This is a genomic window from Leptothoe sp. ISB3NOV94-8A (assembly GCF_043421595.1).
Taxonomy (GTDB): domain Bacteria; phylum Cyanobacteriota; class Cyanobacteriia; order Phormidesmidales; family Phormidesmidaceae; genus Leptothoe; species Leptothoe turfae.
This window is the reverse complement of record NZ_JAXSQW010000001.1, coordinates 4,152,351-4,210,021: the sequence shown is the minus strand read 5'-3', so window position 1 is coordinate 4,210,021 and position 57,671 is coordinate 4,152,351. Positions and strand designations below refer to the sequence as shown.

The 57,671-nt window shown below is 48.9% G+C and carries 45 protein-coding genes, 1 other RNA gene and 1 pseudogene (1 of these 47 only partly in view); 16 read left to right on the top strand and 31 right to left on the bottom strand.

Annotation, left to right across the window (positions count from 1 at the left end; genetic code table 11):
* Window positions 1–40: 40 nt before the first annotated feature.
* From hetR to SPB21_RS17685, 5 genes are all read right to left on the bottom strand, one after another.
* Window positions 41–946, bottom strand: a complete 906-nt coding sequence (gene hetR, locus SPB21_RS17705) for a heterocyst differentiation master regulator HetR (protein WP_036020477.1) — start codon at window positions 944–946, stop codon at window positions 41–43.
* 263 nt (window positions 947–1,209) lie between these two features.
* On the bottom strand, window positions 1,210–1,608 hold the full coding sequence (locus SPB21_RS17700) for a hypothetical protein (RefSeq protein ID WP_499867321.1): 399 nt from the start codon (window positions 1,606–1,608) through the stop codon (window positions 1,210–1,212).
* Window positions 1,609–1,743: 135 nt separating this feature from the next.
* Window positions 1,744–3,528, bottom strand: a complete 1,785-nt coding sequence (locus SPB21_RS17695; RefSeq protein WP_499867320.1) for an FAD-dependent oxidoreductase — start codon at window positions 3,526–3,528, stop codon at window positions 1,744–1,746.
* A gap of 23 nt (window positions 3,529–3,551) precedes the next feature.
* Window positions 3,552–4,301: a DUF533 domain-containing protein gene (locus SPB21_RS17690; RefSeq protein ID WP_163671149.1), complete on the bottom strand. Its 750-nt coding sequence runs from the start codon at window positions 4,299–4,301 to the stop codon at window positions 3,552–3,554.
* A 56-nt stretch (window positions 4,302–4,357) separates the two neighbouring features.
* Window positions 4,358–4,939, bottom strand: coding sequence for a YdcF family protein (locus SPB21_RS17685; RefSeq protein ID WP_499867319.1), 582 nt, complete (start codon window positions 4,937–4,939; stop codon window positions 4,358–4,360).
* Window positions 4,940–5,270: 331 nt separating this feature from the next.
* Here SPB21_RS17685 and SPB21_RS17680 point away from each other — a divergent pair, with 331 nt between their 5' ends.
* Entirely contained in the window at window positions 5,271–5,654 is a 384-nt protein-coding gene (locus SPB21_RS17680) for an endonuclease domain-containing protein (RefSeq protein WP_499060784.1), read from the top strand.
* 169 nt (window positions 5,655–5,823) lie between these two features.
* Here SPB21_RS17680 and SPB21_RS17675 read toward each other — a convergent pair whose 3' ends face one another.
* Window positions 5,824–6,174 carry a CU044_2847 family protein gene (locus SPB21_RS17675; protein ID WP_499867318.1) on the bottom strand — a complete coding sequence of 117 codons (351 nt, stop codon included), beginning with the start codon at window positions 6,172–6,174 and terminating at the stop codon, window positions 5,824–5,826.
* 86 nt (window positions 6,175–6,260) lie between these two features.
* Here SPB21_RS17675 and SPB21_RS17670 point away from each other — a divergent pair, with 86 nt between their 5' ends.
* Window positions 6,261–11,117 (top strand): caspase family protein, encoded by a 4,857-nt coding sequence (locus tag SPB21_RS17670; protein ID WP_499867317.1) that lies wholly within the window; start codon window positions 6,261–6,263, stop codon window positions 11,115–11,117.
* Between the two features lie 55 nt (window positions 11,118–11,172).
* Here SPB21_RS17670 and SPB21_RS17665 read toward each other — a convergent pair whose 3' ends face one another.
* From SPB21_RS17665 to SPB21_RS17630, 8 genes are all read right to left on the bottom strand, one after another.
* Window positions 11,173–11,379 carry a hypothetical protein gene (locus SPB21_RS17665; protein WP_499867316.1) on the bottom strand — a complete coding sequence of 69 codons (207 nt, stop codon included), beginning with the start codon at window positions 11,377–11,379 and terminating at the stop codon, window positions 11,173–11,175.
* A gap of 117 nt (window positions 11,380–11,496) precedes the next feature.
* Window positions 11,497–11,805 carry a hypothetical protein gene (locus SPB21_RS17660; protein ID WP_499867314.1) on the bottom strand — a complete coding sequence of 103 codons (309 nt, stop codon included), beginning with the start codon at window positions 11,803–11,805 and terminating at the stop codon, window positions 11,497–11,499.
* Between the two features lie 230 nt (window positions 11,806–12,035).
* Entirely contained in the window at window positions 12,036–13,115 is a 1,080-nt protein-coding gene (locus SPB21_RS17655; RefSeq protein ID WP_163696233.1) for a calcium-binding protein, read from the bottom strand.
* A gap of 558 nt (window positions 13,116–13,673) precedes the next feature.
* The gene (locus SPB21_RS17650; RefSeq protein ID WP_499867312.1) at window positions 13,674–14,807 is read right to left on the bottom strand and encodes a hypothetical protein; all 1,134 of its coding nucleotides are present in this window, start codon (window positions 14,805–14,807) and stop codon (window positions 13,674–13,676) included.
* The gene (locus tag SPB21_RS17645) at window positions 14,792–16,129 is read right to left on the bottom strand and encodes a DUF58 domain-containing protein (RefSeq protein ID WP_499867311.1); all 1,338 of its coding nucleotides are present in this window, start codon (window positions 16,127–16,129) and stop codon (window positions 14,792–14,794) included. The genes SPB21_RS17650 and SPB21_RS17645 overlap by 16 nt, the downstream gene beginning before the upstream one ends.
* Before the next feature lie 3 nt (window positions 16,130–16,132).
* On the bottom strand, window positions 16,133–17,113 hold the full coding sequence (locus SPB21_RS17640) for an AAA family ATPase (protein WP_499867310.1): 981 nt from the start codon (window positions 17,111–17,113) through the stop codon (window positions 16,133–16,135).
* Between the two features lie 154 nt (window positions 17,114–17,267).
* Window positions 17,268–18,419 (bottom strand): hypothetical protein, encoded by a 1,152-nt coding sequence (locus tag SPB21_RS17635; protein ID WP_499867308.1) that lies wholly within the window; start codon window positions 18,417–18,419, stop codon window positions 17,268–17,270.
* A gap of 364 nt (window positions 18,420–18,783) precedes the next feature.
* Window positions 18,784–20,796, bottom strand: coding sequence for a mechanosensitive ion channel domain-containing protein (locus SPB21_RS17630; protein WP_499867307.1), 2,013 nt, complete (start codon window positions 20,794–20,796; stop codon window positions 18,784–18,786).
* Between the two features lie 305 nt (window positions 20,797–21,101).
* Between SPB21_RS17630 and SPB21_RS17625 the strand changes: the two genes are divergently transcribed.
* From SPB21_RS17625 to SPB21_RS17615, 3 genes are all read left to right on the top strand, one after another.
* Window positions 21,102–23,168: an NAD(P)H-quinone oxidoreductase subunit 5 gene (locus SPB21_RS17625; protein WP_250565463.1), complete on the top strand. Its 2,067-nt coding sequence runs from the start codon at window positions 21,102–21,104 to the stop codon at window positions 23,166–23,168.
* A 29-nt stretch (window positions 23,169–23,197) separates the two neighbouring features.
* On the top strand, window positions 23,198–25,003 hold the full coding sequence (gene ggt / locus SPB21_RS17620) for a gamma-glutamyltransferase (protein ID WP_499867306.1): 1,806 nt from the start codon (window positions 23,198–23,200) through the stop codon (window positions 25,001–25,003).
* A 296-nt stretch (window positions 25,004–25,299) separates the two neighbouring features.
* The gene (locus tag SPB21_RS17615) at window positions 25,300–27,831 is read left to right on the top strand and encodes a CHAT domain-containing tetratricopeptide repeat protein (protein WP_499867304.1); all 2,532 of its coding nucleotides are present in this window, start codon (window positions 25,300–25,302) and stop codon (window positions 27,829–27,831) included.
* 967 nt (window positions 27,832–28,798) lie between these two features.
* Here SPB21_RS17615 and ssrA read toward each other — a convergent pair.
* Window positions 28,799–29,191, bottom strand: a transfer-messenger RNA (tmRNA) gene (gene ssrA / locus SPB21_RS17610).
* A 378-nt stretch (window positions 29,192–29,569) separates the two neighbouring features.
* On the opposite strand from ssrA, the gene SPB21_RS17605 reads away from it, so the two are divergent.
* On the top strand, window positions 29,570–29,989 hold the full coding sequence (locus tag SPB21_RS17605; protein ID WP_163670647.1) for a hypothetical protein: 420 nt from the start codon (window positions 29,570–29,572) through the stop codon (window positions 29,987–29,989).
* A gap of 111 nt (window positions 29,990–30,100) precedes the next feature.
* Here SPB21_RS17605 and SPB21_RS17600 read toward each other — a convergent pair whose 3' ends face one another.
* Window positions 30,101–30,955 carry an ABC transporter ATP-binding protein gene (locus SPB21_RS17600; RefSeq protein ID WP_250565191.1) on the bottom strand — a complete coding sequence of 285 codons (855 nt, stop codon included), beginning with the start codon at window positions 30,953–30,955 and terminating at the stop codon, window positions 30,101–30,103.
* 54 nt (window positions 30,956–31,009) lie between these two features.
* Between SPB21_RS17600 and SPB21_RS17595 the strand changes: the two genes are divergently transcribed.
* A complete protein-coding gene (locus SPB21_RS17595) occupies window positions 31,010–31,321 on the top strand; it encodes a hypothetical protein (RefSeq protein WP_163670645.1) in 312 nt (103 codons plus the stop codon).
* Window positions 31,322–31,523: 202 nt separating this feature from the next.
* On the opposite strand, the gene SPB21_RS17590 is transcribed toward SPB21_RS17595, so the two are convergent.
* The 4 genes from SPB21_RS17590 to SPB21_RS17575 all read right to left on the bottom strand — a co-directional run bounded on the left by SPB21_RS17590 (window position 31,524) and on the right by SPB21_RS17575 (window position 35,143).
* The gene (locus SPB21_RS17590) at window positions 31,524–31,667 is read right to left on the bottom strand and encodes a CAB/ELIP/HLIP family chlorophyll-binding protein (RefSeq protein ID WP_163670643.1); all 144 of its coding nucleotides are present in this window, start codon (window positions 31,665–31,667) and stop codon (window positions 31,524–31,526) included.
* Window positions 31,668–31,832: 165 nt separating this feature from the next.
* Entirely contained in the window at window positions 31,833–32,924 is a 1,092-nt protein-coding gene (locus SPB21_RS17585) for a hypothetical protein (protein WP_499867302.1), read from the bottom strand.
* 296 nt (window positions 32,925–33,220) lie between these two features.
* Window positions 33,221–34,357: an SPFH domain-containing protein gene (locus tag SPB21_RS17580; protein WP_499867301.1), complete on the bottom strand. Its 1,137-nt coding sequence runs from the start codon at window positions 34,355–34,357 to the stop codon at window positions 33,221–33,223.
* A gap of 228 nt (window positions 34,358–34,585) precedes the next feature.
* Window positions 34,586–35,143, bottom strand: coding sequence for a phycobiliprotein lyase (locus SPB21_RS17575; RefSeq protein ID WP_163670637.1), 558 nt, complete (start codon window positions 35,141–35,143; stop codon window positions 34,586–34,588).
* Window positions 35,144–35,357: 214 nt separating this feature from the next.
* Between SPB21_RS17575 and SPB21_RS17570 the strand changes: the two genes are divergently transcribed.
* Complete coding sequence (locus SPB21_RS17570; protein WP_163670635.1) at window positions 35,358–35,948, top strand: chromophore lyase CpcT/CpeT; 591 nt, start codon at window positions 35,358–35,360, stop codon at window positions 35,946–35,948.
* 12 nt (window positions 35,949–35,960) lie between these two features.
* Here the strand turns inward: SPB21_RS17570 and SPB21_RS17565 are convergent, their stop codons facing one another.
* Both SPB21_RS17565 and SPB21_RS17560 read right to left on the bottom strand, forming a co-directional pair.
* On the bottom strand, window positions 35,961–36,215 hold the full coding sequence (locus SPB21_RS17565; RefSeq protein WP_163671858.1) for a hypothetical protein: 255 nt from the start codon (window positions 36,213–36,215) through the stop codon (window positions 35,961–35,963).
* Window positions 36,216–36,275: 60 nt separating this feature from the next.
* The gene (locus tag SPB21_RS17560; RefSeq protein ID WP_163670634.1) at window positions 36,276–36,728 is read right to left on the bottom strand and encodes a DUF3531 family protein; all 453 of its coding nucleotides are present in this window, start codon (window positions 36,726–36,728) and stop codon (window positions 36,276–36,278) included.
* Window positions 36,729–36,851: 123 nt separating this feature from the next.
* Between SPB21_RS17560 and SPB21_RS17555 the strand changes: the two genes are divergently transcribed.
* Complete coding sequence (locus tag SPB21_RS17555; RefSeq protein ID WP_163671857.1) at window positions 36,852–37,502, top strand: ABC transporter ATP-binding protein; 651 nt, start codon at window positions 36,852–36,854, stop codon at window positions 37,500–37,502.
* A gap of 52 nt (window positions 37,503–37,554) precedes the next feature.
* Window positions 37,555–38,307: a 16S rRNA (guanine(527)-N(7))-methyltransferase RsmG gene (gene rsmG, locus SPB21_RS17550; protein ID WP_163670632.1), complete on the top strand. Its 753-nt coding sequence runs from the start codon at window positions 37,555–37,557 to the stop codon at window positions 38,305–38,307.
* 82 nt (window positions 38,308–38,389) lie between these two features.
* Here the strand turns inward: rsmG and tatC are convergent, their stop codons facing one another.
* The 3 genes from tatC to SPB21_RS17535 form a co-directional block, all read right to left on the bottom strand.
* On the bottom strand, window positions 38,390–39,151 hold the full coding sequence (tatC, locus tag SPB21_RS17545; protein ID WP_163670630.1) for a twin-arginine translocase subunit TatC: 762 nt from the start codon (window positions 39,149–39,151) through the stop codon (window positions 38,390–38,392).
* 108 nt (window positions 39,152–39,259) lie between these two features.
* Window positions 39,260–40,540, bottom strand: a complete 1,281-nt coding sequence (locus tag SPB21_RS17540; protein ID WP_499867300.1) for a helix-turn-helix domain-containing protein — start codon at window positions 40,538–40,540, stop codon at window positions 39,260–39,262.
* Between the two features lie 295 nt (window positions 40,541–40,835).
* The gene (locus SPB21_RS17535; protein WP_499867299.1) at window positions 40,836–43,022 is read right to left on the bottom strand and encodes a lytic transglycosylase domain-containing protein; all 2,187 of its coding nucleotides are present in this window, start codon (window positions 43,020–43,022) and stop codon (window positions 40,836–40,838) included.
* Window positions 43,023–43,295: 273 nt separating this feature from the next.
* Here SPB21_RS17535 and SPB21_RS17530 point away from each other — a divergent pair, with 273 nt between their 5' ends.
* Window positions 43,296–44,771 carry a leucyl aminopeptidase gene (locus SPB21_RS17530; RefSeq protein WP_163670624.1) on the top strand — a complete coding sequence of 492 codons (1,476 nt, stop codon included), beginning with the start codon at window positions 43,296–43,298 and terminating at the stop codon, window positions 44,769–44,771.
* A gap of 43 nt (window positions 44,772–44,814) precedes the next feature.
* Here SPB21_RS17530 and SPB21_RS17525 read toward each other — a convergent pair whose 3' ends face one another.
* Window positions 44,815–45,078 carry a hypothetical protein gene (locus SPB21_RS17525; RefSeq protein ID WP_163661795.1) on the bottom strand — a complete coding sequence of 88 codons (264 nt, stop codon included), beginning with the start codon at window positions 45,076–45,078 and terminating at the stop codon, window positions 44,815–44,817.
* Window positions 45,079–45,322: 244 nt separating this feature from the next.
* Between SPB21_RS17525 and SPB21_RS17520 the strand changes: the two genes are divergently transcribed.
* Window positions 45,323–45,541 carry a hypothetical protein gene (locus SPB21_RS17520; protein ID WP_499867297.1) on the top strand — a complete coding sequence of 73 codons (219 nt, stop codon included), beginning with the start codon at window positions 45,323–45,325 and terminating at the stop codon, window positions 45,539–45,541.
* 25 nt (window positions 45,542–45,566) lie between these two features.
* Window positions 45,567–45,857 (top strand): annotated as a pseudogene (locus SPB21_RS17515) (DUF3179 domain-containing protein); the annotation flags it as partial.
* A 296-nt stretch (window positions 45,858–46,153) separates the two neighbouring features.
* Here SPB21_RS17515 and SPB21_RS17510 read toward each other — a convergent pair.
* The 5 genes from SPB21_RS17510 to gghA form a co-directional block, all read right to left on the bottom strand.
* The gene (locus SPB21_RS17510) at window positions 46,154–47,248 is read right to left on the bottom strand and encodes a hypothetical protein (RefSeq protein ID WP_163670618.1); all 1,095 of its coding nucleotides are present in this window, start codon (window positions 47,246–47,248) and stop codon (window positions 46,154–46,156) included.
* A 303-nt stretch (window positions 47,249–47,551) separates the two neighbouring features.
* Window positions 47,552–49,042: a glycerol kinase GlpK gene (gene glpK / locus SPB21_RS17505; protein WP_458789461.1), complete on the bottom strand. Its 1,491-nt coding sequence runs from the start codon at window positions 49,040–49,042 to the stop codon at window positions 47,552–47,554.
* Window positions 49,043–49,121: 79 nt separating this feature from the next.
* On the bottom strand, window positions 49,122–49,511 hold the full coding sequence (locus SPB21_RS17500) for a VOC family protein (RefSeq protein WP_006515683.1): 390 nt from the start codon (window positions 49,509–49,511) through the stop codon (window positions 49,122–49,124).
* 315 nt (window positions 49,512–49,826) lie between these two features.
* Window positions 49,827–50,114 carry a DUF6679 family protein gene (locus tag SPB21_RS17495; protein ID WP_006515682.1) on the bottom strand — a complete coding sequence of 96 codons (288 nt, stop codon included), beginning with the start codon at window positions 50,112–50,114 and terminating at the stop codon, window positions 49,827–49,829.
* A gap of 259 nt (window positions 50,115–50,373) precedes the next feature.
* Window positions 50,374–52,887, bottom strand: coding sequence for a glucosylglycerol hydrolase (gene gghA / locus SPB21_RS17490; RefSeq protein WP_499867296.1), 2,514 nt, complete (start codon window positions 52,885–52,887; stop codon window positions 50,374–50,376).
* A gap of 465 nt (window positions 52,888–53,352) precedes the next feature.
* On the opposite strand from gghA, the gene ggpS reads away from it, so the two are divergent.
* The 3 genes from ggpS to SPB21_RS17475 all read left to right on the top strand — a co-directional run.
* On the top strand, window positions 53,353–54,864 hold the full coding sequence (gene ggpS, locus SPB21_RS17485) for a glucosylglycerol-phosphate synthase (protein ID WP_499867295.1): 1,512 nt from the start codon (window positions 53,353–53,355) through the stop codon (window positions 54,862–54,864).
* A gap of 147 nt (window positions 54,865–55,011) precedes the next feature.
* Entirely contained in the window at window positions 55,012–56,700 is a 1,689-nt protein-coding gene (locus tag SPB21_RS17480) for a glycerol-3-phosphate dehydrogenase/oxidase (protein WP_499867293.1), read from the top strand.
* 212 nt (window positions 56,701–56,912) lie between these two features.
* Window positions 56,913–57,671, top strand: partial view of an NAD(P)H-dependent glycerol-3-phosphate dehydrogenase gene (locus SPB21_RS17475; RefSeq protein WP_163671854.1) — the 5' portion only. Its footprint extends 177 nt past the window's final position; only the first 759 of its 936 coding nucleotides appear in the window; its start codon is at window positions 56,913–56,915; its stop codon lies beyond the right edge, outside the window.

Sequence of the window (57,671 nt, the reverse complement as noted above, 5' to 3'; positions counted from 1 at the left end):
ATATGAATCCAAATAGAAGCTACAGACAGCTTTGGCTGAACTAGCCATCAATGTCGCCTACACCTACGGCCATTTGTAAAACCATAGGCTCACCACCGGTTTGGTGATACTTGTCAGCCCATTTTCGTAAGAGTAAATCCAATTCATCAAGGGCCTGTTGACGATTCTCTGCGGGGATATCAAGAGACTCCAAGACCCTCATGGTGCCATCTTTACGGGCAACCCATTCTCGCATGATGCGAAAATAACGGGCTGTATCCTCAATCATGGTGTAAGTTCTTTCAGCATCATCTGTCGGAATATACGACGCCCGAGCTAATGCATAAAAGGGCATACCCCATGGAGAATCAATGCGAGTGACCGTACCAGAGTAAAGTAAGCGACGGCGGATATGTTCTGCTAAGGCTTCACTCAGCGGCAGCTGTCGACCATTGGGAACAGATTCTTGAGAACGAGCATGGAGAAACTCAATTAGCTCAGCAAACTGAAATGAGGTTATGAGTTGCGCCTCTGGTAGATTGGACGGCAGCTTTTGCTCGATTTGGGCTTTTTCTTCTGATGTTAGGTTAGTGCCTACTAGCCTAGAGCGCCCTGGTTCCCAGGGATATTTTTCGAGCCAGACGTAGGGAAATTGAATTAAATAGCGGGGTTCTTGAGCACCCAACATCTTTAATAATTTACCTTCGCTTAAAGCCTGCCGTACTTCTTCTACGATGGCTTTAACACGTTTGGGTTCAATATGGTGTAAATGCCCCGTCATGCGCAGGTTTTGGCCCTGCTCTATATAAGTCGTGTAGATTGCACACTTGGCTGCGGTCGCTGCCGCATCTAGGAACGCACCGTGGCGATGACCGCCAGTACGCATAGCACTGAATGCCAAGTACATCATGATCTGATCAATGGCACTGGGTTCCAGGCGTTTAATCAGATCTGCATCAGCAGTCATCGGTGATTGAACATTGGTCATGGACGCTTAGGGATAGACACACGCTGATATAGCGAATGGAAATCTACGTAGTGGAACTAGGCTACCTTAAAGAAGCACCAATAATTCTTGATTTGTTTAATCAGACAGAGGAACTTCAACATTGATAGCTAATTTCCTCACTAGCTTGTAACGGTTAGCGTAAAACTTTTTCTGATTAATATCTATAGTGTTTTGTGTGGCCTTTTGCTGAAAAAGTTGGTTAGGGGCCATAAAACTATCCTCTAAGCAACTAAACGACCACTGCCACGGTACGCTTGGTCAATGGTTTCGTTCATAATACGACCGCTACCGCGATAAGATTGGTCGGTTGTAACTCGGCCACTGCCACGGTCAACTTGAGTATTTGTGATCCGACCACTGCCACGGTCAGCTTGGGCAATCGTGATCCGACCGCTGCCACGGTCAGCTTGAGCAATCGTGATCCGACCACTGCCACGGTCAGCTTGGGTATTTGTGATTCGTCCACTGCCACGGTCAACTTGGGTATTTGTGATTCGTCCACTGCCACGGTCAGCTTGGGTATTTGTGATTCGTCCACTGCCACGGTCAACTAACTGCGAGCTAGAAGTAATAGATAGTCCTAGTAAGCTGCAAAGGCTGATGGTAGTAGCAACTGACATTACCGATAGAGAAATTCTCATGGGTCAGAAAATGAGTAGTATTGCTACTTTCTGATTACATGGAATTGACAAATAACTCAGGAAAAACTACGTGAAAAAAGTGTGGGTGGTAACACCGATTTTTAGTACTGTGTGTTACACATCGTCCACTGATTGGATAGCTTTGACTAAAATCCAGGCACCACCCAGATTATGAATGCCGAAAACCTTAACTTTGCTGCCAGCAGTGACCTGCATTAGTTGCATTGCTGCTTGGGGAGAGATAGCGACAAGGCTAATGGTTTCAGTATCCCTAAGCAGCTGATGACTATGGTCTTTACCCCGTTGATAATGGCCGTAGAAAATATGGGTACCAGACGTGAAATTCTGGCTCGATGTTCTTGAAGAGTCTGTAAAGCCACTTGCGGGATATGCCGTTGGGGTATCTAGAAATATTGTTTGTTGATTGAGCCAATGTTCGTCTTGAGGCAATAGGTCAAAGCAGGGGATGAGCATGGCAGGGGCTTGAGGGTCCCGTAGCAGAGTGTACTGTAGGTGCTTTACGGGCAGTTCCCTGGGTTGGCATGGATGCTGGATGCAGAGGGCGGCAGCTGCCCCAGCAGCTTGTCCTATGCCTAGGACAATGGGCTGGAGACGGGTGGCTCCGTTGGCAATATGAGTGACGGAAATGTTTTTGTCGCAGGCTAAGAGCCCATCAACAGTAGCTGGCACCAGGGCTCGGTAAGGAATAGTAAAGGGTGTTCCTGTCCAGCGGCCTCCCCAACGAATAGCTTTGGGGGCAAGGGGCATCTTGAAGCCAGGATAATGGTGGTCGTTGGGATAGTTGCCGATTGCGATCGCATCCACCACACCCTCTTCATTCACTGGCAACGGAGCCACCTGACTACCCGGCACTGGCAAAATATCTCGCTCGCTCACGGTCGTTAGCCCCACCAGTCGCCGACTCTCACGGTAGTAAGGATAAAGGGCAAACCCACCGCCGCCGGGGGTGCCTTCCAGCTCAGGGAAGACATGCTCGGCTAAACCATAGCGTTGCCCTAGTTGAGCCTGAATAAAACGAGCAAACTCCTGGCTGTGGTTCTTGGCCTCCTGCCAATAGTCATAACGCGTCGTCTCTGGCTCAATCAGGCGCTCCAGGCCCACACCGTAGTCATTTCCCTGCTGGGGCCAGTTGATCATAAAGCGATTGCCTGGCAGCCGCCCATAGTTCAGAAACTGCTCTGGACCATAGCCCTCCCAGGCCCCGACAAACGAGGCTTGGGAGCCAGTTGAGGGAATCAGTGGCGCGGTTTCACCTGTGCCGTAGTCCTGCATTACGACGACCCAGGTGGGGGCTTGCACCGGGTATTGCTGAATGGCAGGAAACAACGGATCAGCAGGATCGGTGAGAGAGTTAGGTGCACTAGGTTCCTGCCACTGCTCCTGCGATTCCCACCCCCAACGATAGGGGATGTTTCCCAAGGCCAGTAAATCTCCCAGCTCAGTGCCATCGATTGTGATTTGGGCTTCTACGGAAAACGGGTCAAATACCACTCCAGTGACCCGGTTACCTGACCGCAATACTTCTCGAGGGTGGTGGCCCCAACGCCAGGTCAAATTGGGCAGAGCGGCTACCCAGTCGGCAAAAATGCTCGCGCCCACCGCTGGTTCATAGGTGAAGAAGCTCACCCAGCCATTGTGTAAGCCCCCTGGTTGACGTTGTTCCAGCTCTCTCAGAAACGCTCCCCACAGACCCGTTTGAAATGCGGCTAGCTCATTGCCATCGGGTGCGGTGACTCCAGCAGCGGTGAGCATGCCGCCCAACCAGGGCCATTCGCTCACTAACAATACCTGTGCACCTAACCGGGCCGCTTGGATGGCCGCCGCAGTACCGCCCGTGCCGCCGCCGACTACGAGGACTTCAGTTTTAAGATTTTCCATCACACCCTGAGTTTTAAGTTCTTCTACAAATAAGGTGTGACATCCTCGCCCAGGTCATCGGCTAGATGAGACAGGGCCCGAAATCTTAGCCCCACTAGCTGTTCGTAAAGTGGGTTGAGCTTACACATGGGCGGAATGTGTACCACCTTTTTGCCAAATAGGGTGACATCGCGCTCAAAGGGGCATTGGGATGGGATCATTTTGCAGACAAAGCGGGCCAGACGCGGGTCTTGGACTTCTAGCTGGTCCAGCCACTCGCGCATGGGCTTAAGCGGATCAGGGCCGGTTTTGGGAGTGGGGGGCTGTAGGGGACTGGCAGCAGCGGCGACGGGGGTGGCTTTATCTTTTTTATCTTTGATCAGACTGGTGCCAGGTTGAACCTCTTCCTTGATCTGACGCAGGTTGTAGAGGGTTGATTGCAGGGTCTGTAGGATGGCTGTATCGAGATTGAGGGCCTGGCAGAACTCCATAAGGACTTTATCTTCGGCGGCGGAGTAGATGCCGTCTGCGATCGCAACCATCACCGCCATTCGCAAAAAGTTTTCCGCAGCGCCTGGATTTGGCTTGAGGACAGTTGCTAGATCTGCTGGTGTAATGGGCTCAAAGGTTTCAAAATCCAGACCTGGGGCAAAATCCTCATCCATCATAGTGTGGATCAGCTCTTGCTCTTGAGCATCAAACTCACCATCGGCCCAGGCAATCGCCAACAGCCCTCGCAACCAGGCTTTAATCTGTTCTTCAGTGTAGAGAGAATCCTTCAATGTAGAAGACATAGCCAGCCTCGAAAAACATCAAATGTCTGCCGGGGAGAGCAACCCTGCCCCAACAGCTAAGGAAGAGCGGGCAACTTGGACGACAGCTGAGCCAACTCCGATCCAGTTTTACCAGTAAATACCCATAGAATTGAGCGACCTCCGTCACGAAAGCTGCGGAGCAATGGCTCTGGTGGACGTTCAGAAGCTACGGGTAAAGGCTTGTAATGAATGCCGCGACTACCTAACACGATGGTGGCGATGGTATTTGCCCGTCGCATGTGGTAGTCCGATGTAATTAAATAAACGCTTTTGATTCCCAGTCGCTCAAAATCATCAACTAACGTCGTAAAGTTAGTCACCGTATCTACGGCTCGATAGTCCAAATGCAGCCTTTCTAGGGATACTTGAGATTCTTGAAATACCCAAGTGGCGTATTCAGGATTGGCCCCCGATGAAATCCATACGTCTATGTCAGGATGATCATTGGCGAATTCAGCCGCAAACTCTTCCCGATGAATGTCCCCCCCTAAGACCAGCGCAACCGTTGGTGACGATAGGCGACCGCGTATGTGCCATTGACCAAGCCAGAGTCCTGTTGCTAAGAGCAGCAAGGACGCCAGAGTTAAGCGACGATTTTTGCGACGCACTTTAGGCACTGATGGGTTCCTCAAAAAGGGGTGGACGAGCTGAAATAGTAATGCTGAACTATCGATAAGTAGGTGATGATAACTGATAATTCCTCATTCTAAAGGAGGCTACCATGCCCGTTTGGGAAAATGTGCGCTTGTTTTAACAATGGGTTGCCCTCATCCCCCAGCCCCTTCTCCCTCGGGGAGAAAATCAGCCCTCATCCCCCGGCCCCTTCTCCCCAGGGAGAAGGGGAGATAGGGGTTTAGCAAGATTTACCTGGGTAAAATGCATCTCCGTTCTCAAAATCCCCTCCTCGGGGAGAGGGATTTAGGGTGAGGCCCCGGGCATGTTAGCCCCATGACTGATCTAGACCTTTCTCTTTTATCAGGCCGTAACCGTCGGATTCCTGAAATATTGCTACAGCGTGCACGTGAGCTGCGGCTGCGGCAGACTACGGCAGAATGTATTTTATGGGAATGTTTGCGATCGCGTCGATTACACGGTTTTAAATTTCGACGTCAGCACAATATCGGTCGCTTTATTGCTGACTTCTATTGCCATGAGGCAAAGCTGGTGATCGAGTTGGATGGCCTAGTTCATAAACGACAGCCAGAAAAGGATGCAGAACGCGATGCATGGATGCAGGCTTGCGGGTTGAAGGTGTTACGGTTCGAGAATAGACGGGTGTTTGATGATATCGAGGGGGTATTGGAGGAGATTGGGCGATGTTTGCCAGGGTGAATTTGTGGCCTAGGGACTTGCCCTCATCCCCCAGCCCCTTCTCCCCGAGGGAGAAGGGGTTTAGCAAGATTTACCGGGGTCAAACCTATCTCCGTTCTCAAAGTCCCTCTTCCCGGGGAGAGGGATTTAGGGTGAGGGCTCAATCCTCCGTTCCAAACATCCACTTCCATCACTTCGGCTTACACCTCACCTCGATTTCAAAACTGCCCTCTGCCGAGCCCTGCGCCAAGACCGGTAACCCCGTCGACCCGGCAATCTTAATGCCAAATTTCAGCGTAATTTCCTCCACCTCAGCGCCAGCCACCCCTTTGAATGCACCAAGGGCATAATTGGCATAGCTCTTCAGCGTGCCATGGATGTCTGCGAGCTTCGCCTGAACCTCAGTGCTAACGCCCATGGCTTCGTATTCGTTATCATCGCTGGTCTGTGACGGCGTATCTATAGCGTCATCGGCTTCAAAATACATGGTGTAGGCAGTGCCAGATTCATCTTCCAAGACGAGGCGATTCACATCAGTCATCGGTTTTTAAGGTGTGCTGAAAACATCGGTTATGTTAAGGGTGCCGGCGTCCTAAACTCCGTGTTTTCCTGGAAAGTCTTAAGCCCATGGCCCGTTACGCCCTCGTTGTTGGAATTTCTGATTACAAAAGCAACTACCTCAAAAATTTAAGTAAACCGATTGGTGATGCAGAAGCTATAGCACAACTCCTTAGAGACCATGGGCAATGTGAACGGGTGACAGTGCTTTCAGGGCATGTAACCGCTGAAGAGCTAGAAGACGCACTAACTAAGCTGATTCAGCAAGATGCAGCTAGAAATGAGGCATTTATCTATTTCACTGGCCATGGTCTGGCCGTTAAAGGTGGGCTAGGGGGTACAAAAGGCTATCTGGCCACGTCTGACTGCACGGTCACTATTGAGAATAACCAACCGAAACGGCAGACAAAAGCAATTTCGTTTTCCGACCTGAATGATCTGATTTGCGATTCGGATCTAAGCAGTCTGGTGATGTTTATTGATGCTTGCCACAGTGGCGAGTTGATTGAATCGGAGCTGGTTGAGCGGAGTTTTGCCGGTTTAAATTCTGAGCAAGATTATTATCTGATTACATCCTGTCGTGGCCATGAAAGTGCCTGGGCAAAGAAGCGGGAAGACCATAGCGTTTTTACAGGTGCGGTATTGGATGTGTTGGTGCCTGAAAAGGTGAATAACAAGGGTTATATCTCTGGTGATACGGTGTTTGCCCATCTGGATGAGGCGCTAAAAAATAGCCGCCAGGAGCCGAGACGTTTTGGTAAGGGTAGGGCCTTGCCGATTGTGTGGTTTCAGGGTAGACAACAGAATGGTGAGGAGATTTATGGATCTGTTGCTGACACCGAGAAAAAATCTCGTCGTAACTGGGGTATCCCGTTACAGATGCCGCCGTTACCGGAGCATTTTGTAGAGCGACCAGAGCACCAGGACAAGGTAAAAGAACAACTGCTATGTGACGACAAGAAAACATTTGGCACATTGGTTGTTAGTGCCATCTATGGTCTCGGTGGCATTGGTAAGTCGGTGCTGGCATCGAAGCTGGCCCATGATGATGAGGTGCAGGCTCGCTTTGCGGATGGGATTTTGTGGTCCACGTTAGGCCAGAACCCGGATATTTTGCCGTTATTGAGTGGGTGGATACAGGCTCTGGGGGACCATGACTATAAGCCCACGGCGGTAGAAGCCGCGTCGAACCATTTACGGACGTTGTTGTATGACAAAAAAGCGCTGCTGGTGGTGGATGATGTTTGGAATCCGGCGCATTTGGAGCCGTTTCGGGTAGGTGGCAATGGTTGTTGTGTGCTGGTGACGACACGGCAGGCGAAGATTCCGGAGGCGCATAAGTACAGTCTGAATGTGATGACTCCGGAGCAGGCTCTGGAGCTAATGACGCAAAAGCTCAAAGAGGAGCTGAGCGCAGAGGATCGGCAGCAGGCGTTGGATTTTGCGGCGCGGGTGGGATATTTGCCATTGGCGCTGGAGCTGGCAGCGTCGCAGATTGAGGAAGGTGTGACCTGGACTGAACTGTTTGAGGACTTTCAGGATGAGGTGGTGCGTCTGGAGGCGTTGGATCTTTATGGTCGAGAGGATATCCCCGATGATGCGAAGCGGCGGAAGTATAGTCTGACAGCTTGTTTTAACTTGAGTTTGAAGCAGCTGTCGGCGGAGCAGTTGCGGCAGTTTGCGTGGCTGGGAATTGTGCCGGAGGATGTGAGTCTGACCCAGGAGATGGCGGTGATGCTTTGGCAGGTGTCGAAGCGGCAGGCGGGGTCGATATTGCGGACGTTTAGCTCAAAGGCATTGTTGTTGCTGGGGGCGAAGCAGGCAGGACCTGAGGCGCGGCGCACATTTCGGATGCATGATTTGATGCATGATTTGGCGCAGCGGTTGTTGGTGAGTGCACCGCAGCCCGTGCAGGAAGGGGACCTGCCAGGGTTGGGGATGACGAAAGCGGAGGCCCATAGTGAGTTTTTGGAGCGATATCGGAAGAAGACGGAGCGGGGGCAGTGGCATACGCTGACGGATGATGGGTATATTTTTGACCGGCTTACCTGGCATATGGAGCAGGCGAAGCAGGTGCAGGAGATTCATGGACTGTTGCAGACGAGTAATGCGGATGGGCGGAATGGTTGGTACGAAGCGTGTGATGCGATTGGCAAACCTGCAGGGTTTGTAAATGATGTCGGTCGTGCATGGGAAATAGCAAAGAAGAGTTATGAGAATGAGCCAGGAGAAACACTGGTGCTTTTGTTTCGCTATGCATTGATGCGGACCTCGATTAATAGCATGGCGAGTAATGTTCCTGCAGAGTTGGTAGGGGCACTGGTGGAAAAGAAAGTATGGTCACCTGCACAAGGATTAGCCTATTCGCAGCAGGCTCAGGATCCTTGGCATCGAGCGACATGTATTTCGATAATTGTGCCTTACATACCAGAATCACTGTTACCAGAGGTTCAGCAGGCCGTGGGACAACTTAAGGAAGCCGCATATCGCTCCTATGTGCTAGCAAACCTAGCGAATAAGTTCCCACAGCTATGGGCAGACGTGTTAGTAGCTATTAAGCACATACAGGATCTTTACGGTGATCATCGATTAAATGCGAACGGATTCCCCTGTCAAACCTGTGCTTTGCAAAAAATTGTTGAGAAGCTGCCAAAAGATTATGTGGTAGAGGCATTAGCTATTGCACAACAGATTATCAACCATGATGATCGTGGCGTGGCGTTAGCTATAATCGTTAAGCGTCTGCCGAAGGTGTTACCAGAAGCATTAGAGACCATCCGTGAAATTGAGAATAAGTCTTCCCGTGTAAGTGCATTACAAAAACTGACTGAGTACTTGCCAGAGCTATGGTTAGAAATCTTAGAGACTATTCGCAATATAAACAGAGAAGAGCTTCGCGCTACCGCATTTATCAAGTTAACTGAGCACCTACCTGCAGAGTTATTACCAGAAGCGTTAGACATTATTCGTGACATTGTGAAGGAAGATCCTCGCACTAGGATGCTCAGTGCGTTAGCTAAGCACTTAACCACAGAGCTTTCAAAAGAGGCATTAGGTATCATTTATGATATTTCGAAAGAAGATTTTCGTGCTAATGCACTCAGTGCACTGACTAAGCAACTGTCCACAGAATTCCTGCCAGAAGCGTTAGAAATTACTCGTAATATGGCCTCTGAGCAAAATCGCTCAAATGTACTTAGCGAGTTAGTTCAGAAGTTGCCCACAGAATTCCTGCCAGAAGCGTTAGAAATTACTCGTAATATGGCCTCTGAGCAAAACCGCTCAAATGTATTAACTAAATTTGTTAAGCGCTTACCAGAGCTATTGCCTGAAACGCTGAAAGTTACTCATAGAATTAAGGATAAATCTTCTCGTGCTAGTGCTTTGTGGCAGTTAGCACAGTACCTACCAGAGCTTTGGCCAGAAGCATTACACTTGCAGTGTAATGCATTACGCCATAGTTGTAGTACCTCTGAGCTACGTGACTTTGCTAATCAACTACCATTTGAGCTTTTACCGCAAGCTCTAAGTAGAATACACGAGATTGACTTTGAATTGGCTCGATTGTGTTTTTTAGGTGCGATATCTAAACGCTTACCAACATACTTAATACCAAAAGCTCTAGAGAGCACACGTAACATTAACGATGAATCTTCTTATGTGAGTGCGTTGCAAAAAATAGTCTGTAACTCACCAGAGCTTCAACCAGAAGTCTTGGCGGTCGCTCGTAGCATAGGCGACAAATATTGGCGCGCTCGCCTACTAAGTGTTCTGGCCAAGAACTCGTCGGAGCTTTGGCTAGAAGCGTTGAAAATCGCTCGTAGTGTAGATGAAAAATATTTGCGCGCTCGCCTATTAAGTGTTCTGACCAATAACTTGCCAGAGCTTTGGCCAGAAGTTTTTAAAATCATTCCTAGCGTAGATGACGAATACTCGCGTGCAGGTCTATTACGAGAAATAACTGAGCATTTACCTACAGAACTTTATCCAGAAGTGTTAGAAATCGTCCGTAGTATTGACGATGAATATTCTCGTGCGGGTATATTACGCAAGCTAGCTGAGCATTTGCCAGAGCTGTTGCCAGAAGCTTTAGAAGCTACTCGTAATATCGACAATGAATCTTTATGTGCGATTGAATTAAGTGAATTGATCCAACACTTGCCAACAGAGCTATTGCCAGAGGTCTTGGAATTGGCTCGCAATATCAATAATGAATCCTTCTTCGTGATTGTTCTTAATGAATTAGCCAAGTACTCGTCAGAAGTATTATCAGAAGTGTTTCCAGAAGTATTAGAAGTTATTTTTAGTGTTGACACTGAATTATTTCGTGGAACTGCACTACAGGAGTTAACCACGTATTTGCCCTCAGAGCTGTTCCTAAAAATATTAGAGATTGTTCGTAACATTAAGTCTGAATATTCTCGTTCGAAAGCGCTAGGCGGATTAGCTCAGCGATTGCCCGAGCTTTGGCCAGAAGCGCTGGCAACTACTCGCACCATAGATTCTGAATCTTCTCAGAGCAGTGTTCTACAAGAACTGATCAAGTATATGCCCTCAGAACTGTTATCCGATGTTTTGCAAATAGTACGAAACATCAATCATGAAGAGTCGAGAGCATTTGCTATAAGCTATTCAGCTAAATATTTATCAGAGACATTGTTAGCTCAAGCTTTAGAAATGATGTGGCAAATTCAGGACCCCTATTTTCGTTCTCAAGCTCTGCAAGGACTATTACCTCAACTAATGAAAATGAGCATTACCTTTACTGACTGGGCTGCTATGCTGGAGGTTTTAGCTTATCAAAATCGCAAAGATTTACTCGAAGAACTACCCGATATTCATCCCATTATTTTAGAGCTAGGCGATGAGCAAGCCTTTTCAGATATCTTGCAAGCTGTCCGAGAAGTCTGTGCTCAATGGCCGTGACGCTTCGCGAGTTTTGAGTCTTGAGTTTTGAGTTGGGGTTTTCGGCTATGACCTCCTAACCCAGGATTTCTGACAACAACTTAACCACAGACAGCTTATCCTGTTCCGACAAAACCCCTAGCTGCTTCAAAATCAGCTCCTTTTCCACCGTCATTATAATTGGCTTAATTACTGATGGCTTCAAAAGACCAGCCGATTTCCAATCCTGAAGCACAACATTATCGGCATATGCCATGGCACTTGTTTGACTGGTAATCGCCATCAAGACAATATCGATGTGCCGCTGATTATACCCATCTGAATGACAATGACCGCTGGACGTTTCTTACTCGCTACCTGGTTCGTAAACGGAAATGGCACCAGAACAACATCTCCAAACTTATAGGTCATTGTAGATGTCATCCTCCGGGTTATCCCACACCCTGGCAAAGGAAGGCTCTGATAACTTCATAGCAGAGTAGGTCAGCGTGGCATCTTCTTGGACAATATGAACCTCAGATTGAAGGTTTGCCTGTGGCACTTCGTCGGCCAATCCCAATAATTCCTCCACCGTTGGAACACTGTCTGCGGTTTTCAAGCAGTTAATAAGCGCTTCCCACACTGCGGGCGTCACCTGTACAGCGACTTTTTGCCCTGTGGTATCCACAACAAATTGCGCAGATTGCAAAGCTTCTAACACCGTGGTCATGGGACTTCTCCATAGGCTAAGCCTATTCTAACGCCGTCCGCTAAGTAATTGACATTTGCATAGTTGAGCCGGGTAGGGCGCGATGCATCGCACCACTTCCAACCCACTTCGCCTCCTAACCGATTCCCCCTTCACCCCATATCCAATGAGAACTAGTCATTTAAAATGGGTTACTACACTGACTGTAGTAGCCCACATCTGTATCAATTAAAGGTAAACATTAGGCAAGGTTAGAATGCGCCTAGATCAGCTTTTACAACGGTGACATCATTGGCCAGGTTAAAATTACCATCATGCTTAACGTTAATCACCCCCAGCACATCCAGATCATGGGCACCGCCCCCACGTACACCGTCCCCGCCTTGATCAGTGTAAACACCAAGCACAATGCGCTCATCTAGCTCCTTGATCACCTTGTAAGTGACGGTATGGCCAGTAATGATAATTTGGTCCCCTTCGCCGCCGGTACCGCTAAAATCAGTGATTGTATCACGACCAATACTCTCAACCCAGTGGTCATGGTAGTTGTCATTTTCCCCAGCAACAGCTCCCATGCCCCAGTTGACCAGGCCGTCGTCTTGCAGATGCTGCGTATAGATAGCAGCAGGTGCATTCATAAGGATGTCAAATTTAAAGGTGTCTGCACCAGCACCACCAGTTAGCCTATCATTCGCTGCCAGACCATCGGGATTGTAGAATTTTTTCGCAAAGACAAGTTTATCAACATCATTGCCATCATCCTGATTAGCAACGATTCTCGTGTTCTCAGCCGGAGCATTCGCATCACTGATACTTACCAAAACATCATCTCCAGCTCCACCAATTAGACGATCACTACCTAATTGATCTTGTAGAAAGTCATTGCCATCACCACCTATTAGGCGATCATTGCCATGGAGAGCATTGGTAGTATCTAACAAATAGCCATCGGCATCATAGTCTTGGGCGGTGAGTCTTTCATCACCAATGATAATGTCATCACCAGCTTGGCCTGCCAGGCGATCATTACCAAAACCACCCAAAAGAGAATCATTGCCTTTTCCACCCCGCAAATTATCATTGCCGATGCCACCCAGGAGAATGTCATTATCACGACCGCCAAATAGGGTGTCGTTGCCTTCGCCTCCTAAAAGAATGTCATCTCCAGCTCTCCCGCGAAGGGTGTCATTGCCCGCTTGGCCAGTCAGTTTGTTTGGTTCTTTATTGCCAAAAAGTGTATTGTCTCCACCATCACCAATAATTTCTTCAATCTTGGCTAATAGAGCCAGTTCAATGTCGGCAATAAGTGATGCGTTCCCTTGTGTACTCATGTATCTCTCGACTGATAGCAGTTTTATTGGCTTTAGAGCCTGTGCCGATTCTATAAGTTACCGATAGAGAGGAAATCGGTAATAGCTCCTTATCTAATATCAGGAGAGAATAAAGCTAACGAAACAGATTTTGCAAGAACAATTACCTAGTCTGGTAAAATTTTCAACAACTTCACTAGTTTATTACGTTAAACACAACCGTAGAAATCACGATTAGATAGTTTACTTATGCTAAAAAATCACCCTCTTTCTAGATCAGTAAGGCCGTTGATGTAGGAATATCTACAGTACGGACTCTAGGAACTGGAGAGGATGAAAAATCTACTAGTGTTTAAAGGCTTTCTGAAGATACTAGTTGGCCTAAATAAAATATGTTTTGTTAATCGCCATAATAGTCTTGTGCCAGGTAGGGTAGGATCTATCGCAACACCTCCAACCAACTCCTAATCAATTCCCTCTTCACCCCATCTCCAATCTCCCTGCCCAAATCCCATCCACCCATCCCTATTCCCCCTGGGAAGGCTACGCCAACGACTTCGCTCAGGACAGGCCACCCATCTACCCTTGAGCATCCTGGCTGACAAGATAACTGTCTAACCAGGATTGGCTTAGGGACCTCAGCTGATTTCTCTCAGCAGCATCAATACCCTCGGGGTCAAAACGATAGCGATAATGCAATTGGATAATCGGTTTGAGTGCTTCTACCTGAGCAACAGATAGTTTTTCGGTAAGTCGTTCTAGCCAATGCTGTAGGTTCTCCGCAGGTCTGCGCCTGAGCTTTAATTGCTTGAAAATGTGTTCGATTTGGTAAAACTCTGAATCGATACCGGGGAGAGCCGATTGCGACGCTTGCATCCCAAAATCCACATTTGCAGCCAGCCTTTCCCGCCGTTTTTGCCTCCACCACCAGATCAGAAGACCGATAATAATCACAACAACCAGGAAAATTAGCAAAAGCAACGCCCTAGATTCAGGCTCTTGCGGTAATTGTTCCTGGATAGGCGCAAATAGTCTCTCCCCGAACCTCCATAAAATCAAGTCCAGGGGACTGCCTTGGTTTAGACCTTGAGAAAACCCATCACCTTGTCCACCCCCATCATTGAGCCAGCTATGATCAAACTGAATCCGACTCAACTGCCGATGGGCTAAAATCCCCAAAACTCCAGCCAAACATAGTAAACCAAGCCAAATCATTACCTTAGACTTCGCAGGCCGCAGGTAAAACAACAGTATGGCGACCAGCATCCAAGCTAAACCATAAAAGAGAACTCTATTTGCATTGACGGCACTGGCTGATAACAAACATAGGCCAAAGTAAACATAACAAAAGTCAAAGGAGGGTCGTTTCCATTGAATTCCTCGTTTGGCAAAGGAGGAATTCATGAAGAAATTTTGAATCTGTTGGGAAAGATTGGACGTGTAGACTTGCGCCAACATCAGTGGAAACAGTGCCAACGGCAGCAATTGCAGCATGCCCTGGAAAGCACCCGTGAGTTGGAGCGTCACCACGATCACGGAAATGCAGATAAACAAAACCCATACGGTTGCCTTTTTAGAGAGCGTCCAGCCCTTGGAGAACACCCGTCTCCCTTCGATGCACACAATCATCGGCACTGCCAGACCCCACAGCTCCGTTTGAAATCCCCATAGGCATAATGCCAAACTGCACAGGCTGGCTACATGGAATTGCATATCGCTTGCAGCTCCTGCTGAATGTGACCTAACGGTAACGGATAAACCCGCATTAAATGACTTTGATAATCGTCTAACATCGGCGATAGTGTGTTTTGATCACGGGTCACGATCAAAACCCAGGTGGGGATATTAACGGACTGTAATTGCTTAACCAATGTCTGGCGGGCCTCATCCCAGGTGAGAAAAATGCAGATGCAGCTGCTTAACAGCGGCAAACGACTTTGCATGATTGGTAACAACGAGTCAAAGGGCTTATCCTGACAGGGGACTACCGACGCTAACAGCTCAAGGATACGTTCTGTTTGGCCCAAACCTCGGCCCAGGGTAACGTATCCACCACCTAAGCCTGAAAAGATAAGGTCCAGTAAGGACTCCTGGTTTTGCATTTCACCAGCCAACGACGCGGCCACTGAGATCGCCTCTTCTAAAATTTCGCTAAATGACTCCGGTTGAAAGGTGTCTAAAACCAGAGCGTGATGCACAAAGTACTCGGCTTGTTCTTCTCGCACCACCGGTTTACCCAATTTAGCCCAGCTTTTCCAATGAACCTTGCGCGGCGAGTCGCCGGGGCGATAGTCGCGCAAGGACCAAAATTCTTCTGATTCTCCCACCGATAGGGCAAGCGATAAGCCTCCCGGTTGATACCCTTGACGTTCTGGCAGTTGAAACGACGGCACCGGGTAGCGCTTTGGCAAGATTAATACCGATTGGGGCAGGGGTAGTCTGACGCAGGCATTAAATAGGCCGAGCGGATCAGGGCAGGCCAGGGTCATGGTCTCAAACTGTAGTAACCCTCGTCGTAGGGGTGTAATCTCACCTTTGATTTCAGTTGTGCCCTGGGCTGCCAATACAGGAATCCCGACGGCAGGTGCGATCGCACGCTGAGCCTGATCAATTAATTTGCTCCATGACTGAGCATCCTTGCGGCCTGGACGGCTAATGTCAAGATAGTCTTCAAAGCTAGGAAATGAATGGGCAAACGCTTCAATCAGTCTCAGTTTCCTAAAATCCTTGCCAGTAGAATTCTGTACCGTTACTCGGTAGGGTAACGGCAAGCCTACCGTCCCAAAGCGCGGTAGCCGTCGCCTAACCTGAAACCGAGGCCGTGAAAAGGCGGTAGCCACCATAGACACAGTCAATAATAAGCAGGCCAGGGCAAACACCTGGTAAGACAAACTCTGCTGGGTATCCAGACCTGCCAGCCCAGCAATGATGGCAAACACTAAAACACCCACACCCAGCGGCGTAAATCGCCTTTTTAACCATTGCCGCAGGCTGTAGCCCAAACATCGAAATAGACGATAAAAGAAAAGATTCATGGCTCAGGCAGGCACAGGCGTCGCATTTAAGATGTCTTGAATCACCGCATCGGCTGTTTGGCCCGAAAATCGGGCCTGGGGTTCGAGGACCAACCGATGGGCCAGGACTGACAGCGCCATCTCTTGTACCTGCTCGGGCAAAACAAATTCGTAACCATCAAAGAGGGCAAGTGCCTGGGCCAGTTTCATTAAGGCAATGGCTCCCCTGGGGCTAGCCCCTAGCTGTACCCCTTCTGCTTGGCGGGTGGCCCCGACAATATCAATGATGTAACGCTTGAGTTCATCGCTGACTCGGATTTGCTGCACCTGTTGCTTGAGGGTAAAAATAGCATCTCGTGAGAGACAGGGTTTAACCTGGACAATGGGATGTTGCTGGAGCTGACTTGCTAAAATCTCCATTTCTTCTTCTGGAGAGATATAGCCCAAACTAAACTGCAGGGCAAACCGATCCATTTGGGCTTCTGGTAAGGGATAGGTGCCTTGGGCTCCCACCGGATTTTGGGTAGCAATTACAAAAAAAGGTGGGCTTAGCGTTCTCAGGGTGCCATCAATGCTGACCTGAGATTCTGCCATGGCTTCCAGCAGCGCCGATTGGGTGCGGGGAGAGGCGCGATTCACCTCATCTGCTAGAACAATATTGGCAAAAATAGGGCCTTCGTGAAACTGAAAGGACTGTTCGATGGGGTTTAAGATTGAGACGCCCAAAATGTCAGAGGGGAGCAAATCAGGCGTAAATTGAATTCGCTTGAAGGAAACATCGACGGAAAAAGCTAGCGCTTTGGCCAGTGTGGTTTTACCCGTGCCAGGGTAGTCTTCTAGCAGCACATGCCCGCCACTGATAAAGGCGGCCAGCAGCTTACGCACAGCCCCAGTTTGCCCTTTCACCACCTGCTGAATATTCTCGGATAAACGGGTATAAATTTCTTGTCCAGAAGCTTGGCTAGAAATAGTATTTGAACCTGAATCTACAGTCGACGATTCCATAGCTGGGTCCTTGGTGTCCATGACTCAAGATAACCGAAACTTTGGAATTAAGGCACTGAGGAATGTGCGTTCAAAGGAGTACCCCTAAGGGGCATATGCAAGGCCATTCAACCCTTTGCTATGCCACTTTTTAAGCTGGTGATGACAATGGTTTCTAGGGTGATTCTTGTAAGCCGTCAACTACCGCGTTTTGTAACTCCTCTGCCTTTTCTTCAGCTGCCTGTTGCACCGCTTCTGATAGTGTAGGATTCTCGTTGATTTCTCTTAAAGCTCTAACTGCGTGGTCCCTTACAGTGCCATCGGCAACATTGCCAATCCTAAAGATACTGTCGATAAATTCCTGTGCCTTTTCGTCTGAAGTGGCATTCAAAACTAACGCTCTCGTACTATCAATCAAAGAAGTCTGACTGTCAGTTGGGTTAGTTGTTTGTATTTGACTAAGTGGGGCTAGATCATCTGGTAATGATGGTTCTATTGCTTCAGGAGCAATATCCAATGTTTCAATATCATTAATAATACGATCATGGGCAACCTCTTCTAGATTTTCTGCCTGTTGAGTGGTTTCTCTTACTTTCTCTTCAAGTACGGTTTTCTCTTCATCTGCCCTGATCAGCTTGGCCTGTGACATGGCATTTTCTTGAAATACTGTAATCACAGAAGGGAAAAAGAGGGCAAACATTAGCGATGTCGCTGCTAGCTTTGACTTGTTGTTCGCCTTTTCCGGTGGGCCATCCAAGCTAAGAATGGTGCCGATAAAGCCCACTACTGCCCCTAACAAAATGCTAGAAGTTACTAAGATTAAAAACTCTAAACCAGCCCCCAACTGAATAGATGGAACAAAGTCATGGACGACGCTTTCTTCTGTTGCCGTTTGTTGCTCCTGAGTGTTAGATACGCTGTCATCTTCTGCTTCTAAACTTGGCTCAATTTGTTCTGAATTCTCTTCACTGTCCTGTTCTTTTGCAACTGTTTCGGCCTGTGCTGAAGTCTCTGTGCCATCTTGTGTGTCCATTGCCTGGGCATTGGCTGTAGCCATGAACGACCCCCCCTCCTGGATCAGCCGCAATGCAACGCTACCTAGACCACCAAACATCGCTGGTACCACCACATATCTGACTGTAACGTTATTACTCAACGTGCTATTCAGCTTATGGGTAGCACTATTCACTACGTGGGAGGCAGTATTGGATAACTCAAAAATCTCTGGAGGGGCAGCCAGATTTGTCTCAGGTATAAGCGTGTTTGGTGGTTCAGTCTTGCCGGTTTGTGGGTCTAAGGGGGGGAGGGCAAGAAATGCGGTATACATGGTGATTTTGTCCGAGGGGCGATGGGCATCTGGCAAGTTATTCAGTTTACCTCAGCCATTTTGCGGAGTGTTTTTGCTGTGGAAGTGCGAAATGGCAATATCTGCGACTTTTCTACAAAGGTGATTGTTTTTTGTGTAAAAGCGGCGCGGTTATTTTGTCGTAGTCGATATCCTTCAATATGTGAACAATACTGTGGGTTGATCCATGGTGAAATGGGCTGCTCAGGGCTTTCCTCCCCAAAACCCTCCTATTCATATAGCCCGATTCAAAATGGATAATCCTGTAGGGGCTGTGCCTTGTGCCAGCCCTGAGACGCGATAGCTATCAGTCAGGCTCTTGTTAAGGGGTATGTTTTTGTCAGATTTATGGTTCATCTTCGTAAAACCGATAAAATAGGTATTCGTCTTTGAAGGGATGTTCATCGGTGACATGGTGAAATATGCCTTGTTCTACTAAGGCCTGGCCGATCCTGACGGCGGCTTCTCGGGTGGCGTTTTGTGTTTTGGCTAGCCACGTTACGGCTTCACTGCCAATAAAACAATTGGGATACACCGTCAATCGGAACCGACGATTCTGAATATTTAACCCATCCTCCGAGCGCATCTGTTTTACTAAACGCTCCAATAATGCATCTTGTAAACGCTGCTGATTTTGTAACAGGCTGGAAAAATCTCTAACATCCGCCAATAAATCGGAGGTTTTTAATCCCTGGGGCTGTTTTTCTTCCTTTCCTAAGGCGGCTGGAGTTCCTGCTTGAGATCTCTGTTGTGCCCAGATAGTTGTATCCCACTGGGGAGAACGGATGTTTAAATCTCGTTGGGGGAAGGGGATCTCGATGTTGTGGCGACGAAAATTGGCTTCGAGCATGTAATAAAGGTCACTCTTGATATCGAATTGTAGGCGTGGGTCCCGAATCCATACCAGTACATCAAAATTGAGGGCGCTGTCACCAAAGCCTAAAAATCGTAGACGGGGCTGGGGATATTGCAACACGCTCGGATGCGCTCTTGCTACCTCCATCACTGTCGTATGTACCTGTCGAATATCTGAGTTGTAAGCCACTCCCATGGGCAAATGAAGTTGCGATACTGGATGCCCATGGCTCCAGTTGATTACCTTGTTTTCCAGTAGCTGTGCATTCGGCACAATGATCGACACGCGATCTAATGTGCGAATTTCCGTACTGCGCACGCCAATACTTTCAACGGTTCCGGCCAGGTCGCCCAGGTTAATAAAGTCTCCCACCTGAATCGATCGCTCAAAGAGCATCATCCAGCCGCTGACCACATTATTGGCAATATTCTGTAGACCAAAACCCAGGCCAACACCGAGCACACTGGCAAGAATGGCTAAGGCGCTGAGGTCAATGCCTAATACCTGCAGAATCAAAAAAAGGCCAATGCCTGTGAGGATGGCCTGCATGAGTGTGGCGATCGCATCTTGTACACCCCGATCCGGTATCGCCGCCTGCAAAAATCTAGACTTGACTGCCGATGTGACAACCCGCACCCCAATCCACAGCGCCAGGGTGAGCAAGACCACATTAAATAAACTGACCAGGGAATACCCTTGGCCGTCAATGTCAAATAAGGGGTCGGTAAATGTCCGTTCTAAAAATTGAAAGATGCGATAGCGGATAGACCGGGCTACAGGAAATAACTCACATACATAGATGCCAGCGGCTAGCCATACCAAAAATCGGGCACCCAGCAATGATGGCAAAATCCACATGGGTAGTCTGCCCTTGCGGGTCTGCCGTCGCCAGAGCCAGCGGCGGATGTTGTAGAGGAGCACCCAAGAGAGGAGTGCGATCGCAACCACTCCCACACTTACCCAGGCCATTTTTCGCTGATAATCAGGCTGCCGTTCTTTCTGGGCTCGATCCAAAGCTACTTGCAAAATCTCAGCCCACAGCTCAGCCCGCTCTTCGGGTAGCACTCCAGCCATCAGATCGCCACTGGTCACCGTGAGCAAATGACGACCGTTAGCCCTGAGCGTTACTAGACCATCGCGTTCTCGTGTCCGCACTCGAATCGGTGCTGGTGTTGGCTGCTGATCAGCATTGTCAATCACCTGCCATAGGGCCTGGTTCGCAAAAACGGCTCGTTCCTCGGCACTGATATCTTCAATGCTGCGCAGCTGGAACAACACCCGACCATCAATAACAACATCAGCTTTTTGCGCCATTGGTTGCGTCCCTGTTTGCGCCATGATCGGCAACGCTAGGATGTTCGCCAGCAGCACAAGGGTGACGATAGCAATGCGGAAAAAATATTTAACCCAGAGGTTACGGTGTGTCCACCTACCCCATTGCCCATTGCCCATTCCCCATTCCCCTGTTCGCTTCACCCTCCCTCCCCATCGCCAATGACCCATTGGGCTTTATCAATCCTTGTTGTGAACTTACTCATCCAACATCAAGAAACCTAAACCATTCAGCGATGTCGTAAAAAATAACCTTTTTCTCAGGATCGCAACCTTGTTCAAACCCGCTTAAACAGAAGCCCTCGTTTTACTTGCGTTGTACCAATTTGAGTGATTGATTGCTCAAGGAAAAATCAACGTCCTGTAAGAAAGGTCCGTCAGAAGTTGGATAATAGTCCAGCTCTCATGTGTAAGAATGTAGGCGGTTTTGCCAACTCTAGCGTGTGGGGCAGGCACCAAAAAAACTTATGGAACCCTTGGAATCTCTTTATTCATATGCATGGCTCATCCCAGTACTGCCACTCCTCGGTGCAGCTATTGTCGGTGTGGGTCTAATCAGCTACAGCGACGCTACAAGCAAGCTGCGTACCCCTAGTTCAATCTTTATCGTCAGCCTGGTTGGGGTGGCGATGGTGATGTCATTCGGCATCCTCTGGAGTCAATGGAATGGTCACGAGCCCTACTCATTTATGTTTGAGTGGGCTTCGGCGGGCAGCTTTAAGCTGCAGATGGGGTACACCATCGATCATCTGGCTGCACTGATGCTGGTGATTGTGACCACCGTGGCCTTTCTGGTGATGGTATACACCGACGGCTACATGGCTCACGATCCTGGCTATGTCAGGTTTTATGCATACTTGAGCCTGTTTAGCTTCTCCATGTTAGGGCTGGTGATGAGTCCTAACCTGCTACAGGTTTATGTATTTTGGGAACTGGTGGGCATGTGTTCCTACTTGCTCATCGGTTTTTGGTATAACCGCAAACCAGCTGCTGACGCTTGTCAGAAAGCCTTTGTCACCAACCGCGTAGGTGACTTTGGGCTGTTGCTGGGTATGCTCGGCATTTTCTGGGCCACGGGTAGCTTTGACTTTGACATTATGGGTGAGCGTTTGACCCATATGGTGGAAGTTGGCAGTTTACCGGGTGTAATCGCTGCTTTATTTGCGATTCTGGTCTTTATGGGACCCATGGCCAAGTCGGCTCAGTTCCCCTTACATGTGTGGTTGCCGGATGCGATGGAAGGCCCCACACCCATTTCTGCCCTAATTCATGCTGCCACCATGGTGGCAGCTGGGGTGTTCTTGATTGGCCGCATGTATCCGGTGTTTGAGGAAATCCCTGTAGCAATGACAACCATTGCCTACGTGGGGGCTTTCACCGCCATGATGGGGGCCACAATCGCCATTACGCAAAACGATATTAAGAAAGGTTTGGCCTATTCCACCATGTCCCAGCTGGGCTACATGGTCATGGCCATGGGTGTGGGTGCTTACAGCGCTGGTCTATTCCACCTGATGACCCACGCTTACTTTAAGGCCATGCTCTTCCTGGGGTCTGGCTCTGTGATCCACGGTATGGAAGGTGTGGTTGGCCACAACCCCACCTATGCCCAAGACATGCGTCTGATGGGTGGTCTGCGTAAATATATGCCAGCTACAGCCACTACCTTCCTAATTGGTACCCTGGCGATTTCCGGTATTCCTCCCTTTGCTGGTTTCTGGTCTAAGGATGAAATTCTGGGTTCCACTTTCCAGGTCAGTCCTTTCCTATGGGCCATTGGTTGGTTAACCGCCGGTATCACTGCGTTTTATATGTTCCGTATGTACTTCTCCACGTTTGAAGGGGAATTTCGCGGGACTAACGGTGACATCAAAGAGCAACTGCGCATTGAGAATCTCCAGAGTATGGGCGCTTCCCTCGGCCCTGGTGCCATGAGTACTCAGGAAATGCCCATGGCTGCAGAGGACCACCATGACGATCACCACCATGCGTCTGAGCCCCATGAGTCACCGATTACGATGACTCTGCCTTTGATTCTCTTAGCAGTGCCTTCGATTCTGGTGGGTCTGGTGGGTACGCCCTTTGGCAATTACTTTGAGGCGTTTATTTCTGCCCCTGGTGAAGTGGTTACTGTTGCTGAGCTGGCGGAAGAAGTAGACCTGCATGAGTTTGCTGTGATGGCAGGTAGTTCTGTGGCGATCTCGGTCGTGGGTATTACCTTAGCGGTGTTGATGTATGTGACGAAGACGATAGATGCGGGTGCGATCGCAACCAAGATCAAACCCCTTTACAACTTTTCCCTCAACAAGTGGTATGTCGATGACATCTACGAAGTGGTCTTTGTCCAGGGCAGTCGCAAAATTGCTAAATTTGCCCTTACCATGGACGTCAAACTAGTGGACGGTATCGTTAACCTAACTGGCTTCGTCACGCTGATTACAGGTGAGGGGCTGAAATACCTGGAAACCGGTCGTGCCCAGTTCTACGCTCTGATTGTGTTTGGAGCTGTGTTGGGATTAGTTCTATTGTCAGGTTTGACCTAGGTTGAATGCGGGAACCTCTATTTAATCCCATGAACATTCGTAGGGGCGTTGTATACAACGCCCCTACGAATTATTTGTGGTTGTGGTGTTGTGCCATTTGTCTGGTATTGGTTTTTACCTATACCAGTTTTGCCCAGTCTGGGGGTAAAGTTCCTGTGGCCAATGGTGCTGGCGGTGCGGTGGCCTCAGTTGATGAAGCTGCCAGTCGCATTGGCATCGAGGTGCTACGCCAGGGGGGGAATGCGGTGGATGCGGCTGTGGCAACCGCTGCTGTCCTGGGGGTAACTGAGCCCTTTTCCACTGGTATCGGTGGCGGTGGCTTTATGGTGATTTACCTCCATGACCAGGACCGGATGATTACCCTGGATGGTCGTGAGGAAGCTCCAGCGGCAGTAACCGCTGATTTGTTCCGCGATCCAGAAAGTCCCACAGGGGAAAATTTACCGTTTTTCCCAAATCGCATAAGTAGCGGTCTGGCCGTCGGTGTGCCAGGGACGCCACTCAATTGGCAAACGGCGCTGTCTCGCTATGGCACCCTATCCCTGGCAGATGCGTTGGCTCCAGCGATTGAGCTAGCGGAGTCTGGCTTTACCGTGGATGAAACATTTGTTCAGCAGGTAGCCCGTAACCAGGAACGATTTGAGGCATTTACCTCTACGCAGCAGTTATATTTGCCAAACGGCGAACCGCCAGCCGTTGGTTCACGGTTTCAGAACCCGGACATGGCCAAGGCCTATCGCTTGCTGGTAAACCAGGGCGTTAATAGCTTTTACCGAGGTGACATTGCCCAGGCGATTGTGGAGACCGTACAGTCACCACCGACCGTCAATGAGCCTCCATTTACTGTGTACCCTGGGGCGATGGATCTAGGCGATCTAGACCGCTACGAGGTGCGGGTAAGACCGCCCGTGGTTAGTGACTATCGCGGCTATCAGTTTTATGGCATGGGGTTACCTAGTAGCGGTGGGATCACGGTAGCTCAAACGCTTAAACTGCTGGAGTCTAGCGATCTGGGCAGCTTAGATCGCAGTCAGGCACTGCATCGGGTGATCGAGGCGGAAAGACTGGCATTTTGTGATCGCAACGCCTACCTTGGCGATCCTGAGTACGTAGATGTTCCCGTAGCCGGGTTGCTCAATGCCAATTACATTGCCAGTCGCCAGCTTCCGGACAGGGCTGCTGAACCCTGTACCACACCTGGTAATCCGCTACCCTATCAAACCGACCCTAGCCCCAGTCTCACCCAAGCACCTAAGGTAGCAGTTACCAATGGCCAAGAAGGGCTATCGACAACCCACTTAGTGACTGCCGATCGGTTTGGCAATGTTGTTTCTTATACCCTAACCATTGAATCTACCGGTGGGTCTGGGATTGTCGTCCCTGGCTATGGGTTTATCCTCAACAATGAACTCACAGATTTTGACACGACTGTGCCCCACCCCAATGCGCCAGAACCGGGTAAACGACCTCGCAGCAGTATGTCTCCCACCATTGCCTTTGCTCCGGATGGTCGAATTTTGGCCTTTGGGAGTCCCGGTGGTTCCACTATCATTACCACTGTCGTTGGCATCGCTACCAATTTAATTGATTTTGATTTATCCTTGCCTGAAGCCATTGGCGCTCCACGCTTCTCCCAACGCAATGGCAGTACCACCACCATTGATCAAGGTGCAACTGCTAATGTGAACTTACTTGAACAGTTAGGCCATCAGTTTCGGACGGTGGAGGAAATTGGGGCGGCTACTGGTGTAGAGGTATCGCCTGATGGCACTGCGATGCAGGCTGTTGCGGAACCCAGGCGACGCGGAGGTGGTTCCGCCATGGTTGTGAATTAAACTTTGGAATGGGTTACCCTATGGAATGCCGAATACATAGGATGCCGAATACATAAGATGCCGGATACATAGCAGTCCTCAATCATTGGCGATGACAAGTGTATCGGCTGATAGTTGTCTATCCGATGTGGGCACCAAAGCCATGTAGACAGTTAGATAACTGCATCTTGTCGGGGCATCGTATCCATTTCGACACGTTATGGTGGTTTATTGGGGATACTAAAACGGCCTAGGGGCGTCAGGGGTATCAGATAGAAAGCAAAAATTAAACGTAACAGGGACGCGATCTGCTAACAGTGCTCCAAGAGTTTGACATATCAATTACAGCCGTCGGTGATAACCGCTACCTGGTGCGCACAGAGCAAGTTGCGCCAGGTGTCCCCTTGGCGCAAGAACAGTTTCACTGGCCCATTGATAGCTGGCTAGCAGAGGCATCTAACCTGATGCATGATCCGTTGCTAGGGATCCTCAAGGGCGAGTCGAGTCAGCGCTGGGCATTTCGTTCAAATGTACATTCTTCTTCAGACGGTGATGATGATTCGTCTGGCAGTCAGCCACCAACCCTCGTTAGTCTAGGCCAGGCTCTTTATAACAGCGTCTTTGATAAGGCCTTACGCGATAGCTGGTTGACAGCCCAAGGGATTGCCCAACATCGCCGTTCTCCCCTGCGGCTGCGCCTTGGTTTAAAGGGGGAAAAGCTGCAAAAGCTCCCTTGGGAAGTCTTACATGCAGGCGATCGGCCCCTGGGGACTGGTACCGATGTCACATTTTCTCGTTACCATCTAGGCCGACGCCAGGGATATGACCGTCCGGTGGCAACGGTGCCTGATTTTGATCAGCCTCTGCGCGTCCTGATGGTGATTGCTGCACCCAACGATCAGGATCGTTTAGAACTGGCCCGTGAAGCTAATCACCTGAAAAATGAGCTGCATCCCTTATCAATGCGTTCTGGAGATGACTATAACTTGCTGCCAAAACAGCAACTGGACGTGCAGCTGACAGTCTTAGAACAGCCTGACCGCAGTGAACTGACCCAGGCGTTAGAACATGGTCGATACCAGGTGTTGCACTATGCCGGCCATAGTAATTTAGGCAATGCTGGTGGCGATCTTTATCTTGTCAGCCGCCAGACAGGACTCACTGAACGCATCAGCGGTGAAGACCTAGCAGGGCTGCTTTCCAACAATGGTGTGAAACTAGCCGTTCTCAACTCCTGTCGGGGAGCCTATTCCCAGGGCCAAGGCTCTGAGTTGGGTTGGCATGAGCAAAACCTGGCCAATGCCCTGGTCAATCGTGGCATTCCTGGGGTGATTGCTATGGCCGAGCGCATTCCTGACGATGTGGCCATTACGTTTACCCGCTTGCTCTATCGCAACTTAAAGCAAGGCAATCCCATCGATTTATGTCTTAACCGTACTCGCCAGGGGCTGATCTCGGCCCACGACTCCAACTATAGCTATTGGGCACTGCCAATTTTATATATGCAGCCTGGGTTTGATGGCTATCTTGCCAGTAAACCTGGTAACCACAACAGTGCCCTTGATAAGTTGTTGAGTGAGTCTGAGACTGCTTTAGCGGCATTGGAAGAACACCCCCCTAAGGCGGTTGATGCTGCTATTGTTGTGCCAAAACGCTCAGCGACAGATCCTGATGCTCTAGAAAATATAGATTTAGACAGCGTCGTTGAAACGGTAGAACTTGAGGAAATCCTTGATTACAACGAAGAAGACGTTTCGACAATGACGGAACTGGTAGAGCAGCTGTCTCAAGCGTCAACGTCTGATGAAGTGCCACTAGCGGAGGTCGATGAATCACTGCTGCCCGAAACCCTAGAAACGCCAGGGTTAGATCTCCATGATCAACTACCCCAAAAGCCAGACTCGCCCCCCCTCGCTGAGTCAGATGATGGGGCTAGCATCTATGACCATGGCGACGATGGTACAACTTATGGGGCGAAACTTCCCGAAGACAATGTGCCTCAGTTGGTTGAGCGTAGTGTTAAAGATCAAGCTTCAGGACGGCGCAAACGTCAGCTTGCCATTGGTATTGGTGCTTTAGCCGCTACTATTGCCGTTGCTGGTGTGGGTATTAACGATCCCTTTAAGTGGTTTGAGCCGCCATCCTCTCAACCCACCACGACACCCCCTTCATCTGAGTTGCTGGCAATTAGTGGCATCGCCAGTGGTAACCCTGAAAGTGCGGTCATGGCCATTAATGAGATGGCAGCGGTGGGTGACCAAGATAAGGCTCTCAATCAACTGCTGGCTTTAGGCCAGATTGAAGATCCTGCCTTGTTGTTTTCCAAAGGACAACTACAGTGGGCGTTAATGAATCAAAACCCCTCTATTGATAATTCCATCGGGCCTGCAGAAGCAGCAAGGTCATGGAAAGATGCTTTGAACGCACAGCCTGACTGGCTAGATGCTCAGGTTGCCTTGGGGTTTGCTTACTATGAAAGTGGTTTTTGGGAAGATGCGATCGCAACCTGGAAAAATGCCCTAGGTTCAGGGCAAGACTATGACATTCCCATTGTCACCCTGGGGCAGATTCCTCAAGATGTCGATCTTCAAAATGCGCCTACTAAGCTGCATGCACAAATTGGTTTGGCCATGGCTTACTATCAACAGTCCAAGCAGGGATTAACAGATGATGATAGCTTGCCATTGTTAGCCACTGCTGCTAGCCATTGGCAAGATGTGATTGAGTCGGCTGGTGACGAAGATGTCACCAACCATCTATCATTCCACTGGCTATGGTCTCAAAAAGCGTTACAAGATTGGCAAGAAGCCCGACAAAAAATTGCCAGCTACATCAGTCAGGCAAATTAAACATTTCGACCGTTCAAACTGGTCTTTAGATTTGAATTAATAAGTAGACAGTATTGGGCAAATAACTTGGCAACCTAAAGGCGTCTGCTGATACTTTCACAAATGCCTTTAGGCTGCATAGAACAAATTATTTTGTCAGAAAGTTTTGACATTAAGTCAGTAAGTGATGTCAAAAATTAAACAATGTTGTTTGGTTGTTTTTTCCCTTGCAAGTAAAGGATTTTTGAAGGCTGGATTAGTTAAGTTTTCCATGCTGACGATATTCTTTTTCCCAACACCGCTCTAAATGTTGGATCTTATGTTGTTGCCAAAACTTGAATGGACTAAAGAATGTTTTGTGATCAGAGCTAAAAACCGGTTGTTGGAGGTAAGGCCAAAGGGGGAATTTCATTATTGAGCGACTCAGCAAAACAAACGAGAACAGTAACTGAAGACCAGATAAGGATCAGATACAGATAAACAACAGTATTTGAAATAACACACCACCTATATGACCTAAGTCTATTGATTAGACAATGACTTGACCACTCAAAATACTGTTTGTAAACCTATATCTAAACTGATAACTTCAAGGTTTCTTACTATCTTTACTATCTATAATCTTCGACTGGAAGCCTTTCTCCTTCAGTATAAACACCTCAGTTTTTAGCAACTAGGCTTGTTCCAAACTTGGAAAAATACTTCACTCAGCTTAAAGAAAAAAAATAGTGAAATCTAATAGGTAGCACCCTAGGCGATCATCATAATCGCGTTAATACATATACATGATAGGTAGATAGATATAGCCCCTAGAAAGATCCCTCAGAGCAATCCCTTAGCAGAATCTAAACACTCAATCCTAGGAGCATTTAAAGATAGGAAAAACTGCCGTTCCTGATTTAGGGATAAATCAATCTGTAAAACTTGCCGATAGCCTAAATTTGACAGATTAAAATCACCGCCAGGGACAACACACCGTCGAAAAAATTAATGGAGCTGACGGGAGTCGAACCCGTGTCCGCCCTGAGTAATAACACGCCACTCATTCACAGGCTTAGCCTATCTAACCCTCTAGGCGGGAACCGTTCATTATCCCGAACGGTGGGATGCTCTAGTAAAGGTCTTTGTTAGGTTGCTCACTAGAGGAATTAACCTAACGCATCCGTTGGGGTTAAGCTTATCATCCTTAACGGAGTCAAATGATAAGCGCTCGAACCTGAAAGAGGTGTTTAAGCGGCAGCTACAGCTACTTGCTTACGAGCAAAAGGTACGATGTTGTTTGCATCTGTATTTAGTTGAGTCTTGATTTTCGAGAGTGGACTCACTCTCGGCCTGTATCACAACGCGACTTTCGTCAAAACGTCGAAACCGTTACAGCCCCCTGATGACAACCTCAGTTAAAAATTAACGTTTGGTAGCTTAAGAGCACCTCTAATTTTAGCTCGGAATTTCTACTTTGGCGACCGTTAGTTAACAAACATTCCAAAGCTTTAGCGGCAGTTGACGAATAGAGATTTATGGGATTGATTAGCTTTAATAAACTAAAGCGGCTGTTTTTTAACTTATAATTATTTAGTATTTAGATATTTGTACCACTAGAGCTTTACAATGCCCTGATGCCTCATGGGTTTTTGCTCAGTGACTTGCAGGGTATTCATTGGTGGTATCAAGGTCTGGCGTTCAGTTTTGAGAATGCCTAGATCGTTAGCCAAATGAGTTCCACAGGAATACTTTAACTAGTAGAAGGGGTTATAGGGTTATGAGCAGCGACGCACCGGAAACCACTGGTACAACGACTCAAAAATCTAGTTCTTCGAGTAGGACCCAAAAGAAGACTACATCTGCTGCTGCCAAGAGCGGCGGCATAGTTAAGGCTGAAAAGCCTGACATTATTGTGCTAGAAGATAATACTCGCGTTGTTGAGACAAACACATTGCCTAACAATCGCCCCATCACCGTTAGTGATGTGAAGGTAGTGCACAATCTTTCTTCAGCAGGTGTTCGTCCAGTAATGGAGGATAACTTTGAGGTTGCTAGCACGGATCATCTACCTGGTCATCGTCCTGTGGCGGTGAGTACTTTGGTGGTTTCTGACCTAGATACTCTGCCTGGTCATCGTCCCATTGCGTCTAATGATATTGACGAAGATACCTCCGTATTGATGGGCTATTTGGATTAATAGAATTTATACGGTGTAGGGGGCGTTCCATGGAACGTCCCCTACATTATTGATTATTTGGTTGAGGGATGACTTATGGGGTCATCCCTCTTTGTGTTTAATGGGATTGAACTAGTCCAGATTATGGCCGGTCAGCTCAACGAAAATATCTTCTAAGTTGGAGGGGCGAGTCATCATGCCGGTCTTATCAGGCTGTTGGTCCAAATAGCGATTGGCGTCTTGGAGGGTGGGGAAAAAGGTATAGTTCCAACGGTCGTCAGTTTGTTTGATAACGATGCCTTCGCCGTGGTTAGAGCGCAGCTCCGCCAACGTGCCCATTTCGATCAGCTGCCCCTGGTCCATAATGCCGATGCGATCGCACAGATACTCAACCTCTTCCATATAATGCGTGGTTAGTAGCATCGTCACCCCCTGCTGCTTGTTCAGGTCGAGGATAATTTCCCATAGACGGCGACGAGTTTGTGGATCTAGGCCCACTGTAGGCTCATCTAGGAAGAGAATTTTGGGCTTATGTAATAGGGCGCGGGCAATTTGTAAGCGTCGTTTCATGCCGCCTGATAGGGTTTTTACCTTATCATCACGGCGTTCAGATAGTTCCACATAGGCCAGCCATTGATCAATATCGCGCTGCCGTCGTGGGTTGGGTAAATGGTGCATTCTGCCGTGGAATTCCATATTTTCCCAGACAGACAGATCCCCATCAACGCTAGTTTGCTGTAGTACCACGCCAATTTGACGACGCACCTCGGCTTTCTGCCGTTGCACATCATAGCCAGAGACAACAATGTCTCCCTGGGTGGCCCGAGTCAGGGTGGTCACCATGCGAATTGTGGTGGACTTACCTGCACCATTAGGTCCAAGCAGACCAAAGATTTCACCCGGTTGAATCGTCAGTGATAGATCATTGACCACACAGGTGTTGTTATAGACTTTGTGAACGTTACGCAGGCAAACAGCCGCCACCATGGGATGTTTTAGAAGAAATTAAGGTATGGATACAGTTGTAGAACATTGACCCCCATGAGAGCAAAGATCAGCAATCAAGTTTTATTTATCTATCAGGACGATGTGCCCCCCTACAAAAAGAAAGGATCCGTCGTCCGCAATAGCTATTTTTGGGCCCTCAAGTCCATTGCTGATCGCGCTGGCTTTAGTCACGACTGGGAGTTCGATGAAACAGTGTGGATTGCCCTGGCCCGTATGCTGATGTCATTTACGGAGTCAGGCTACCTAGGATATCGGGAGACGATCTTGGAGTTTCATCCCGATGATCAAATTCCCCCTGAGCTGAAGGCCGTGGCGACTTGGGCAGAATTGGAGGAGGAAGAATAAGTTTGAAGTTTGAGTTGGTGACCTTTATCTTCGGTCTTTCGGCAAAAGCATAGATACTTCAGAACTCAGAACTCAAAATTCAGAACTCAGGCACTTCCGACAAAAAAAGGACAAGCCAAAGCTTGCCCTATAGTTCTCTGACTGTACAAAAAAAGACTGATACTGGAGATATCATCTTTTAATGACCTGTTTAATCTCAGGTTTACATCAAGCCCAACTGGGATAGGATGCCCTGACCAGTCATTAGCTCAGTAGCTAGACCAATGACAAAACCTAGCATAGCCAAGCGACCATTCCAGTTTTCAGCGATCTGAGTAAAACCAAACTTTGCGTTCTCTTCAGTCATGATTCCAAGTCCTTCAAGCGAAACGTTAAGGTGGGTTACACCTTGTAACTAAATGTTAAACACTATTTTTTGAATCGGCAATGGGTGTTTGAAAAAACTTGGATAATACTTAAGTCAAGGGTTAGAGATGTTTGTTATGAACCATTGATTCGGTTCAATGGTCGGTTATCCGTTGGCGGCCACAAGAACGATTATGAGAATCAGGATTGCGATCGCGATCACTAGTGCCACTTTCCATGTTGCTATAGGACGATCGCCCATCACGTTGCCTGTTTGGGCATTGATCAACACCTGATAGGTTTTCCCTCCATAGCGATAGCTGGCCATCCACACGGGTAGCAAAATGTGTTTAAACGTTTCTTGAGAGTAGTCCGTCGATACTGAATGAATGCGTTGTTCATCGCCACCAATATCAGAGCGGATATCACTGCGGATAGGCTCTGTCATGATCGCCTTAGCGAGCTCAAACCCTTCTTTTACTGGAATTGCATGCCGCTGTGCCTTAAAGCCTGCCAGGTACTCAGCGCTGTAGGGCTTGAGTTGGGATACTGCCAGGGTGGGCCATAGTTTCCGCAGTTTTTTGTCGCTAATGGCTTTAGTGGCTGGCACCAACACATCATCAAAAAATCTAGACACACGCCCTGAGGCTGAATACCAGCGGGTATGTTGAACTTGGCGAGTTTTAGTTTCTGACTCACCGTCAGCGTTGGTCGTCGTATAAGTCTCGGTTTCGTAGTAATGCTCGCCCCGTTCACCCCGATAGCGGCTGTTTGTTTGGGCATCATAGGTCCAAAACGGTAGATAAACGCCGGTTAACGCTTTATTTTGAGCTAGCTCCTTGAGCTTTCCAGGCAAGAATATGGCCTTCAGGTCTTTCCAATCCCAACGAAACGCTAGCCAGTCTCGTAGGTTTTTTAGGGCCACCTTGCGTCCCACGGTAAAGGGCACCAAACCCGATGGAGCCAGGGTGGGATCAGCCGCATGACTCTTCTGGGTAACAATGCTGGTGGCACAGAAGGGACATTTCCCCGCCACATCAGGTGGTTCAAAGGTAATGGTGGCTCGGCAGCCCGGACAATTAACTTCCTGGGCTGTGGTTGCTAACTGGGCAATGTGCGTGCGGTTTGTTTCAATGAATGCCGCTAAGTCATGTTCTTGTAATGTGGCACTGAGCTTCGTAGCCGTTACCTCTGGCATCGCTTCGGCGCGACCGCAGTAGGGACATTGAAGTTGCCCAAGATTGGGGTCAAAAGCCATGTCTGCCTTGCAGCCAGGGCATTTATATTGGTTAACGGAGGTTGTGGGCTCCATTGGGAAGTGGCGAATAGGGAGTAGGGAATTGGGAAAACGCTTTCGTGAAGTTATCTAGTAAGAAATTTGCTAACAAATTCTCCTCCTTGGAGAGTGCAGGGGTGTGTGCTCAGCCGTTATTGCTCAATGTCGATCACGTGTCGATCCAAGCTATTCCTTGGAAGCAATGTTCGCTTCATGGAGAGATTTTTTTGCCTGTTAAGAATCTGTAAGGGTCCCAGGAGAGGGCTTATGGGGTGAGGCTAAGCCCCCGGTGGCGGTGGTGGCACACTGCTCAACAATGCTTGTAACTCAGGTACCGTATTGGCCATTTGCCAGCCAGCCATGCCCTGTTTCCACACATTGGACTGAGCCGTTAATCCATTGGCCAGTAGCTGGTCTTGGGCATAAGGACCAAAATTTTGACCGTCTCGGGTGATATACCAGACAGCGGTTGGCATGGGTGGCGGTGGTGCAGCGGGGGCCGGTGGTGCAGCGGGGGCCGGTGGTGCAGCGGGGGCCGGTGCAGTTGGTGCAGCTGTAGCTCTTGGATTCATGGCATTGGCAATCTGCTGACCCATGGCGATGCCGACACCGAGGTCAAGGCCAGGGCTAGCTCCAGCCGGATTTTTAGCCGATTGCTCGATGGCATTAGCGGCCTGGTATTGGGTATATTGCTGCATGTTGCCCAAAATACCGATGGAGGCGCGCTTATCAAGGGCAGCTTCGACTTCGGGGGGGAGTGAAATATTCTCGATGAGTAACTGGCGTAACTCTAAGCCAAACTGCTCCATATTGGGCTGCATAGCTGCGCGCACTTGTTCGCCCATGGCCTGATAGTTGGCGGCCAGGTCAAATAACGGTGTTTGATCCTGACCGACCCAACTAGCAAAGGCTGACACGATCATGTTGCGTAAATGATCGCTGATTTCGTCAGTTTGGAAGAGGCCATCGGTGCTGATCAGCTGCTCTAGCAATGTGCGAGCATTATTGACCCGCATCGTATAGGTACCATAGGCTCTCAGACGCACTGGCCCCAACTCGGGATCACGGATAGTAATGGGATTAGCTGTACCCCATTTTAGGTTGGTAAAAATCTTGCTATTAAAAAAATAAACCTCAGCTTTAAATGGAGAGTTAAAGCCGTATTTCCAGCCCATCAGTGTCGTTAGGACGGGCATATTCTGGGTTTCTAGGCGGTAGCGGCCCGGCTCATAGATATCGGCGACCTGGCCTTCGCCCACTAGAATCGCAACTTGACCGGGACGGACTATCAGCTGCGCCCCCATTTTGATTTCATTCTGAAACCGTTCAAAGCGATAGGCAATAGTGTCTTGCGATGGATCGAGCCATTCGATAATGTCAATAAACTCGGCCCGAACTTTCTCAAATAAGCCCACTGTGCGCTCTCCGTAGCGAAGATGTATCTGTTCTATAAGAGTTACCCCAGCTTTCCCGGTAGCTTGGGTAATTTTGTTTAACTGTTATAGAAATCAATACACCTTCATTTGTTCCGGTTCCGTAAGTCACCAGAGCAGTGGGTTTTGAGGGCAGTTTTGAGGGCAGGCTATGGGATCGAGAATAAAGTTCACATCTGGATCCCATAGCCTGATTTCTATCTACGTGCTTTAAGCCCCCTTTTGTTCAACGCCGAAACCTACTAAGCCCAATGTTTCCAGGGGTTGACCTGTCGGTGGTCGCAGGTAGTTGAGAATGCGTCGAATCCGAGTTTGGGGATTGATTAGGGTAATGGAGTCGACTGAAACCACCCGAGTGTAATTGGTGGTCATCAACAGTTCGTTTGTGTTGGTGTCGAACCGAAAGTGGGAGATGATGGGACGGGCTTCTTCATAGGCGCGATCGCGAAGATAGTCGCCCTCTAAAATATGACCAGTTTCCGTGTGGGTGACAAAGAGCAAATTCAGACTTTGAGAAACCTTTTCGCCTTTTTCCGACACCGTATTAAAAGCAAGGCGAAAGCCCGGTAACGCATCTAGATCCTTAACGTCACTGTAGGCATTGTCAGACAGCACCTTAGTCTTAATCTCTGACGTGATTGGCGATACTTGAAAGTCAGTGTGGGAACGCTCTACTTCGTTTTGAGTGAGATAGTGATAAGTACGCTCTGTGGACCAACTACCAACACAGTGGTCAAAAAATGTATGAAAAACTGAGCGAAGCTCCATGGGGTTGCTCTTAAGAGGATTTTATCTTTTCATAATAAATGGCAAAGTCGCATCAATGCTTAGCCTGAGAGAATCCTTATGCTTGGTAGTCTGGATGTTATCTGGACGTCATACGTCATCTGACCAGAAAACTGAGCCATGGGTATGTGACTTGTCTCTGTTGTCCGTGCTGACGCCTCTTCGTTAGAGAATTCAGCTACTAATCCCTGCTTATATGTCTCACCCAACCGATATTTGTACCTTGCTCAAGTGGATGGCTGCTGATTTTAGTAACCAGGCCCAAGCAATTGAAAATCCTCCCTTTTTTGCCCATATTCGGGTGTGTATGCGCCCGTTGCCATCAAACTTTTTGTCAGGGAATTGCTTGTATCTTGAGCAAGCATACGACTTCATGTTGGGGCAACCTTACCGGGTTCGAGTGCTGCGTTTCCTACCGCAGGACGATCACATTTTGCTTGAAAATTATTCCTTCAAAGATCAGGAGGCTGTTATCGGGGCAGGGCGAGACCTGGTGAAATTGGCTACATTAACGGCGGACCAGCTTGAAAAAATGACAGGTTGTGACATGACTGTACGCTGGACCGGCCATAGCTTTATTGGTAAAGTCGTGCCAGGCAAAAATTGCATAGTCGTCCGCCAGGGCAAGACTAGCTATCTAGATAACGAATTTGAGATTACTGACGATAAGCTCATCAGCTACGATCGAGGTCGTGACCCAGAGACCGATGAGTTACTATGGGGCTCCATTGCCGGACCCTTTGAATTTGAGAAACGCCAGCGATTTGCTAATGAAGTAGTGGTTTAGGAAGAGGTCGCCCTACTTCACTGTAGTGGGTTGTTTAGCCAAGATAAATTCCAGAAAAGCGTAGGTTGTAGCCGTGTCAAATCGATAGGTTTTGCCTTCATAGTCCACAATGTATTCACCCTCAATTTCACCACAGGCCGTACAGGTAAATGCTTTGGAGGACAGAGCATCCACGCTGAGATCGCGAATACGTTTGGTGAGCCATTGGTTTAACTGGCTAAAGACCGGGGATTCTAGGCTAGCTTGACGCTGGGCTGCATTGTCCATGATAGATGTTCTTTGAGAGGGCACTGTCATTATGACTGGTGAAGCCTACCCAGTATCGATTTAATGCATTGCATCGACAAAGTCAGCATGTTGATCACGGGGGATAGGCCAGTCTTCGTTTTCACCGCCGATGTAGACGCGATTGATATTGATATAGTCTTTGCTGAACTGTTTCAATGTGTTTACCAATACATCTAGAGCCAGGGCATCGGTGGTGCCCAAATCAAACCAGCAGCGAGCCCAGGTGCCTTCGAATTGGACTTCAGACATATTATGCATAACCGACATTAGGCTGTTTTCAGCACCATCGTTGTCGTAGTCCATGTAGCTGATTTCGTGGCCACCATCTTGAACTTGCAAGTTTTCAGCATTAAAGCCACCTAATTTGCCCAGGAAAAACCATGAGTCAAAAATTTCTTCGATATACTGTTGTTCCATGGCGGAGGGAACATTGTCGAGCTCTAGCCAAATCCACAAATTGAAGAAGTCGCACTCGCGAAAGCGAATTTCCATAGCGTCAGTTTCATGATTCTAGGTATATAGAATAGCAAGCTCTTTGAACCTCTACGTTTTTCCTAAATCCCTGCGAGGGGGAAACATTGGCTATAGTGTGAGATGGCCTTTCTTGTTGCCCTAATGCTCACCCTTGATAATGTTTCCTACCATCCGGCGGCTAGTGTAGCGCCTATTCTGAAGCATATTTCATTTACTCTAGAACCCCAAAAAATGGGGCTGATCGTGGGGCCAAGTGGTTCGGGAAAGAGCACGTTATTGGAAATTTTAGCGGGATTGGTGTCTCCGTCTAAGGGCACGCTGCATTGGCGCAATCAAGAACTTCAGCCGGAAACACTGCAACAGTTGGCCGGTTTAGTGTTTCAGTTTCCAGAGCGTCATTTTTGTGGGCATACCATCCTGGAAGAGTTGCGCATTGGTCATCCTGAACTCGGGTCTGAACCCGTTGCCAAGACCCTGGATTCAGTCGGTCTTGGTGAAATTGGGTTGCAGACTGCGCCCCATGCCCTCAGCGGTGGTCAGCAGCGTCGTTTGGCTTTAGCTGTACAGCTGATTCGACAGCCCTATTTGCTGTTGCTGGATGAGCCAACGGCTGGGCTGGATTGGTCGATGAAACAGCAACTCATTGGCTTACTGGCAGAGCTCAAAAAAAACTGGAGTTTGCTGGTGGTGTCCCACGATGCTAGTGATTTAGCCCATTTGGCAGATTACTGCTGGTCATTGCACAATGGAGAGCTGGTTAATCAGCCATTAGAGGCGGCTCCAGTTGCGTGAGTCGTTGGGTTGGGTAAACCCAATAAATTAGGGGAATCAGGGGAATCTAGGAATGACGGAAACCGTAGCCACATTACCCGGCAACGATAAGATATGGCAGGAAACATTGCAGTGGCAGCCCTCTGAGGCACAGCAGGCCTTGTTTGATCAGTTATATCGAGGCGTTGTTGAGGGTAATCGTCAGGTGAACCTGACGCGAATTACTGAGCCGGACGAGTTTTGGGAAAAACACTTGTGGGATTCCCTCAGCGCTTTGGCCCCGTGGTATGAGCCTGAAAAGCCGGACTGGTTGCCGACCGTAAAGCGGATAATTGACATTGGTACGGGGGGCGGATTTCCTGGAGTGCCGGTTGCGATCGCACGTCCCCGATGGCAAGTCACCCTTCTAGACTCCACCCGCAAAAAAATTGCCTTCCTGCAAACTTTGTGTGAGCAACTGGGGTTAACTAATACAGCCTTTTTGACCGAGCGAGCAGAAACGGTGGGACGGGATCCGCATCATCGTGCCCAGTACGATTTGGCAATGGTGCGAGCAGTTGGTCCAGCCTCTACCTGTGCAGAATATGCGTTGCCGCTGCTCAAAAAAAGTGGGTTTGCCGTCCTATTTCGTGGTCAGTGGACTGCCGAAGAAGAGGAACTATTCATGGGAGCTTTGGACACCCTTGGTGGTGAGCTAGTAGCCATTTGTCCATGGGAAACACCGCTTACCCAAGGGCTGAGGCATTGCCTGTATATAAAAAAGGTTGAAAAGACCGATAAAGACTTTCCAAGACAGGTAGGAATGCCTGCAAAACAGCCGCTATAGGCCTTCAATCTGTCCGCCCTATAGCTCTCTCTCCAGTATGACTAGGTAAAGACAGGTTCAGGGCAACATGCCCACTGCCTATCTACTTACCAATTGCTTTGACCACAAGAATGCCGCCAAAGTACAAAAATAGAACCGCTCCGGCTAATAGGCTTTGAGTAATGGGGTCAGTTGAGGGGGTCAGAACCGCCCCAAGTACTACGGCCCCCAACAAAACAGCACGCCAACCCTTGAGCATAGTTGCGGAGTTGACAATTCCTAAGACTCCCAACATGAATTGGATTACGGGTATCTGGAAAGCTAAGCCAGTACTAAAGAGCAACAGCAGCACAAACTCAAAGTAACGGTCGATGGACCACAGCTGTTCAACAACGCCCTCGCCGTAGTTAATAAAGAAGTTTAGAGCGGCAGGAATTAGAGCAATGTAGGCAAAAAAGATGCCGACGACAAAAAGAACGCTAGAGCCTAGAACGATAGGACCTACCAGCCGCCGTTCTCGCCGGGTCAGTCCAGGTAGGACAAATAGGGCAATTTGATAAAGGATAAAGGGACTAGCAACTAAAATGCCGCTGTAGCCAGCTACCTTAATGGAGACAAAGAAGTACTCACCGGGGGAAAGCTGTAGAAATTTAGCTCCCTGGGCGGGAATCTCTAGAAGTTCGACAATGCGGTTAACAACACAAAAACAGCCGATAACACCGATCAAAACACTGATCAACGAATAAAAAATGCGCATTCGCAGCTCTTCGAGGTGGTCGAAGAGGGACATTTCTACCTCGTCAGGCATTTCGTCGAGGTGGTCAATCTGCTCAGTGGGCTCTACCGTCTCTAGGTTGGACGTCATGGGCTACAGTGCCAGTACTTTATGTAGATTGTTTTCTATTGTATCGCTGTGCTTGTACTGCGTCTGTGGGAATCCCCCGTGGAAGCTAACCGACAGAGGGTTGCTGCGTTATTCTGCTGCGACCTCAAAGGTTAGGAACTCTGCGCCCCCCGGATTCCCAGCGGGTTTGGGCTCGCTACCGTTGGCAGAGATGAGGGCTGCACCAGCATTGCCAACATTCATCGTAATGGATGTTTGGCCTTCCCACGTTTCGCTAGTGCCAGGATCCATCAGTCCTTCAAAAGCAAGTTCGCCATCAACCACAATGCTCATCCAAGAAGGGCCTGCTTCAGTGATTTCTACCTGGAGATTAACTGGGGCATCACTCGTTGCAGGTTCGGGATCTGGCTCGGAGTCTGGCACCGCTTCAATTTCGGGAGCGGTCTGGGCGATAATTTCTGGCTCAGTGGTGGTTGTTTCAGCTGTTTCCGGCTGTTGGTTAGAACCACCGCCAATGATTCTGGGGCCAATGAGTGCGATCGCACCCACTAGCACCGCCGCACCGATCCCCAAGGGCAACCAGTTAACGCCAGAAGACGTAGTATCGTTGACCAGACTAGACGCTATGGGCTCAGCAGGCTCAACCGGCATAGCGCCCACTGATGCAAGCTCTTCTGGTGCAGAGGGAGATGGTGGAGGGGCTGCTTTCGATAGAGATGGATCTGTCTCTTCTGGAGTTGGAGTAAATGGAGAACTTTGCAGCGGTTTAGAGTCTTGAGCTTGAGTCGCAATTCCATCGCCTAGGGTATTGTGCTTGAGCCCCAATGATGCTAGCTCGCTGTCATCCATGGGACCGGGATCTAAGGGGCCGGGATCTAAGGTGAAATCCTTAGGGGGACTGGTGACAGGAGGGGGACTGGTGACAGGCTGAGCAGGGGCAATTTCCTCGGCAGTGGCTTGTGCAGACGTCGCTTTTTCTGGCACCCCTACACTTCCCATCACAGGAGTGGGCTCACTCTTAATCGGTAGAGCGCCTATCTCTGGGCTAGGCTCTTTGGCTGCTGGAATTGGTGGCTTTTGGTCGATGTTCTGATAAGACATATCGACCTGGGCCGCTGGCCGAGGGACGGGCCGAGGGGTATTAGGGATGGAGTGAACTGGAAACTGCTTAGAAAAATTAGTTCCGTCTAACCCTAAGGCATCTGCATAACGACGGATAAAGCCTTGAACAAAAATTGGCTGAGGTAAATCGGAGGTATCACCGGTTTCTACGGCTTTGAGCAATTGAGCACGGATGTAAGTCTGTAGGGAGATATCTTCCAAGGATTTTCCCTGCTCCTGGCGCTTTTCTTGCAGGTAAGCGCCAAGTTGACTCAGTTGCTGCTTTTGAACGGTGCTATAGCTAGTCACGTTACTCTGCTAATTGTGATGAACGATGAGAGCCGATGCCTCAAATGAAGTGGACTATCCTAGGCCACAAGAGCCAGGCAGATTAACTGCACTAGCTAGGGTGCATTGTATCGGTGCAAGTACGAATGGGCTATAAAAATTGCGCATTTACACTAATGCATGATCCCAAGCGTTGGTTATCTAGGTGTCTGTCCCTATTTATCTGACCTATTGTATGGTCAACCGTTCGAATCGCATAGGGTTGTCAATACGAATGTAGTCTGGATGAATGGAATCTAGACAAATGTAGTCTGGACTACGGCGTAGCCTGTTGAGCAGTGTGCTGCGCCATTTGACGACTAATAGCCGGATTATACAGTCTTAAATAGTTCCAGTAGCCGCCAAACACAGCTTCCACGTAGCCTTTGGTTTCAGGAAATGGAATGTTGTCCACAAAGACATCGGGGTCGCCATATCCTCTGGCAATCCAGTCGGCCACAGCGCCAGGGCCAGCGTTATAGCTAGCCACAGCAAACATTGAATTATCGCTATATTCCCGATGGGTGTAGTCCAGGTACCAGGTGCCTAGTTTGATATTTTCACTAGGGGTTTTGAGTTGGGTATCCAGGTCGCTGTTATTTTCGCCGATTTGACTGACAATCCAATCAGCGGTGCTGGGGAGCACCTGCATCAGGCCAATGGCCCCGGCGACGGATTCGATGTTGGTCTCAAATCTAGATTCTTGGCGCATCAGGGCGGTGACCAGTAACGGGTTCAGCTGACGCTGCTGGGACCAGGCTTGAATCAGGTCAGAAAACGGAAAGGGGTAAACCGTTTGCCAGTAGTTGGATGTATTCCTGAGCTGCTGATACTCGGTCTGTTCATCGGCCTGATTACGCCAGGCCAGACTGGTTAGCATAAAGATACCGTCGAGGTTGTCGCCCACCCCCACCCGCATAACGCCGTCGGTGAACTGTTCTGCCACCGTTGGGTCCTGGACGTTTTCAAATTCAGTTTGCCAGAGGCTCCAGGCGGCGGCATCTTGCCCCAGGCGGTATAGCAGTTGCAATGTTTCTGAGCCGGCAGGCAGGGGCTCTCGTTGTTGGGGCAGGCTGACTTCAGGGTTTAATGAACGGACGCTGTTAAAATCCCCCACATCCCAACCCAGCATGACGGCTGAACGCCAGGCAAAATAGGATTCTGGATATTGGGCTAGGGTGCGTTCATAGGCCTGTCGGGCCTGGTTATCTTGTCCTAATTTTTGAGCCCATTTCCCAGACCAGAAGCTGGCTTCAGCAGCCAGTTCACTTTGGGGGTTAGCCGTAATCAACTCTTCCGCCAGCTGACGGGCCGTGGCTGAGTCATTGGCTTTGGCGGCCTTATGGGCACGGCTGAGGCGTAATTCGGCAGCAGTTTCTGAGTCGCTGTACTGGCTGAGCACTGATGTGCGGGCGTCTTTGGCAGACGTAGGGCTATTCAGCTGGTCTAGAATGTTGGCTTTTTTGAGTAGTGCTTCGCCGGCTCGATCTGGGAAGGCTTTCATGGCCTGATCCAGCGGGGCAAGGGCTGCTTTATCGGGCAGAGAGTCTGCGAGCTTGATGAGTCCAAGACCGGTTTCAGGGGCATTGGGAAAGGTTTTGGCAAGCTTTTGATAGTTGGCGATCGCAACCACCCGTTTCTGAGCAATCTGAGCCCCCCGAGCTGCCCGATATAAGCTGGTAGGTGATGCAGGCGCTTTAGCATAGGCTTCTGAAGCCTTGGCATATTGCAGATTTTCCCAATAGCCAAACCCTACGGTTTGCCATTGTTCAGGTGTTAGTTCCTGGCCATATTCCTGTGTGAGTCGGTCAAGGCTGGCCTCATACTCCTCACGGTAGAGACCATGGGCTGCCACCAGCAGTAGCAAATCCTTGGACGTACCAGTTTTTAGCTTCTTTAGCGCTACCTCGACGGCTCGTGGGTGACTGGGGTGCTTTTCTAGCAATGCTTCCCACTCATTGGGATCCTGTTTACCCAGCTCATAGCGAGCCTCAGCCGTAGCACTGTGGGTGTCATAGTTACCCAAAAGCTCATTCCAACTAGTGGGCGACTCCCCTGTCAATAGCTGCGCCTGTCCTCGTTTTAGCAGCACGTAGGGAGTCAGGGCAGACTGCTTATTTTTTTCCAGCTCTCCCAGGGTAGATAGTGCTTCAGCCGCCTGCCCTTGATTCAATAAATCCGTTGTCAGCAGATAGGTAGCCAGATAGGCATCACCATCTATCCCAGAGTCAATCACCTGCTGCAACATATCACGGCGCGTTTCCGCTGGCTGCAATGCCAGTTGAAACGTTTTGGCTGAGGCTGCCTGTTGCAGCTGGGCAGATTCTGTCGCTGGCTCAGTCGGCAACAATCGTTTCGTCGCCTGCCCAAAAAATACAATTAGGGCTAAACTTGCTAGACTAACTCCCCCCAACAGCAACAGGGGTAATCGCTCTTTTCCAAAATCTATGAGACGTTTTCCCATGGTGGATCAGCTCAATCAAAGGTACAGAAGACAGTCTAGAGAGTTCTTTGTAGCCAGGAACGGGAGTTTCTGGTAGAAGATACCCAAGGTTTTAAGGGGATACGGTTTAGAAAGTGCAAGGATGCGCTACCGTGCTCTCAAAGTGAACGAATATCGCCCCAAAATGTTCTATCTAAAAAACTATGAACATGATAGAGAGCCATATATGATATTCAGTCAATAAACACGCCGAAATCATTAGATACTAAGACGGGAATTAGCACTGAGATGGGAATGAAGTTTGTAGCATCAGATAAGTCTTGTTTAACGTGGTCAGGCGATTGCCTTGTTGTCGGTTTATCTGAAGAGTCATTGCCCCTGACAGGGCTGCTATCTGAGTTAAATGAGAGAGTATCTGGGCTGCTTCAAGAGCTCATCGACGAAACAGACTTTAAAGCAAAGGCCGGTAGTTCTGCTGTGATCCGCGTCGGTAATGACGTGCGTAAATTGGCCATTGTTGGTTTAGGTGCTTCTGAAGATCTAAAGCTAGAAAGTCTACGTCGTGCTGCCGCTACTGCTGCCAAGTTAGCTAAGCGTGAAAAGTGTGCATCCCTTGGTATTAGTTTCCCCATTTGGAACAACAGTCCGGAGCGAACGACCCAGACGATTGCTGAAGGTGTGACGTTGGCAATGCATGAGGATAAGCGGTTTAAGTCGGATACCGACGCTCCAAAGGTAGTGCTGAGCGATATTGCATTGCTAGATTTGGTAGGTTACGAAGCTGCTTTGGAGACAGCTGCCCATGTATGTGACGGTGTGATCCTTGCCCGTGAGCTAGTGGCTGCTCCTCCTAATGTAGTGACCCCGACTAGTATGGCCGAGACTGCTGCTGACATTGCTAAGGAGCATGGTTTGACGCTCAAGGTGTTAGAGCAGGCTGAGTGTGAAGATCTGGGTATGGGCGCTTACCTGGGGGTAGCCATGGCGTCGGAGATGCCGCCCAAGTTTATTCACTTAACCTATACCCCCGAAGGCACACCCAAGCGAAAATTAGCACTGATCGGCAAGGGGCTGACCTTTGACTCCGGTGGTCTAAATATTAAGGCTGGTGCAGGCAGCATGATCGAGTTGATGAAAATGGATATGGGTGGTGCTGCCGCAGTATTAGGTGCTGCTAAAGCCATTGCCCAAATCAAACCTGATGTAGAAGTGCACTTTATTAGCGCCGCTACTGAGAATATGATCAGCGGTCATGCGCTGCATCCAGGCGATATTTTGACGGCGTCTAATGGCAAAACCATTGAGGTGAATAACACGGATGCTGAGGGTCGTCTGACCCTGGCTGATGCCCTGGTCTATGCCGATAAGTTAGGTTTAGATGCCATGGTCGACCTGGCCACTTTGACGGGTGCTTGCATTGTGGCCCTGGGTAATGACCTGGCCGGTTTATTTAGTCCGGATGATGAACTCGCTGGAGCATTGGCTAACGCTTCTGAAGAAGCGGGTGAAAAACTCTGGCGCATGCCCATGGAAGAGAAATATTTTGATGGGCTTAAGTCAATTGTGGCGGATATGAAAAATACTGGCCCTCGCCCCGGTGGTTCTATTACCGCAGCTCTGTTCCTTAAGCAGTTTGTCAAGGATACGGCATGGGCCCATTTGGATATTGCTGGCCCTGTATGGAGTGAAAAAGATAATGCGTACAATAACCCTGGTGCAACAGGGTACGGTGTACGCACATTGGTTCAATGGATTTTGGAAAGCAATTAGTAGAAGGCTGTAACAGGCGTTATCCATAACGCCTGTTACATCATTAGCTTGCTGCTTGGACGCTCATGGGCTTGTTGTAGTTTTCTGCTTTGGCAGGTGGGCAATGTTGGGGCATTTGGCCAACCTGGTTAACTACGGCTGCGTGGGGGAGCAGCTCATCTTCGCTTTCACTAACCACCATCTCTTGGCGACAGCTGGGGCAGTACCAAAACATTCTGCTTTGGCTGATATGGCGCAACAGTGTGTCTTGGCAAAGACTGCAAAGGGCTCCATTGTTTGATGGAGGATTATTAAAAGAGTTTTTCATATGTCGTCGCATCGTCTCGATACGTCACTGACTATCACTACGATGCCCAGCCTTCTAAAAAATTGCTGTAACTTTGCATATATTTGTACAAAATTTAAAGAGTTTGCATTTCATAACATTTTGCTCTGATGTGCGCATAATGCGTTTAGGTATGTGATTTTGAGTGGTTTGGGCAGGGCAATTAGAATGGGTTGCCCAGGGCTGCGTCATGGTTTGCGAGATTATCAATGCCGCTTGACCGCGGTTGTCCTTAGCTGAAAACGTTGTATGTGGCAATGGCAGTGATTTGTATCACATGTTTGTGAATGGGATATTAATTGAATTTGGGTGTGGGGGTGATAATGGGGGTGCGATCGCAGGCATTAGCGATGGCCCAATAGCGATGGCCCAATTCTGTTTAGCATTTCTCATATATTTTTCAGGTGGTTTTCAGCTGACTCATACCTTGATCGATCCAGCCTAATCACAGTTAGTGGCCGATCAATAACTTTGATGTGCGTAATCAGGAGCAGTTAGACCTGCATCCGAAGGCGATTGTTAGCTATGTGTGGGAGCCGGATGGGGAAACGCCCCACAATCAGTTTTCGGGAGACAGTCTGCAGTTTGTGCATGATCAGGTGAAGCGGCAGGGTAGGCAAGAGGCTCAACTCTCTGGGCGTACTGTGCGAGCTCGGTGGGATGAGACGTTGGAGACGGTTATTATTGAGGAAATGGATGGGACGGTGATTCCGAGTTCGACGGCGTTTGCATTTGTTTATCCTGCTTTTTATGGTGAGTGATTGTGATTAAGGGCTTGCCTCAAGATTCTGTTGAAAAGTACTATGTAGGGTGCTGTTAGTAACGCACCTCATTTAACTCAACGCGGCGACACATCATTCAGTCGCAGCTCTAACTCTGGAAATGTCTGCGAGACAATTCTCTCACCCAGTCGAAACTGTTGTTGTTTATACTCATCATCGACCAACTGACACACCGTAATCGTCGGCTGTTGATGTGCTGCTTTAATCTCAAGACTATACTACATCTAGCTTTGTGACTAAATCTGGCTTTGTGGGTTCAGTTTTTTGGGTAAAGTCTAGTTTGCTTTACTCAGATACGCCTGAGCTTGTTGAATCAAAACTTGAGCATCTTTGCTTACCGTTGTTCCGGAGGGGACTTTTTCAAGGTTACTAATCACTTGATTTACAGCCGCTATGGTTCTCTCTGGACTTTGTTGTGCAGATAACTCAATCAGTTTGTTAATGTCTTTTTCTGCTGATTGGACTAACTTGACAGCTTTCTGTTGAGAGTTTTGCAGTTCTCTCACTTCCCCCAGATTAATCGTATACTGAGCCTTCAACGCTTGAGCTTTGACATAATCTGGCTCGTCAGACTGAATATTCTCCAATTCAGCCAGGGCCGCCTCCCATAGGGTGGCAATACGATCCCATTTTTCAGTACTGTGGGGTGGATTTTTCCCCTCTGAACTAGCTGCATCGGCAAACTGTTGGGCAGCGGCTAAAAGCGCATTGCTCTTACTCAGAACGGCTGTCTGTCCTGAGATGGCTTCATAGTCTCGTTTGTAGGCGGTTAATCTGGTGTTGGCCAGGCGACCGGCAAGGGTTTCTGACGGGATTTCACTTAGCTGATCCATCGATTGTTGCCAGTCTTTTAAAATGTCTTCTTGGGTAGCTGGATCGCTGGTTTCAAAACTGTTTCTAGCTTCAACCACCTGGTTAGAGGTGGTTTCTAAAACAGTTAATGCATTTTGTTCTTGAAAAATTTGGGCGTCCATTCTGCCGATCAGGGCACGGGCGTCTTCAAACTCATCCAGGGTAAATTTCCAGCCACATCCAAATAAGCCGCAGTATCTTTTGGGGTAGTATCCCAGAAACCAGACGGGTAAGTTGTCGAGATGCTCTTGGGCCTGGGCTGCTTTTTCCGAACCCAGTTCAAAATCTTCTACTGTGGTGGCCTGGTTGATTAGCTGATCGGCCTGTTCGGTTTGGATTATGGCCTGGCGATAGTGGTGATCCATCTGCATAAAGCTGGGCAGCAGGATTATGGGAGCGACTTTTGCTATGGGCCAGCGAATCATGGGATAGGGCAGGTTCAAAAACCAGATGCTACCTGCGATCGCACCCACACCCAAAACTAATTTTCCAAATCGGTCTAATTTGAGAAGCATCATTTATTGGTGACTTAACATGTGCGGCCTTGCAACAAATGGCTTCACCCAATCCAATAGAACTTACGTGCTGAGATACGCGGGGATAACCGCACCTAAGAGAAACCATACAAATTACCCACACTCTGTAGAGTGCCCATGATCCAAATGCAGAGTGAGTTGGCTAGCCTGAACAACTGGAACCATGGGGAGTAGAGGAGTAATTATGTTTCAGTATAGTCATCTCATTAAACCCGTCCGTGCCTGCTATATAGGTTGGCTGAACGAAATCGTTGGCTGAGCGAAGTCGAAGCCAACGACTTGATTCTAAACAATCCACCCCTTCGCCCGCTCCACTGCCCGCTTCCAGGTGGCAAAATTTTCCTGAGCTGCGGTTTTGCCTTCCCCAGGTTCAAAGGTTTTATCAATCTTCCGACTATTTACCAGCGTCGTATAGTCATCCCAGAAACCCACTGCCAGACCTGCGGCAAACGCAGATCCCTGAGCTGTCGCGTCCAACACTGCCGGACGCTCCACTGGAATACCCAATACATCCGCCTGATACTGCATCAAAAAGTCATTGTTGCAGGCACCGCCATCCACTTTGAGTGTGGTAATGGGTGTGCCACTATCATCATTAATGGCGGTTACTACCTCACGGGCCTGGTTGGCAATCGCTTCCAGCACTGACCGCACCATATGGGCCTTAGTCGCCCCTCGGGTAATGCCCAAAAACGCACCGCGAGCCCCCATATCCCAATGGGGTGCACCCAAACCACTCAGGGCAGGTACAAAATAAACGCCACCGTTATCGTTTACTGAAGTGGCTAGGGGCTCACTGTCTGCGGCGCTATCGATAATTTGTAGGCCGTCCCGCAACCACTGAATGCAGGCCCCGGCGGTAAACATGCTGCCCTCTAGGCCATAGCCCAGGTCATAGCTGCCGTCTGTCTTAGTGGTGGTCCAGCCGATGGTGGAGAGCAACTGGTTCTTGGACCGGACAATTTCTTGGCCAGTGTGAGCAACCAGAAAAGCTCCAGTGCCATAGGTGCACTTTAGTAAGCCGGGGCGATCGCAACCGTGGGCAAACAACGCCGCTTGCTGATCGCCCAAAAGTGCCGCAATCGGAATTTCCACACCCAGCAAACTGGGGTCAGTGTAGCCAAAAATTCCCTGGCTGGGTTTAATATCTGCCAGTAGCGATCGTGGCACTCCAAAAATATCCAACAGTTTGTCATCCCACTGCTGCTGTGCCAGATTCATCAGCAACGTACGACTGGCATTGCTATGGTCCGTTGCATGCACCTTGCCATCCGTTAGATTCCATAGCGCCCAGGTATCGATTGTGCCCGCTAGAACATTGTCTAGATTATCCGGCTGAACTTTATCCAGTAGCCACCGCAGCTTGGTACCCGAAAAATAGGCATCCAAAAATAGACCGCTGCGCTCATAAATCTCTGCCTTGTGGTCTGCTAGGGTGGCACACATATCTGCTGTGCGTCGATCCTGCCACACAATGGCCTTATGTAAGGGCTTACCCGTTGTCTTATTCCACAGCAAACAGGTCTCTCGCTGCACCGTTAGACCGATGGCCGCAATCTCACTGACATCAATATTTGCTTCGCCAATGGCTGTCTTTATGGCCCACTGCACCTGCTCCCAAATTTCTATGGCATCATGTTCCACCCAGCCTGGCTGTGGATAATACTGAGTCAGTTCCTTATAGGCCTGACCCACAATGTCGCCCGCTTTGTTAAACAAGATGGCGCGGTTGCCAGTGGTGCCCAGATCCAGGGCCATGACGTACTGTTTTGCCATTGACGATTCCTCTTGGAAATAGGGGGTGAATAATTAATGGGTATATCTGTAGGGTGGGCACAGCCCACCCGCTGGTCGATTACATCAGGTTCTCAAACAGTCCAATCAAATTGCCTTCAGGGTCCCGACAGTAGGCAATCTTGAGATTGAAATCACTGTTCTGCGTAGGTGGTTCATCAAAGTGAACGCCACCCTGCCGCAGCTGAGAATAGGTGCCATCCAAATCTGTGATGGTAAAAATTAGAACGGTTTTATCTTGGCTATCGACAGAAGTAGGCTTATCGCTAGTGTGGATAATGGACGCCATTTCCTCTTGATGAAACAGGGAAATGGTTTGACCTGCGGCCTCAAATTCAGCGTAGCTTGGGGTTTCTACGATCACTTTCAGGCCCAGTAAATCCCGATAAAACCTGCAACAGTTGGTAATATCTGACACCAGTAAGCGCGTAGACGCGGCTTTGACATCCATGGAAAACCGATCTAATTAAAGAACTCCACCTATTGTGTCGCGGGTTCTTTTTTCTGGAAAAAAACGAGGCAAGTCTTAGGGGAAATTAATAAAAGTTGGAGTTCGACTGAGCGTAGTTGTGGTGGAGGGAGCGTAGCCGAACCCCAAAAAAAAGAGGGTGCGTTGCCGCACTCCCCTTCAACGAAGTTTTTGAGTATTGATTTCTTTTAGCGCTCTTTCAAGTCTGAACGGATTTGACGTGTTTCGAGCAAACTAATTAGGTGCTTTGAAACGATTTAGAGGCAATGGGGTCAATGCCTGGTTCCTATGGGCGACCTAATAATTGTCTTGATCCAAGAGTTTAGATAACTGTCCGCGAATAGCATCCAGCTTCTTATCAACTTTTGGAACAGTAAGCAGTCTTACTTCCACTTCAGCAATGTTGTCAATGCGAGTGGTTTTTTCCCAAAGTTTACGTTCAACCTCAGACTCAGACTCGTAACGGAATGTAATGGTTGTGTCGGTTACCTCTAAAATTTCCACATTCTTGAACCAGCCATTGCTACTTTTGACATAAAGCCAAACACTGCTTTGGCCGACGAGTTCTTTGAGTTTTTTTTCCATATGGCAATTCCCCAGACACTGCACAGGTCTACGAAGAGATAATGCTGTCTTTTCTTAAGGTTGATTTTATATATCGTAGCACTTTGAAAAGTTATATGTAGACAAAAAAATAAATGTTCTATGATCTCTAAAATCCTTCTGGCGTAATTAATAGAGTGAGTTTCATTAATTGTTGTCAGGGAAAAACTACTGCTCCAGTACAGGCTGGGCATTACACAATTGTCTTTCAAGACTTATTGATTTCTTAAAGCTAGGGTGTTTATTTTTTCTGTTCAAAAAGAACACCCTGGCTATCCTTTAGGGGGAAGTGGCTCAAGTTCTTGAGATCGGTGTCGAGATTGAGATCGGGTGTTGCGATCGCAACCTGCCAATCCTCCATGTTTATGCCTAACCAATCCTCCAGTTTGATGGTCAGCGGCTTTCCCCCCATATGGGCCACCATCATAATTGGGGATGCCCCGGGTTCATCGGGATTGCATCTGAGGCCATAAAAAACCGTACGCTGGTCGTCGCTAATGCGATTAAACCGATCATGGCCAGTCAAATTGTCCTGCAACCAGGGATAGCGGCGGCGATACTGTCTCAGGGCGAGGTGGAATTTGGCAATGCCTTTATCGATCTGCCCATAGGAACGGGAGACATTGCACAAATCATGGCCATCTTCCATAAAAGCCATGGCAAACCTTTTCAGTTTTGGGACATCTAAATTGGCTAAAAACTCCGCTAGAGAAGACTCGTTGAGCTCAGCCAAAGCAGGGAGTTCACAGCTTTCGGTACTGGGTCCCAGGCACTTACTGCAAATGGCAGCTACCTCTTGTAGGTTATAGTCCGTCGATACCATGGCTTCCTGTAGTGTGCGTGAAAAGTCCTGCAATTGCTGGAAATCACGAAATCCCATTTGCTTGAGCTGGGGATACACTTCTGGCAAATCGTACATATCGGGTTCGATTTGCCAGTCTAGAAAGCTGATTTCTTCTGAAACGACCTTGACCCCATATCGGTCATCGGTGTTTCTGAAAAACCCCCAGGGCGCACCTACGTTGGCATTGATAAAGTCCATGGGTAAGCCGGGACTAAAACCACATACCCATATCTGGGTGGCTGGGTTGTTATAGGCCTTGTGCAGAACATTCGGTAGAGTTTTGCCCAGATTCCAGTTGATCGGCTGGTCCGTTTTTACCTGGGTGCCACGCCGCACCGTGTCATGGTTGCCACAGCCTGTAATCCAACGGTTCCCTTGGAAAATGACTTCCCCCACCCGTCGCCATTTGCGGTCCCAAAATCCTTGTAGGGATGGGGTATTGTGGGCAAAAATCAGTGGTCCCCACTGAAATGATTCAGGTTTTTGCTCAATTAGCTCCCGGTATCGGGAAATTTCTTCCCAGCCTTCCTGGGGCCAGGGGCGGCCATCCTCAAAAATAGTGAACATCAACCGTCGATAGCCGTTGATGTCCTGCACGACATCGCTCATGGCCAACAGATAAGCATCATCCTGCTCGACTCGATCCGTGAGCGGGTTAAAGAAGCGAAAATCCTGGCCGCCATCTACGCGGATGCCGTCAGCCCCTGTATTGATTTTGCGTCGCTGCATCTCTAGCAAGATAGCCCTTACCTGGGGTAGCTGGTGGTTCAGATCTTGCCCATACATGTTGGGTCCTTTAAAGAACTGATGGGTCATGACCTCTAGGGCTTGGTTGTCGGCATGGCCATAGACCAAGTCATAGATCAGCTGAATTGGGCCTGTAGAAAAGTTGTGGAGTGTGGCAATAAAGTCGATCACCTCATCAGGCCTCAGGCTCCCTAAAACCGAGGGGTTAGTTGTGCCTGAGCCCAGCATGGGAACATCGTAGCCCCAATTTTGGGTGTCGGGCTTGCGTAAAACGGCCTGAGAGACCCTGGGGGAAAGGTCAGGGACAGAATTTTCTGCAAACGATGGATGGGGAGCTTCGTTTTTGTCTGGCAGAATCGCAAAAAACTCATAGTCTCCATGGGAGTCTTCGCGACGATACTCAATGGTGGGTACTACAGGCAGTAGCTGAATAGCATCGTAGCCTGCATAAACGGCTTCTTCAGCGGTGAGTTCTTCCCCAGCGGCAAGCTTGGCGGAGATCCGCTGGTAAATTTCCGTCAATCCCTCAAATGTGCCTTGGGGCGACGCCGTCTTGACGTGAATCTGCAAAATATTGGTGGGCGCACCGATGCGGGGAATGTCCGTGTCGCTATAGCTGCTGCCGGTACGGCGAAAATAGCTACGGTCTGCTCGCTGCCGCTGTATTAAGCGCATGTCGTACAGTTCTGCGGGGGCAAAGATACCGTAGGGCAGAGAATAGGCTAGCGGATCACGGATGATGTGTACTCTTCCATCTTGATCGGTATAGCGTAACCAGTAAAAACAGCCAGCGCGATCGCGACGTCCTGACCGCATGCCCTCGATTACGCCCCAAACAAATTCGCCCTGTTTGACTAGGGGGATTTGAACTCGATTAAACGTAACGGTTTGTTCTGTTGCTCGAAAGTTAATATTCTCTGTCGGTGTATAAATCTCCAGTACAATTCGGTCTTCTGACTGGATAATGTCCCCCGTTAGATCGGGGGTCCAAAAACCAACTTCAGTCAACCGATCAGCACGATAATGTGCGCCCAGACGTCGAGCAATTTTCTGAGCTTTTTCAAAAAATGTGGCTTCTGAACGTTGGATGCTTTCGGCCCACATCAGCAGGCTTTGGGTTTCATCTTCAACTAGTTGAATGTGTTTGGGGGCAGTTGCAATCACCGTATGTCTCGTTATTGAGGGGAGCGCAGTTTACTCGGATGTGGTTTAGCGGCGCTACATTAGCTCAGAATGTTGAAAACGCCCATAGTTCCCATCGATCAAAAGTAAGACGAAAATGTGTCCATGATTTACATCTCTAAACTGAGTGTAAGATCGATATCGAGTGAAAACATATTTATGGTTGACGTTGTTAAATTCGTTCCCGAAATGTTTTCCCTTACCCAATGCAGGGCTGAAAGGAGAATACCCGTTAAATTGCTAAATCAGGCTTAATACGGTAATGTAACTCTCTGTAAACCCTGATGTGTTGGTAAAAATCGTCGGCGGATTTTAAGTACTATTTCATGCAATTTTTTGGGGCTCAGCAGAGGCAGCTTGGTAAGTGAGCTGTCATTGCTGAGCTTTATTATGTTCGAGTTTCAAGCTTAATTGACCGCTGCTAATAAACTTGCAGGAGAAAATAACATGAAGTCTTCCTTGGTCATCCTATACCACCGTGAACCCTATGATGAGGTGAGGGAAAATGGCAAGATTTATTATCGAGAAAAAAAGAGTCCTAACGGTATTGTTCCTACCCTAAAGAGCTTTTTTGCTAATGCCGATCAGAGCACTTGGGTAGCGTGGAAACAAATTACTGAGGCTGAGCAAGAAGGATTTGTTGATCGAGTCACCATGGACGGGGGCAGCGATAGCTGTGTGGTGCGGCGGATCCCTCTCAATGCTGATCAGGTACGTAACTTTTATCACATCACCTCAAAAGAAGCCTTTTGGCCTATTTTGCACTCGTTCCCTGAGCACTTTACCTATGACAGCTCTGACTGGGAAAACTTCCAGAACATTAATCGGTTATTTGCCGAAGCGGCTTGCGAAGATGCAGCAGACGATGCGCTGATTTGGATTCACGATTACAACCTCTGGCTCACGCCCTATTACATCCGTCAGAAGATGCCCCATGTGAAGATTGCATTCTTCCATCACACGCCTTTCCCGGCAGCGGATGTGTTTAATATTCTCCACTGGCGAGATGCCATTATTGACAGCTTACTGTGCTGTGATTTGTGTGGTTTCCATATCCCTCGCTATGTGCAGAACTTTGTGTCGGCTGCCCGCAGCTGTCGTGATGTAGAAGTTGTAGAGCGCATCCCCGTACCAGAAGCCTTTACTAAGACAGGTACTGCCCTAGCCGAACCTGAAATGGTCACTAAGCTGCGCTACAACGGTCGCATTGTCACCATTGATGCATTCCCTGTGGGAACCAGTCCCCAAAAGATTCACGATGTGGTCATGCGCCCATCGATTCAAGAGCGGGTGAAGGTACTGCGTGCTGAGATTGGTGATAACAAGCTGATCATGTCCGCTGGGCGGGTTGATTATGTCAAAGGTGCTAAGGAAATGCTGGCCTGCTACGAACGGTTGTTAGCCAGACGCCCTGAGTTGATTGGCAAAGTCAACTTAATGATGACGGCGGTGAAGGCGGCCAAAGGGATGCGGGTTTATCGCATTGCTCAGGAGCAAATTGAACAAATGGTGGGCCAGATCAATGGTCGCTTTGGTTCCCTTAACTGGACGCCTGTGCAGCTCTTTACTGAGCCTTTGCCCTATGACGATTTGATGGCACTGTACAAAGCCGCAGATATTGCCTGGATCTGTCCGTTAAGAGATGGTTTGAACCTGGTCGCTAAGGAGTATGTAGCTGTTCATAACGGCGAAGACGGTGTCCTCATTTTGTCTGAGTTTACGGGGTCCGCTGTGGAGCTGCCTGATGCGCTACTCACCAACCCCTATTCCTCCACACGTATGGATGAGCGTATTGATGAAGCGCTGGCCATGTCTGATGAGGAACAAGCCGAGCGCATGAAGAAGCTCCACAAGGCTATTTGTCGTTATGACGTTCAGCAGTGGGCCAATCATCTATTTAGGGAAGCCAAAGCGACGGTAGCGATTGAGCCAGAGACGAAGGAGGTTGCTAGAGTTTAGGAAATTTGAAATTGTAGGGGTGTTCCATGGAACACCCCTACAATTTCAACCTCTTTCTAAAAAACTGTGCCATCTTGAAACATGGGGAATTCTAGTTCGTGATTTAATACTTTATTTCTCTATAGCTCGTTACTTTTGGTGGCAACTATGCCTGATTACTCAACGATAGAAGCGACGACCTACGATTTAATTGTGATTGGTGGTGGTATCAATGGAGTAGCCGTAGCCCGTGATGGTGCCTTACGTGGTTTAAAGACCATTTTGATTGAGAAAGGGGATTTTGGTGGCGGCACCACTAGTTGGTCAAGCCGCTTGGTTCATGGTGGTTTGCGCTATTTAGAGTATTTCGAATTTAACTTGGTACGGGAGTCACTGCGAGAGCGAGAAATCTTGCTGCGAACAGCCCCTCATTTGGTGAAGCCCATTCAAATGACAATTCCTATTTATGCCCAGGGGTCTCGTAGCTATTGGGAGATTCAGGCGGGGATGGTGCTGTACGATCTGCTGAGCTATGACAAGAGCTTGCCAAATCATCGGATGTTAGCGGCTCAAAAGTTACAGCAGCTATTTCGAGCAGTGGAGCCAGAGGGCTGTCGTGGTGCGGCCCAATATTATGATGCTCAAGTGGAATATGCTGAGCGGCTCTGTTTAGAAATTGTGCTATCGGCCCAGGAGGCCGGGGCTACCATGCTGAGCTATGTGACCGTAGCCCAGCTCCAACGGAAGGATCAGCGCATTTCGTCGCTGCTTTGTCGCGATACTGAAACCGGTGAAGCCTTCACAGTCCATGGTCATGATCAAACAGTGGTGATCAATACCTCTGGCCCTTGGGTTGATCAGGTTTGCCGCAGTGGAATTAAGGGTAATGCGCCTGCGCCTGTCGGTAAAAGTCGCAAAATTGGTGGCACACGGGGTAGCCATATCATCGTCGATAAATTCCCAGGGGCACCGGATGAAGCTCTTTATGTGGAAGCCCTTACCGATGGTCGACCTTTCTTTATTTTGCCGTGGTTAGGGATGTGTCTGATTGGCACCACGGATATTCGCTTTGAGGGCGATTTGGATAAGGTCCATGTCAGTAATGATGAAATCGATTACCTATTGAATGAGGCTAATCGGGTCATCCCCACAGCTCAGCTGACGCGGGAATCGGTGCAGTTTACCTATGCGGGTGTGCGCCCTTTGCCCCATAGCAAAGGCAAAAAGACTAGCAGTATTACCCGTAGCCATGTGCTATATGACCACACATCCGAAGGGGTGAATAACATGGTTTCCTTGATTGGTGGCAAGCTCACTACTCACCGTCAGGTGGGCGAGGAAATGGTGGATGCAGCGCTTAGAAAGCGATTGAAAAAGCAGAAGAAATCTGGCAGTCATTCAGTCACTAGACAGGCACCGCTACCCGGTGCAATTTCAACTAGCGAGGCTAAGACACTAATGACGACGGCCAATCGAGATGTGGTCGCTCATTTGTTATCGCTCTATGGTGCGCGAACGCCTCAGGTATTGGCCATCGTGGAAGAGTTTCCTGAACTGGTCGAGCCGATTGTGCCAGACCAGCCTGATATTAAGGCACAGATTGTCTACAGTGTGAGGTCAGAGATGGCTCGCACCTACCTAGATATTTGTCGACGGCGGACAGCTTTGTCGATGCGGAGTAACTATGGTTTTGATGTACTGCCTGTATTGGCGGATGTGTTGAAGCGCTACTGTGGTTGGTCGGAGGGTAAATGCGATCGCAACCTGATCGACTACTACACCTACATGCGCGACAACTGTATCCCCGACTATCAGCTAGACAAATACAGCCCTCCCATAGCTACGACCGTTGCTTAGATCAGTGATCGGTTCTGATATAGCCCTGCCATAGCTACGACCGTCGCTTAGGCTAGTTGTAGGTTCTTAGTGTTGAGTTTTGAATTGGGCAACTAACTCAAAACTCAACACTTAAAACTTAAAACTCTAGAGTAAAGGGAGCTTGTCTCGTGGTTACTTCATCTGCACCGTCTGAAACTCCAATTATTCCGCTCTCAGAAGCTTTAAAGCAGATGGCTCGGGTGACGGTATTAGGGGCAGGAGCTTGGGGAACAGCGTTAGCAAGGCTAGCCCTGAGCAATGGCAATCAGGTGCAGATCTGGTCGCGACGGGGGCCTTCAGATCTCAAGTCTGCGGTCGCTGATGCTGACATTGTAGTATCGGCCATTTCCATGAAGGGGGTTTCGGCGTTAGCGAGTCAGCTTCAGACGGCGGCTCTCAAAACCTCGACTATTTTAGTGACGGCGACTAAGGGGTTAGATCCTGAGACCACCAGAACGCCGTCTAAGATTTTTCGCGACACCTTTCCAGACAATCCCATTGTGGTTTTGTCTGGCCCTAATTTATCTAAGGAAATCGAAGCGCAGCTACCAGCGGCCACAGTGGTGGCGAGCACCGATGTGGATGCAGCGGCAAGGGTACAGCAGGTCTATTCGTCTGAGATGTTTCGCATTTATACCAGTCCAGATCCAGTGGGGGCTGAGCTGGGGGGGACATTGAAAAATGTGATTGCGATCGCAGTGGGTGTCTGTGATGGCCTTAAGCTGGGCTCCAATGCTAAAGCGGCTCTAATTACCCGCGCCATTCCCGAAATGCTGCGGGTGGGTGTTCACATGGGGGCGCAGGTAGAGACCTTCTACGGGCTTTCGGGTTTGGGTGATCTGCTAGCCACATGCGATGGCACCCTCAGTCGTAACTATCGTGTGGGCTATGGCCTCGCGCAGGGGAAAAAACTCGATGATATTTTGGCAGAGTTAGGCAGTACGGCTGAA

What these genes read in the sequence shown, in the direction of transcription:
- SPB21_RS17640 (WP_499867310.1), bottom strand. Translation starts at nt 17,113, where the DNA reads ATGGAATCGTCGACTGTAGATTCAGGTTCAAATACTATTTCTAGCCAA.
- glpK (WP_458789461.1), bottom strand. Translation starts at nt 49,042, where the DNA reads ATGGCAAAACAGTACGTCATGGCCCTGGATCTGGGCACCACTGGCAAC.
- SPB21_RS17535 (WP_499867299.1), bottom strand. Translation starts at nt 43,022, where the DNA reads ATGGGAAAACGTCTCATAGATTTTGGAAAAGAGCGATTACCCCTGTTG.
- ggt (WP_499867306.1), top strand. Translation starts at nt 23,198, where the DNA reads ATGAACATTCGTAGGGGCGTTGTATACAACGCCCCTACGAATTATTTG.
- SPB21_RS17650 (WP_499867312.1), bottom strand. Translation starts at nt 14,807, where the DNA reads ATGCAATTCCATGTAGCCAGCCTGTGCAGTTTGGCATTATGCCTATGG.
- SPB21_RS17605 (WP_163670647.1), top strand. Translation starts at nt 29,570, where the DNA reads ATGAGCAGCGACGCACCGGAAACCACTGGTACAACGACTCAAAAATCT.
- hetR (WP_036020477.1), bottom strand. Translation starts at nt 946, where the DNA reads ATGACTGCTGATGCAGATCTGATTAAACGCCTGGAACCCAGTGCCATT.
- SPB21_RS17565 (WP_163671858.1), bottom strand. Translation starts at nt 36,215, where the DNA reads ATGGACAATGCAGCCCAGCGTCAAGCTAGCCTAGAATCCCCGGTCTTT.
- SPB21_RS17635 (WP_499867308.1), bottom strand. Translation starts at nt 18,419, where the DNA reads ATGTATACCGCATTTCTTGCCCTCCCCCCCTTAGACCCACAAACCGGC.
- SPB21_RS17585 (WP_499867302.1), bottom strand. Translation starts at nt 32,924, where the DNA reads ATGGCTTTTGACCCCAATCTTGGGCAACTTCAATGTCCCTACTGCGGT.
- SPB21_RS17600 (WP_250565191.1), bottom strand. Translation starts at nt 30,955, where the DNA reads ATGGTGGCGGCTGTTTGCCTGCGTAACGTTCACAAAGTCTATAACAAC.
- SPB21_RS17530 (WP_163670624.1), top strand. Translation starts at nt 43,296, where the DNA reads ATGAAGTTTGTAGCATCAGATAAGTCTTGTTTAACGTGGTCAGGCGAT.
- SPB21_RS17670 (WP_499867317.1), top strand. Translation starts at nt 6,261, where the DNA reads ATGGCCCGTTACGCCCTCGTTGTTGGAATTTCTGATTACAAAAGCAAC.
- SPB21_RS17570 (WP_163670635.1), top strand. Translation starts at nt 35,358, where the DNA reads ATGTCTCACCCAACCGATATTTGTACCTTGCTCAAGTGGATGGCTGCT.
- ggpS (WP_499867295.1), top strand. Translation starts at nt 53,353, where the DNA reads ATGAAGTCTTCCTTGGTCATCCTATACCACCGTGAACCCTATGATGAG.
- SPB21_RS17700 (WP_499867321.1), bottom strand. Translation starts at nt 1,608, where the DNA reads ATGTCAGTTGCTACTACCATCAGCCTTTGCAGCTTACTAGGACTATCT.
- SPB21_RS17510 (WP_163670618.1), bottom strand. Translation starts at nt 47,248, where the DNA reads ATGATGCTTCTCAAATTAGACCGATTTGGAAAATTAGTTTTGGGTGTG.
- SPB21_RS17555 (WP_163671857.1), top strand. Translation starts at nt 36,852, where the DNA reads ATGCTCACCCTTGATAATGTTTCCTACCATCCGGCGGCTAGTGTAGCG.
- SPB21_RS17665 (WP_499867316.1), bottom strand. Translation starts at nt 11,379, where the DNA reads ATGGCGATTACCAGTCAAACAAGTGCCATGGCATATGCCGATAATGTT.
- SPB21_RS17595 (WP_163670645.1), top strand. Translation starts at nt 31,010, where the DNA reads ATGAGAGCAAAGATCAGCAATCAAGTTTTATTTATCTATCAGGACGAT.
- tatC (WP_163670630.1), bottom strand. Translation starts at nt 39,151, where the DNA reads ATGACGTCCAACCTAGAGACGGTAGAGCCCACTGAGCAGATTGACCAC.
- SPB21_RS17655 (WP_163696233.1), bottom strand. Translation starts at nt 13,115, where the DNA reads ATGAGTACACAAGGGAACGCATCACTTATTGCCGACATTGAACTGGCT.
- SPB21_RS17645 (WP_499867311.1), bottom strand. Translation starts at nt 16,129, where the DNA reads ATGAATCTTTTCTTTTATCGTCTATTTCGATGTTTGGGCTACAGCCTG.
- SPB21_RS17495 (WP_006515682.1), bottom strand. Translation starts at nt 50,114, where the DNA reads ATGGAAAAAAAACTCAAAGAACTCGTCGGCCAAAGCAGTGTTTGGCTT.
- rsmG (WP_163670632.1), top strand. Translation starts at nt 37,555, where the DNA reads ATGACGGAAACCGTAGCCACATTACCCGGCAACGATAAGATATGGCAG.
- SPB21_RS17500 (WP_006515683.1), bottom strand. Translation starts at nt 49,511, where the DNA reads ATGGATGTCAAAGCCGCGTCTACGCGCTTACTGGTGTCAGATATTACC.
- SPB21_RS17630 (WP_499867307.1), bottom strand. Translation starts at nt 20,796, where the DNA reads ATGGGTCATTGGCGATGGGGAGGGAGGGTGAAGCGAACAGGGGAATGG.
- SPB21_RS17480 (WP_499867293.1), top strand. Translation starts at nt 55,012, where the DNA reads ATGCCTGATTACTCAACGATAGAAGCGACGACCTACGATTTAATTGTG.
- SPB21_RS17690 (WP_163671149.1), bottom strand. Translation starts at nt 4,301, where the DNA reads ATGTCTTCTACATTGAAGGATTCTCTCTACACTGAAGAACAGATTAAA.
- SPB21_RS17525 (WP_163661795.1), bottom strand. Translation starts at nt 45,078, where the DNA reads ATGAAAAACTCTTTTAATAATCCTCCATCAAACAATGGAGCCCTTTGC.
- SPB21_RS17590 (WP_163670643.1), bottom strand. Translation starts at nt 31,667, where the DNA reads ATGACTGAAGAGAACGCAAAGTTTGGTTTTACTCAGATCGCTGAAAAC.
- SPB21_RS17575 (WP_163670637.1), bottom strand. Translation starts at nt 35,143, where the DNA reads ATGGAGCTTCGCTCAGTTTTTCATACATTTTTTGACCACTGTGTTGGT.
- SPB21_RS17660 (WP_499867314.1), bottom strand. Translation starts at nt 11,805, where the DNA reads ATGACCACGGTGTTAGAAGCTTTGCAATCTGCGCAATTTGTTGTGGAT.
- SPB21_RS17695 (WP_499867320.1), bottom strand. Translation starts at nt 3,528, where the DNA reads ATGGAAAATCTTAAAACTGAAGTCCTCGTAGTCGGCGGCGGCACGGGC.
- SPB21_RS17560 (WP_163670634.1), bottom strand. Translation starts at nt 36,728, where the DNA reads ATGGAAATTCGCTTTCGCGAGTGCGACTTCTTCAATTTGTGGATTTGG.
- SPB21_RS17680 (WP_499060784.1), top strand. Translation starts at nt 5,271, where the DNA reads ATGACTGATCTAGACCTTTCTCTTTTATCAGGCCGTAACCGTCGGATT.
- SPB21_RS17675 (WP_499867318.1), bottom strand. Translation starts at nt 6,174, where the DNA reads ATGACTGATGTGAATCGCCTCGTCTTGGAAGATGAATCTGGCACTGCC.